The sequence below is a fragment of the Bradyrhizobium sp. 930_D9_N1_4 genome, assembly GCF_052076015.1.
Classification (GTDB): Bacteria; Pseudomonadota; Alphaproteobacteria; order Rhizobiales; family Xanthobacteraceae; genus Bradyrhizobium.
Map to the genome: position 1 here is coordinate 6,749,378 of NZ_CP197236.1, position 57,671 is coordinate 6,807,048.

At 64.3% G+C, this 57,671-nt stretch carries 50 protein-coding genes, 1 tRNA gene and 1 pseudogene (2 of these 52 running past the window's edge); 32 read left to right on the top strand and 20 right to left on the bottom strand.

Annotation, left to right across the window (positions count from 1 at the left end):
* Positions 1-969: the 3' portion of an AraC family transcriptional regulator gene (locus AB7532_RS32100; RefSeq protein WP_441238665.1), read on the top strand. 204 nt of this gene lie to the left of the window's left edge; only the last 969 of its 1,173 coding nucleotides appear in the window; its start codon lies beyond the left edge, outside the window; the stop codon is at positions 967-969.
* Here AB7532_RS32100 and AB7532_RS32105 read toward each other — a convergent pair.
* The 3 genes from AB7532_RS32105 to AB7532_RS32115 form a co-directional block, all read right to left on the bottom strand.
* Positions 966-1,973, bottom strand: a complete 1,008-nt coding sequence (locus AB7532_RS32105) for a zinc-dependent alcohol dehydrogenase family protein (RefSeq protein WP_441238666.1) — start codon at positions 1,971-1,973, stop codon at positions 966-968. The two genes, AB7532_RS32100 and AB7532_RS32105, sit on opposite strands and share 4 nt — an antisense overlap.
* A 13-nt stretch (positions 1,974-1,986) precedes the next feature.
* Positions 1,987-3,600: an acyl-CoA synthetase gene (locus tag AB7532_RS32110; RefSeq protein ID WP_441238667.1), complete on the bottom strand. Its 1,614-nt coding sequence runs from the start codon at positions 3,598-3,600 to the stop codon at positions 1,987-1,989.
* A 68-nt stretch (positions 3,601-3,668) separates the two neighbouring features.
* Positions 3,669-4,436, bottom strand: a complete 768-nt coding sequence (locus AB7532_RS32115; protein ID WP_441238668.1) for a FadR/GntR family transcriptional regulator — start codon at positions 4,434-4,436, stop codon at positions 3,669-3,671.
* A 166-nt stretch (positions 4,437-4,602) separates the two neighbouring features.
* Here AB7532_RS32115 and AB7532_RS32120 point away from each other — a divergent pair, with 166 nt between their 5' ends.
* On the top strand, positions 4,603-5,808 hold the full coding sequence (locus tag AB7532_RS32120) for an ABC transporter substrate-binding protein (protein WP_441238669.1): 1,206 nt from the start codon (positions 4,603-4,605) through the stop codon (positions 5,806-5,808).
* A gap of 168 nt (positions 5,809-5,976) precedes the next feature.
* Here AB7532_RS32120 and AB7532_RS32125 read toward each other — a convergent pair whose 3' ends face one another.
* Entirely contained in the window at positions 5,977-6,921 is a 945-nt protein-coding gene (locus tag AB7532_RS32125; protein ID WP_441238670.1) for a helix-turn-helix domain-containing protein, read from the bottom strand.
* Between the two features lie 209 nt (positions 6,922-7,130).
* On the opposite strand from AB7532_RS32125, the gene AB7532_RS32130 reads away from it, so the two are divergent.
* From AB7532_RS32130 to AB7532_RS32155, 6 genes are all read left to right on the top strand, one after another.
* Positions 7,131-9,011: an AMP-binding protein gene (locus AB7532_RS32130; RefSeq protein WP_441238671.1), complete on the top strand. Its 1,881-nt coding sequence runs from the start codon at positions 7,131-7,133 to the stop codon at positions 9,009-9,011.
* Between the two features lie 41 nt (positions 9,012-9,052).
* The gene (locus AB7532_RS32135; RefSeq protein ID WP_441238672.1) at positions 9,053-10,024 is read left to right on the top strand and encodes an ABC transporter permease; all 972 of its coding nucleotides are present in this window, start codon (positions 9,053-9,055) and stop codon (positions 10,022-10,024) included.
* A gap of 41 nt (positions 10,025-10,065) precedes the next feature.
* A complete protein-coding gene (locus AB7532_RS32140) occupies positions 10,066-11,082 on the top strand; it encodes a sugar ABC transporter substrate-binding protein (protein WP_441238673.1) in 1,017 nt (338 codons plus the stop codon).
* 77 nt (positions 11,083-11,159) lie between these two features.
* Positions 11,160-13,283 (top strand): ABC transporter permease subunit, encoded by a 2,124-nt coding sequence (locus tag AB7532_RS32145; protein WP_441238674.1) that lies wholly within the window; start codon positions 11,160-11,162, stop codon positions 13,281-13,283.
* Positions 13,280-14,377 carry a hypothetical protein gene (locus AB7532_RS32150; protein ID WP_441238675.1) on the top strand — a complete coding sequence of 366 codons (1,098 nt, stop codon included), beginning with the start codon at positions 13,280-13,282 and terminating at the stop codon, positions 14,375-14,377. The genes AB7532_RS32145 and AB7532_RS32150 overlap by 4 nt, the downstream gene beginning before the upstream one ends.
* Positions 14,374-15,870 (top strand): sugar ABC transporter ATP-binding protein, encoded by a 1,497-nt coding sequence (locus tag AB7532_RS32155; RefSeq protein ID WP_441238676.1) that lies wholly within the window; start codon positions 14,374-14,376, stop codon positions 15,868-15,870. Before AB7532_RS32150 ends, AB7532_RS32155 begins: the two co-directional genes overlap by 4 nt.
* Positions 15,871-16,012: 142 nt before the next feature.
* Here the strand turns inward: AB7532_RS32155 and AB7532_RS32160 are convergent, their stop codons facing one another.
* The gene (locus tag AB7532_RS32160; protein ID WP_441238677.1) at positions 16,013-19,066 is read right to left on the bottom strand and encodes an ATP-binding protein; all 3,054 of its coding nucleotides are present in this window, start codon (positions 19,064-19,066) and stop codon (positions 16,013-16,015) included.
* A 284-nt stretch (positions 19,067-19,350) separates the two neighbouring features.
* Here AB7532_RS32160 and AB7532_RS32165 point away from each other — a divergent pair, with 284 nt between their 5' ends.
* Positions 19,351-19,842 carry a hypothetical protein gene (locus tag AB7532_RS32165; RefSeq protein ID WP_441238678.1) on the top strand — a complete coding sequence of 164 codons (492 nt, stop codon included), beginning with the start codon at positions 19,351-19,353 and terminating at the stop codon, positions 19,840-19,842.
* Between the two features lie 272 nt (positions 19,843-20,114).
* The gene (locus tag AB7532_RS32170; protein WP_441238679.1) at positions 20,115-21,152 is read left to right on the top strand and encodes a thermonuclease family protein; all 1,038 of its coding nucleotides are present in this window, start codon (positions 20,115-20,117) and stop codon (positions 21,150-21,152) included.
* A 44-nt stretch (positions 21,153-21,196) separates the two neighbouring features.
* Here AB7532_RS32170 and AB7532_RS32175 read toward each other — a convergent pair whose 3' ends face one another.
* Together AB7532_RS32175 and AB7532_RS32180 are read right to left on the bottom strand one after the other, a co-directional pair.
* Positions 21,197-22,078, bottom strand: a complete 882-nt coding sequence (locus AB7532_RS32175; RefSeq protein WP_441238680.1) for a PhzF family phenazine biosynthesis protein — start codon at positions 22,076-22,078, stop codon at positions 21,197-21,199.
* A 170-nt stretch (positions 22,079-22,248) separates the two neighbouring features.
* Entirely contained in the window at positions 22,249-23,001 is a 753-nt protein-coding gene (locus AB7532_RS32180) for an SDR family NAD(P)-dependent oxidoreductase (protein ID WP_441238681.1), read from the bottom strand.
* 94 nt (positions 23,002-23,095) lie between these two features.
* Between AB7532_RS32180 and AB7532_RS32185 the strand changes: the two genes are divergently transcribed.
* The gene (locus AB7532_RS32185; protein WP_441238682.1) at positions 23,096-23,407 is read left to right on the top strand and encodes an ArsR/SmtB family transcription factor; all 312 of its coding nucleotides are present in this window, start codon (positions 23,096-23,098) and stop codon (positions 23,405-23,407) included.
* A gap of 417 nt (positions 23,408-23,824) precedes the next feature.
* Complete coding sequence (locus AB7532_RS32190) at positions 23,825-24,415, top strand: sce7726 family protein (protein WP_441238683.1); 591 nt, start codon at positions 23,825-23,827, stop codon at positions 24,413-24,415.
* On the opposite strand, the gene AB7532_RS32195 is transcribed toward AB7532_RS32190, so the two are convergent.
* The 3 genes from AB7532_RS32195 to AB7532_RS32205 form a co-directional block, all read right to left on the bottom strand.
* A complete protein-coding gene (locus AB7532_RS32195; protein WP_441238684.1) occupies positions 24,369-25,457 on the bottom strand; it encodes a beta family protein in 1,089 nt (362 codons plus the stop codon). The two genes, AB7532_RS32190 and AB7532_RS32195, sit on opposite strands and share 47 nt — an antisense overlap.
* Positions 25,447-27,192, bottom strand: coding sequence for a DUF6932 family protein (locus AB7532_RS32200; RefSeq protein ID WP_441238685.1), 1,746 nt, complete (start codon positions 27,190-27,192; stop codon positions 25,447-25,449). Before AB7532_RS32200 ends, AB7532_RS32195 begins: the two co-directional genes overlap by 11 nt.
* Before the next feature lie 565 nt (positions 27,193-27,757).
* Positions 27,758-27,834 (bottom strand) — tRNA-Met (locus tag AB7532_RS32205).
* Between the two features lie 378 nt (positions 27,835-28,212).
* Here AB7532_RS32205 and AB7532_RS32210 point away from each other — a divergent pair.
* Positions 28,213-29,589: a coniferyl aldehyde dehydrogenase gene (locus tag AB7532_RS32210; RefSeq protein WP_441239398.1), complete on the top strand. Its 1,377-nt coding sequence runs from the start codon at positions 28,213-28,215 to the stop codon at positions 29,587-29,589.
* 223 nt (positions 29,590-29,812) lie between these two features.
* Positions 29,813-31,411: a GMC family oxidoreductase gene (locus AB7532_RS32215; RefSeq protein WP_441238686.1), complete on the top strand. Its 1,599-nt coding sequence runs from the start codon at positions 29,813-29,815 to the stop codon at positions 31,409-31,411.
* A 164-nt stretch (positions 31,412-31,575) separates the two neighbouring features.
* On the opposite strand, the gene AB7532_RS32220 is transcribed toward AB7532_RS32215, so the two are convergent.
* Positions 31,576-32,337: an SDR family oxidoreductase gene (locus tag AB7532_RS32220; protein ID WP_441238687.1), complete on the bottom strand. Its 762-nt coding sequence runs from the start codon at positions 32,335-32,337 to the stop codon at positions 31,576-31,578.
* Positions 32,338-32,455: 118 nt separating this feature from the next.
* On the opposite strand from AB7532_RS32220, the gene AB7532_RS32225 reads away from it, so the two are divergent.
* The 3 genes from AB7532_RS32225 to AB7532_RS32235 all read left to right on the top strand — a co-directional run bounded on the left by AB7532_RS32225 (position 32,456) and on the right by AB7532_RS32235 (position 34,863).
* Positions 32,456-32,968: a CvpA family protein gene (locus tag AB7532_RS32225; RefSeq protein ID WP_441238688.1), complete on the top strand. Its 513-nt coding sequence runs from the start codon at positions 32,456-32,458 to the stop codon at positions 32,966-32,968.
* A gap of 126 nt (positions 32,969-33,094) precedes the next feature.
* Entirely contained in the window at positions 33,095-33,877 is a 783-nt protein-coding gene (locus tag AB7532_RS32230; protein WP_441238689.1) for an SDR family oxidoreductase, read from the top strand.
* A complete protein-coding gene (locus AB7532_RS32235) occupies positions 33,874-34,863 on the top strand; it encodes an NADPH:quinone reductase (protein WP_441238690.1) in 990 nt (329 codons plus the stop codon). Before AB7532_RS32230 ends, AB7532_RS32235 begins: the two co-directional genes overlap by 4 nt.
* Positions 34,864-34,866: 3 nt before the next feature.
* Here AB7532_RS32235 and AB7532_RS32240 read toward each other — a convergent pair whose 3' ends face one another.
* A complete protein-coding gene (locus tag AB7532_RS32240; RefSeq protein WP_441238691.1) occupies positions 34,867-35,298 on the bottom strand; it encodes a DUF3775 domain-containing protein in 432 nt (143 codons plus the stop codon).
* Between the two features lie 123 nt (positions 35,299-35,421).
* Between AB7532_RS32240 and AB7532_RS32245 the strand changes: the two genes are divergently transcribed.
* The 6 genes from AB7532_RS32245 (at position 35,422) to mbfA (ending at position 41,257) form a co-directional block, all read left to right on the top strand.
* Entirely contained in the window at positions 35,422-36,273 is an 852-nt protein-coding gene (locus tag AB7532_RS32245; protein WP_441238692.1) for an MBL fold metallo-hydrolase, read from the top strand.
* Between the two features lie 207 nt (positions 36,274-36,480).
* The gene (locus tag AB7532_RS32250; protein ID WP_441238693.1) at positions 36,481-37,323 is read left to right on the top strand and encodes a fumarylacetoacetate hydrolase family protein; all 843 of its coding nucleotides are present in this window, start codon (positions 36,481-36,483) and stop codon (positions 37,321-37,323) included.
* Positions 37,324-37,462: 139 nt separating this feature from the next.
* Positions 37,463-38,074: a glutathione S-transferase family protein gene (locus tag AB7532_RS32255; RefSeq protein ID WP_441238694.1), complete on the top strand. Its 612-nt coding sequence runs from the start codon at positions 37,463-37,465 to the stop codon at positions 38,072-38,074.
* A 15-nt stretch (positions 38,075-38,089) separates the two neighbouring features.
* On the top strand, positions 38,090-38,956 hold the full coding sequence (locus AB7532_RS32260; RefSeq protein ID WP_441238695.1) for an MBL fold metallo-hydrolase: 867 nt from the start codon (positions 38,090-38,092) through the stop codon (positions 38,954-38,956).
* 115 nt (positions 38,957-39,071) lie between these two features.
* Complete coding sequence (locus tag AB7532_RS32265; RefSeq protein ID WP_441238696.1) at positions 39,072-40,220, top strand: alpha/beta fold hydrolase; 1,149 nt, start codon at positions 39,072-39,074, stop codon at positions 40,218-40,220.
* A gap of 65 nt (positions 40,221-40,285) precedes the next feature.
* Positions 40,286-41,257 carry an iron exporter MbfA gene (gene mbfA, locus AB7532_RS32270; protein WP_441238697.1) on the top strand — a complete coding sequence of 324 codons (972 nt, stop codon included), beginning with the start codon at positions 40,286-40,288 and terminating at the stop codon, positions 41,255-41,257.
* A 22-nt stretch (positions 41,258-41,279) separates the two neighbouring features.
* Here mbfA and AB7532_RS32275 read toward each other — a convergent pair whose 3' ends face one another.
* Both AB7532_RS32275 and AB7532_RS32280 read right to left on the bottom strand, forming a co-directional pair.
* The gene (locus tag AB7532_RS32275) at positions 41,280-42,494 is read right to left on the bottom strand and encodes a hypothetical protein (RefSeq protein WP_441238698.1); all 1,215 of its coding nucleotides are present in this window, start codon (positions 42,492-42,494) and stop codon (positions 41,280-41,282) included.
* A gap of 72 nt (positions 42,495-42,566) precedes the next feature.
* Positions 42,567-43,193, bottom strand: a complete 627-nt coding sequence (locus AB7532_RS32280; protein WP_441238699.1) for an NUDIX hydrolase — start codon at positions 43,191-43,193, stop codon at positions 42,567-42,569.
* Between the two features lie 68 nt (positions 43,194-43,261).
* Here AB7532_RS32280 and AB7532_RS32285 point away from each other — a divergent pair, with 68 nt between their 5' ends.
* The 7 genes from AB7532_RS32285 (at position 43,262) to AB7532_RS32315 (ending at position 50,237) form a co-directional block, all read left to right on the top strand.
* Positions 43,262-43,687, top strand: a complete 426-nt coding sequence (locus AB7532_RS32285) for a PaaI family thioesterase (protein ID WP_441238700.1) — start codon at positions 43,262-43,264, stop codon at positions 43,685-43,687.
* Between the two features lie 208 nt (positions 43,688-43,895).
* Positions 43,896-44,906, top strand: a complete 1,011-nt coding sequence (locus AB7532_RS32290; protein WP_441238701.1) for an aldo/keto reductase — start codon at positions 43,896-43,898, stop codon at positions 44,904-44,906.
* Between the two features lie 15 nt (positions 44,907-44,921).
* The gene (locus tag AB7532_RS32295) at positions 44,922-46,235 is read left to right on the top strand and encodes a tetratricopeptide repeat protein (protein WP_441238702.1); all 1,314 of its coding nucleotides are present in this window, start codon (positions 44,922-44,924) and stop codon (positions 46,233-46,235) included.
* Positions 46,236-46,429: 194 nt separating this feature from the next.
* On the top strand, positions 46,430-47,008 hold the full coding sequence (locus AB7532_RS32300; RefSeq protein WP_441238703.1) for a hypothetical protein: 579 nt from the start codon (positions 46,430-46,432) through the stop codon (positions 47,006-47,008).
* 139 nt (positions 47,009-47,147) lie between these two features.
* Positions 47,148-49,031, top strand: coding sequence for a sensor histidine kinase (locus AB7532_RS32305; RefSeq protein ID WP_441238704.1), 1,884 nt, complete (start codon positions 47,148-47,150; stop codon positions 49,029-49,031).
* A gap of 156 nt (positions 49,032-49,187) precedes the next feature.
* Positions 49,188-49,754: a cysteine hydrolase family protein gene (locus AB7532_RS32310; RefSeq protein ID WP_441238705.1), complete on the top strand. Its 567-nt coding sequence runs from the start codon at positions 49,188-49,190 to the stop codon at positions 49,752-49,754.
* Between the two features lie 171 nt (positions 49,755-49,925).
* Positions 49,926-50,237 (top strand): hypothetical protein, encoded by a 312-nt coding sequence (locus AB7532_RS32315; RefSeq protein ID WP_441238706.1) that lies wholly within the window; start codon positions 49,926-49,928, stop codon positions 50,235-50,237.
* A 46-nt stretch (positions 50,238-50,283) separates the two neighbouring features.
* Here AB7532_RS32315 and AB7532_RS32320 read toward each other — a convergent pair whose 3' ends face one another.
* The 5 genes from AB7532_RS32320 to AB7532_RS32340 form a co-directional block, all read right to left on the bottom strand.
* Positions 50,284-51,555, bottom strand: a complete 1,272-nt coding sequence (locus AB7532_RS32320; RefSeq protein ID WP_441238707.1) for a flavin monoamine oxidase family protein — start codon at positions 51,553-51,555, stop codon at positions 50,284-50,286.
* A gap of 9 nt (positions 51,556-51,564) precedes the next feature.
* Positions 51,565-52,290, bottom strand: a complete 726-nt coding sequence (locus AB7532_RS32325) for a RibD family protein (RefSeq protein ID WP_441238708.1) — start codon at positions 52,288-52,290, stop codon at positions 51,565-51,567.
* Positions 52,291-52,401: 111 nt separating this feature from the next.
* Positions 52,402-52,530 (bottom strand): hypothetical protein, encoded by a 129-nt coding sequence (locus tag AB7532_RS32330; protein ID WP_441238709.1) that lies wholly within the window; start codon positions 52,528-52,530, stop codon positions 52,402-52,404.
* A gap of 70 nt (positions 52,531-52,600) precedes the next feature.
* On the bottom strand, positions 52,601-53,209 hold the full coding sequence (locus AB7532_RS32335) for an energy transducer TonB family protein (protein ID WP_441238710.1): 609 nt from the start codon (positions 53,207-53,209) through the stop codon (positions 52,601-52,603).
* A gap of 95 nt (positions 53,210-53,304) precedes the next feature.
* The gene (locus AB7532_RS32340) at positions 53,305-53,967 is read right to left on the bottom strand and encodes an FABP family protein (protein WP_441238711.1); all 663 of its coding nucleotides are present in this window, start codon (positions 53,965-53,967) and stop codon (positions 53,305-53,307) included.
* Between the two features lie 116 nt (positions 53,968-54,083).
* Between AB7532_RS32340 and AB7532_RS32345 the strand changes: the two are divergent.
* Positions 54,084-56,205 (top strand): annotated as a pseudogene (locus AB7532_RS32345) (PAS domain-containing protein).
* A gap of 48 nt (positions 56,206-56,253) precedes the next feature.
* Here the strand turns inward: AB7532_RS32345 and AB7532_RS32350 are convergent.
* The gene (locus AB7532_RS32350) at positions 56,254-56,433 is read right to left on the bottom strand and encodes a hypothetical protein (protein WP_441238712.1); all 180 of its coding nucleotides are present in this window, start codon (positions 56,431-56,433) and stop codon (positions 56,254-56,256) included.
* Positions 56,434-57,065: 632 nt separating this feature from the next.
* On the opposite strand from AB7532_RS32350, the gene AB7532_RS32355 reads away from it, so the two are divergent.
* A protein-coding gene (locus AB7532_RS32355; protein ID WP_441238713.1) for a helix-turn-helix transcriptional regulator crosses the window boundary here: on the top strand, positions 57,066-57,671 show its 5' portion. The gene runs 384 nt beyond the window's last position; the window shows 606 of its 990 coding nt (coding positions 1-606); its start codon is at positions 57,066-57,068; its stop codon lies off the right edge, out of view.

The following is a 57,671-nucleotide window of genomic DNA, read 5'->3' on the forward strand; positions in this document are numbered from 1 at the left end:
ACCCGTGCTTCCCGATCGATGACCCAGCCTCAACTCTCATTCGACGGCGACCCGAACGGCCTGGCCTACCAACGATGGCGCGAGCAATTTTGCCGTCAGGTGGCGAATGTCGATTTCGTTCCGGTTGGAGAAGGCCGGGTTCACCGGACCATTTCGCCGGCCGTCCTTCCCCGCCTCAGGCTCTCGGCCTCGTTTGGCACGCCGATGTCTTTCGTATCGCTGGGGACGAACGATGAATTGGTGATCACGATGTCGCCCAATTCGGCGTTGAGCGGGGCGATGGGAAAACGCCCGCTGGAGATCGCGGCCGGCGATATCACGATCGGCGATCCCTCGATCAAGGGCGCCTGCATCACCCAGACGGCGCACGGCAATTTCCAGACCGCCCTGCTGCCGCGCAAGGCGCTGCTGCGGGCATGCCCGAACGCCGAGGATATGATTGCGCAGTCGATTTCGGGCGCCAATCCGATCTCGTCGATGTTCTTGCGGTATTACGACCTCGCGCATGCCTACGCTGACAAGCTCGGGCCCGCGGAGCTGGACGCCGTCTCGCAGCATCTGTTCGATCTCGCCGTGCTGATGATCGGAGCGCGCGGCGATGTCGCCGAGGAGGCCCGGATGCGCGGCCTTGCGGCGGCGCGTCTCGAAACCCTCAAATCCGACATCCTGGCGCAGCTGGACGACCCCGCGCTGTCGCTCACCGTGCTGTCGGCGGCGCACCGGGTTAGTCCGCGCACCATCCAGCTGCTGTTCGAGCAGGCCGGTATCACCTATAGCGGCTTCGTGTTGGAGCAGCGGCTGCTGCGCGCGGAACGGCTGCTTCGAAATCCGAACCTGCGCACGCGCAAGATCATCGAGATCGCGCATCTCGCCGGGTTTCACGACGTCTCCTACTTCCATCGCGCGTTCCGCCGCCGCTTCGGACGGACACCGGACGACGTCAGGAAGCTTTCCAACGAGCCAAACTAGGCAAACTCCACAACGATCTTGCCGAAATGACCGCCCTGCTGCATGAGCCGCAGCGCATCGGGCACGGCGTCGAAGCCGAACACGCGGTCGATCACGGGCTTCATCGCGTTGCGCCCGATTGCAGCCGTCATTCCCTCGAACATCCGACGGCTGCCGACGGAGAGGCCGATGACGTGCAAATTCTTGGAGAACAGGCTCGGGATCGCGATCTGCTGCGAGAAGCCCGAGAGCACGCCGATCACCAGAATGGTGCCGCCGACGCGCGCCGCTTCGAGCGATTGCGAGAACGTATCCTTGCCGCCAACCTCGACGACATGGTCGACACCGCCGCCGGTCCACTCGGCTGCGGCCTTGCCCCATTCCGGCACTGAGCGGTAGTTGATGGTGTGGTCCGCGCCGAGCGCCCTGGCGCGTTCGAGCTTCTCGTCGCTCGACGAGGTCACGATCACGCTTGCGCCGGCGAGCTTTGCAAATTGCAGTGCGAAGATCGACACGCCGCCGGTGCCCTGCACCAGCACGGTGTCGCCGGGCTGCACTCTTGCCTCTTCGAACAACGCGCGCCACGCCGTGAGCCCGGCGCAGGGCAACGTCGCCGCTTCCTGGAAGGACAAATGCGACGGGATCCGGCTGACGCCCTCGGCGTCGAGCACCATCGTCTCCTGCAGCACGCCCGGCCGCGTGCCGCCGAGCGCGTAACGGCGACTGGTTGCCGAGACCTTCCCGTCGATCCAGGACTGGAAGAACATCGGACAGACGCGATCGCCGACCGCAACGCGGGTCACGCCGCCGCCGACAGCGATCACCTCGCCCGCACCATCGGAGAACGGAATCAGCGGCAGTCTGGTGACGCCGCCCTTGCCCTGGATCGTCAGCAGGTCGCGAAAATTCAGCGACGCCGCCGTCATCCGCACCGCGACCTGGCCCGGTCCCGCCACGGGCTCGGGCAGATCGGCCAGCTCCATCCCCTCGATCGACCAGTCGCGCGCAACCTGCCAGGCTTTCATGGCGATCGCCCGGTCAGGTGCCAAAACTCTTCTGAACCGCCTTGTCGAGCGTCTCACCGCCGACGAAGCGCTGGCGCAGCTCGCGCTTGAGCAGCTTGCCGCTCGGATTCTTCGGCAGGGCATCGACGAAGATCACACGCTTGGGCACCTTGAAATGCGCCATCTGGCCGGCGCAATGCTTGATGACGGAATCCTCGTCCAGCTTCTCGCCGGTCTTGACCACGACGATCGCGGTCACCGCCTCGATCCAGCGCGGATCGGGCAGGCCGACCACGGCAACTTCCGACACGGCGGGAATGCGGTAGACCATCTCCTCGACCTCGCGGCTCGCGACATTCTCGCCGCCGGTCTTGATCATGTCCTTGACGCGATCGACCACGGTGATGTGGCCCTCGTCATCGACGGTGGCGAGATCGCCGGAGTGAAACCAGCCCCCGGTGAACGCCGCTGCGGTCTTGACGGGATCGTTGTAATAGCCGGACAGCAGATGCGGCGAACGGTGCACGATCTCGCCAACCTCGCCGACCTTCACGTCCTCCATCGCCGTGTTGACCACGCGGGTCTCGACATTGAGGACGGGCTTGCCGGCCGAGCCGGCCTTGCGCAGCTGGTCCTCGGGCCGCAGCACGGTCGCCAGCGGCGCGATCTCGGTCTGGCCGTAGAAATTCCAGAACTTGACATTCGGCAAGCGGCGCTGGAGTTCAAGCAAGACCTCCACCGGCATGATCGAGGCGCCGTAATAGCCCTTCTGAAGCGTCGACAGATCGGTCTTGTCGAAATTCGGCGAGCGCAGCATCGCGATCCAGATCGTCGGCGGCGCGAAGAAGGAGGTGATCTTGTGGGCCTGGATCAGCGCCAGAATGTTGTCGGCGGTCGGCTTGCCCGTGATGACGCCGGAGGCGCCGAGATAGATTTGCGGCCCCAGGAAGACGTCGAGCTGGGCGCAATGATAGAGCGGCAGTGCATGCAAAAACTTGTCGTCCACGCTCATGCCGCCGTCGATGACGCAGCTGACATACTGCCACATCACCGCCTCATGGGTGAGCATCGCGCCCTTGGGCAGGGATTCCGTGCCGCTGGTGTAGACGATCTGCGCGAGGTCGCGGCTGTCGACCGACGCCTCCAGGTACGAGCCGTCGGCATCCAGCAGATCGTCGAAGGTGGTGAGGCCTGCGGGTGCCGTGACGGGATCCTCGCCCGGCAGCCAGATCATCTTTTCGACCGCGCAATCCCTGGCGCTGGCCGCACGCGCGGGCTCGACGAAGTCAGGCCCCGTCGCGAGCAGCTTTGCGCCGGAGCTCTTCAGGATGAAGTTGATCTCGTCCGGATTCAGCATGAAGTTGATCGGCACCAGCACGGCACCGATCCGCGCCAGCGCGAAGCGCAGAGCGGCGAAGGCGTGCGAATTGCGCGAGAGCACGGCGAGACGATCGCCCTTCTTTACGCCGAGGCCAAGCAGGCCGCGACCAAGCCGGTTGCAGATCGCATCCATCTCCGCGAAGCTCCAGCTGACATTGCCGCAGCTCACCGCCAGCTTGTTCGGCTCGCGGCCTGCGGAGCGGCGCAGGAGGTCGCCGATGGAATGCTCGCGCGCTTTCGAGATGGTGGCAGCCAGGTCGCCGGTCATGTGTCCCTCCGTGTGATGTCTTGGTCTTGTTCGACTTTTTGTTTGAAATCTTGCGTCTTGCGCGGCGGCTATCTGTGCCGGGCCGCCTGCGCGTGCTCCATGTACATGTGCTCGACGGACCGATCGAGTGAGGCGATCTTTTCGAAGCCACGGCGCCAGTCCTGCAGATGGCGGCGCGTCCACAGCACACCGGCCTCGCGGTCGCGGCCGCGGATGGCCTCGATGAGATGGCGATGCGCGGCAACGAGGCGCGGGCCGCCTTCGGCCACGCCGGTCACGATCATCTCGGTGGTCGGATAGAACAGCTGCGCCGCCGGCTCGCGCGCGAGCTGAAGCACACGGTTCTGCGAGGCCTTTGCGACCAGCACGTGGAATTCAGCGTCGCATTCCGCCAGCGCCGCGGGATCACCAACCACGGCTTCGCTGCGCAGGAGATTGTCATCGAGCTCGGCGAGGTTCTCTTCGGTCGCCCGCTCCACCGCGCCTTCGATGCCCGCCACCTCCAGCGTCATCGAGGCCTCATAGAGCTCGCGAAACGTCACCTCATGCAACACCAGCGCGCGGCTGAGCCGGCTCGTCAGCTTGCTGTAGCGCGGCAAGCAGGCGTGCAGACGGCGCGAGGAATCGCGGCTGATCAGCCCGCCCTCCTCCAGCACGCGAATGCCTTCGCGAATGGTCGAGCGATTGACGCCGAACTGGCGGACGAGGTCGTGCTCGGTGCCGATGGGATCGCCCGGCTTGATGCGGCCGTTGACGATCTCACGCTCGATGGCATCGGCGACTTTCTGATAGGCCGGCGCGACATCGATCGGACGGAAGAGCGGCGCGAGGGGCAAGATAACTCCTAAATGGCGATTGTCCGACAAACTATAGGAGCGACCCGAGAGCGCGTCAAACTGCGTCATTCATGCCGCATACGCAGCAAATTGACTCCTTCGGAACCCCGCTCTAACTTTGTCGGACAAAGGGACAGCATAGTCCCACCCAAGAGGAAACGTATCCATGAGACCTATCGCAGCACTCGTGTCTGCCGCCGGCTTGCTGTCGGCTGCCCTGACCGTCCCGGCCTCTGCCCAGCAGACCCCGCTCAAGATCGGCGTGCTCTCCGACTTCTCCTCGGTCTATTCCGACATCGGCGGCCAGGGGAACGTCGAGGCCACCAGGATGGCGATCGAGGATTTCGGCGGACAGATGTTCGGCAAGCCGATCGAGATGATGGCGGCCGACGTGCTCAACAAGCCCGACGTCGCCTCCACCATCGCCCGCAAATGGTGGGAGACCGAGGGCGTCGACATGATCATCGACCTGCCGACCTCAGCCACCGCGCTCGCGGTGATGGAGCTGTCGAAGCAGTATGAGAAGATCATGATCGTGACGGATGCGGCAAGCTCCGACATCACCGGAAAGTCCTGCTCGCCCTACACGGCGCACTGGACCTACGACACCTATGCCAACGCCCGCACCGTCGGCGGCGCCATCGTCAAGAACGGCGGCGACAGCTGGTTCTTCCTCACCGCCGACTACGTGTTCGGCCATTCGGTCGAGCGCGACACCGGCGATGTCGTCAAGGCCGCCGGCGGCAAGGTGCTCGGCAGCGTCAAGCATCCGCTCAACACCGCTGATTTCTCGTCCTTCCTGCTCCAGGCCCAGGCCTCCAAAGCCAAGATCATCGGGCTTGCCAATGGCGGCGGCGACACCATCAACGCGATCAAGCAGGCCGGCGAGTTCGGCATCGTCGCGGGCGGGCAGAACCTGGCTGCAATCGTGATGTTCATCTCCGACGTGCACAGCCTGGGGCTGAAGCTCGCGCAAGGCCTGATCATCACCGAGGCCTATTATTGGGACCTCAACGACAAGACCCGCGCCTTCGGCAAGCGTTTTCAGGAGCGCATCAAGCGGATGCCGACCATGAACCAGGCCGCGACCTATAGCGCGACACTGCACTACCTGAAGGCAGTGCAGGCCGCTGGCACCAGGGATACCAAGACCGTGATGGCGAAGATGCGCGAGCTGCCGGTCAAGGATGCCTTCACCGACAACGGCGTGCTGCGCGAGGACGGCCGCATGGTGCACAGCATGTACTTGTTCCAGGTCAAGAAGCCCGAGGAATCCAAGGGTCCGTGGGACTATTACAAGCTGCTCGCCGAAGTCCCCGCCGACCAGGCGTTCCGTCCGCTGAAGGATGGCGGCTGCCCGCTGGTGAAGTAACTCCCCGCGGCCATCCTTCGAGACGCCCGCCTTTGGCGGGCCCTCAGGATGAGGGCGGAGTATGTGGCAGCCGATTCAACGGACACCGCTGCAACGAAGCCTCATCCTGAGGAGACCGCGAAGCGGTCGTCTCGAAGGACGAGGCGCCCGCTCCGGCACATCAGACCTCTAGCGCCGCCGCAAGTCGGACGGGCTGTGGCCGAACTTTCTGCGAAACACCGTGCTGAAATAGGACGAGCTGCTGAAGCCAAGCTGATAGGCGACTTCGGTGATCGACAGCGACCGCAGCTCCGGGCGCGTCAACACGTCGTAACAGCGCTGCAAACGGCGATCCAGAATCCATTCGGACACCGAGACATCGGTGAGCCGGAAGAGATAATGCAGATGCCTGAGCGACACGCCATTGCTTTTGGCAATCTTCTCCAGCGACAGATCCGCGTCGGTGAGGTGTGCCTCGATCCAGGCCTTGACCGAGCGCAGCCGGGCCTGCGCCGCACTCGCATCCTCCGAAAATTCGTCCCGCTCGCCCATGTCGAGCGCGAGCGCCAGCACGTCCATCAGCTCACCACCGAGCCGGGTCCTTGCGGCCTCGTCCAGCGCAGCGCCTTCCGCGGCAAGCGTCGCGCAGAACTCGGCGGCGATCCGTCCCAGGCCGCGGCTCGTTGCCATGGTCGTGACCACAGGCAGACGCCCCTGGCTGAAGCGCGCCGAAAATTCCGTACGAGGGATTTCGAGATAGAGCGATCGCACCCTGCCGATGCATTCGAGGTCATAGGCCTCGGAGGCCGAAAAGATCGCGCTGACGCCGGGGTTCGACAGCAGGGTCTGGCTAGCCTGGAGCACGTTGACCCGGCCCTGCTGGACGAATTCGACGTAGTAGCAATCCTTGTCGAGCTTTGCGATGTGCCGCTCGCGGCGCGAGATGCGCTGCTCGGACAGGAGAACGTCCGTCATCGTAACCGCGCCGAACCGCGCCTCGCGGATGAAGCCGTGATAGTCGGAGCGCTCTTCGGCATTCACGTCGACATGGACGTAGACATCGCAGATCGCGCCCTGCCATGCGGCGTAGCGCTTGGACGGCTCCAGATCGTCTGTCGAGAATACCAGGTTCATCGCGCGCCCATTCGTTGCACGGCCATGATGAACGTCGTTTGTGCGTCGCACAAGCAGGCCGGGCAACGAGATTCTAGATCGCCGCCGCCTACACGCAAGACCGGTTTGCGCGGAGAAGCAAAAGCTTTGCGCTCCGGAGCAAGCCGCGTTCCGGCGTGTGGCCTATGAAGAACAAAAAACGGTCAATGCGATAGGCGGGAAACGTTCGCTTGCAGCCCATCACCACGCGGTTTACCCGGCCTGTCAAAACCATCGCTGACATCGAGGCGCTGGAGCAGTGCCCTTACGATTCCCTCGTTCCCGCTCGCAATCTCCACGACCTGTTCGAGGTCACCGCGCACCTGCATCCCGATCGGCCTGCGCTGACGGTTCTGACAAAGGGCTCGCGCGTATCAGGCGATGTGACGCTGACGCACCGGCAATTGCTCGCAGAGATCACGCGTGCGGCCAATCTGTTCAGGTCGCACGGGATCGGCGCGAGCGGCGGCACGGTCGCATTTCTCTGCCCGATCCTGCCGCCGCTGTTTGCGGCCTTGCTCGGCGCGCAGGTCGCGGGCGTCGCCAGCTCGATCAATTATCTCCTGAACGAAGATGCCATTGCCGATCTGATCGAGGCGCAGAATGCGACGGTGCTGGTGGTTGCGTCCGAGGCAGCCGATCGCGCGCTCTGGGCCAAGGCGATCAACGTCGTAAAGCGCGTCCCGTCACTCAAGACGATCTTCGTGATCGGAGCAAAGGCTCCTCTGCCTGGAGGATTTCTAAACTTCGACGAGGCGATCGCGGCAACGCGCGATACGCTCGACTTCCAACCTTCGGCGGATCGCGACGCGATTTGCGCCCTCTTCCACACCGGCGGAACGACCGGGCGGCCGAAGCTCGTCCGCCTCACCCATGGCAACCAGATCCATGCGGCCTGGAGCTTTGCCCAGGTTCATGGACTGGATGAGTTGGATGCCGCCGTGAACGGCTTTCCGCTGTTTCACGTCGGCGGCACCATGACTCTCGGTCTGTCGATTCTCGCAGCCGGCGGCCATGTGATCATTCCGTCGCCCTACAGCCTCCGTAGTCCGGATGCGATCCGCGACTATTGGCACACCGTGGAACGCTTCGGTGCGACCATCGTCAGCGGCGTGCCGACATCGATCGCTGCGCTTGCCGAAGTGCCGATCGGCGCTTCCGACGTCAGCAGCGTTCGCATGGCGCTGACCGGCGGAGCCGTGGCGCCAAAAGCCGTCAGCGAGAGGTTTCAGGCACGCACCGGGATCACGCTGTTCGAGACCTACGGCATGACGGAAACCGCAGCCGCAATCGCGTTCAATCCCGGCCGCGGCGAGCCCCTGCAGGGCAGCGTCGGCTTCAGGGCGCCGTTTGCGCAGACAAGGATCGTCGCGCTCGATGATCCCGAGCTCAAAACGGAATGTCCGCCTCTCACCAGTGGCCTGGTTCTCGCCAGGGGACCGCAGGTGTTTCCCGGCTATCTCGATTCCCTCCACAACAAGGGCGTGCTCACCGACGACCATTGGGTCGTCACCGGCGACGTCGGCTATCTCACGGCGGATCAGCGGCTCGTGTTGACCGGGCGCGAGAAGGACCTGATCGTGCGCAGCGGTCACAACATCGACCCCGCCGCCATCGAGGACGTCGCCAATGCCTTCCCCGGCGTGCAGATGAGCTCGGCCGTCGGCATGCCCGACGCCTATGCCGGCGAAGTGCCCATTCTCTTCGTGGTGCTGTCGCCGGGGCAGACCATCGACCTCGCACAGCTCCGCGAGCATCTCGAGCGCAACGTCAACGAGCCGCCCGCGCGGCCGAAGCGCGTCGTTTTGCTCGAAGCGCTCCCGGTCACCGCGGTCGGCAAGATCTTCAAGCCCACGCTCCGCGACCTCGCCGTTCAGGAGAAGGTCAGGAGCGAGATCGACCGCATCTTCGGTCCTGATATTGCGGCGGACATTCGCGTCGACAAGGACGCCAGGCTGAACACGCTTGTCCACATCTCCGTGGACTCCAACGATCAGGATCGCGCGAAGGCTCTTACAGAAAGCTTGACGCCGCTCCCGCAGACCTATCGCATAGAAACCCGACCGTCGTAGCGGCCCGCGAGAGGCCGGCGTCGAAGAAAGGCAAGACTGGGATGAAGCACATTCGGTTCAATCAGCAGGAAATCGTCTTCGCTGTCTTCACTCTGCTGTTCCTCGTGTTTTCGATCTTCCTGCGCGGCTTTCTGACGACCGACAATATGCTGACGCTGCTTCAAAACGTGGCGGTGCTCGGCATCCTCGGCCTTGCCATGGCGATCGTCGTGATCGGCCGCGGCATCGACATCTCGCTGATCGCAGCCCTTGCGGTGCCGCCGGGGCTGGTTTTGCAGATGGTGCAGAACGGTCACGCGCTGCCTGCTTCGCTGCTGACGGCCGTGCTGCTCACGATCGCCTTCGGCCTCGTCAACGGCTGGCTGATCGCCTATGCCGAAGTCCCCTCGCTGTTCGCCACGCTCGCAACCGGCCTTCTTCTCGCCGGCCTCGGACAGGCCGCGCTGTTCCAGCTCGACGTCGTGCAGTGGAGCCCCGGCATGGATGGCTTCGAGAAGCTCGGACAAGGCACGATCCTCGGCATCCCGACGTCGATCGTGATGTTCGCGATCGCCTGCGTCGTGGTCGCCTTCCTGCTGCGCCAGACGCGCTGGGGCGCCTACATCTACGCGATCGGCGACAACCCTTTCGCCGCGCGCGTGACCGGCATCCCCTCCCGTCCGATCATCGTCCTGCAATATGTGATCACCGCTCTGATCGGCTGCTTCGCCGGCCTCGTGCTGGCCGCGTCCGTCAATTCCATGCCGACCCGCATCTTCAACTCGACCCTCATCTATGACGTCATCCTGGTGGTCGTGCTCGGCGGCATCGGCCTGTCGGGCGGACGCGGCGGCGTGCTGAACGTCGTCATCGGCACGCTCGTGATCGGCACGATGCTCAACGGCATGACCATCATGGACATCTCCTATGCCGGCCAGAATCTCATCAAGGGCGTGGTGCTTCTGCTCGCCGTCATCACGGACTCCTTCCTGAATCCGCGCAACGAAGAAACGGCACAGCAAGGCGACATCTGAACGACCAAACAACAACGATAATCACAACCAAGGAGGAAGCTATGAAGCATTTCGGCAGCCCGACAAAGGCAATCGCGGCAGCACTGGGTCTCGCGGCCATGACCGCCCCCGCTCTCGCCCAGCAGGGCCTCGACGAGCCGTTCCAGAAGCCGTTCAAGGACGCGCTGGCCGGCAAGACCGTGGCTTACGTTCCGGTCGCCATGAACTTCGACCTCACCGAAGGCTGGTATGCCGGCCTGAAGAAGGAGCTCGAGCCGTTCGGCGTCAAGTTCGTGATCCGCGATGCCAACTGGAACACCAATGCCGGCGCACAGGCCGTGACGTCGCTGATCTCGGAGAAGCCGGCGGTCATGGTGGTTCATAATCCCGACGTGCAGACCTACGCAAAGCTGCTGCAGCGCGCCGAGAACGAAGGCATCTACGTCATCCAGATCAACATGGGCTCGGCCTATCGCAGCTCCGCCTTCGTCGGCGCCAACTGGGTCGAGATCGGCGAACGCCAGACCGAAGGCGTGGTCAAGGCCTGCGCGGGCAAGTCGAACAAGATCGCGATCATCCAGGGCGCGCTGTCTGCGGCCGCGAGCGCCTATACGCTCAAGGGCGTCGAGAACGTGCTCGCCAAGCATCCGGAGATCAAGGTGGTGTCCAGCCAGGCCGCAGATTGGGACGCCGCCAAGGCCAAGGCGATCACGCAGACGGTGCTGAAGCAGAATCCCGATCTCTGCGGCATCGTCGGCTTCTGGGACGGCATGGACATCGGCACGGCAGCGGCCGTCAAGGAAGCCGGCCTCACCGGCAAGGTGTTCCTGGCGACCTCCGGCGGCGGCGAGCGCAAGGGCGCGTGCGAGCTGGTGAAGTCAGGCGCGTTCGACCTCAACATGAGCTACGACGTGCCGACCCAGGCCGCGCAGATGGCCGGCACCATCAAGTGGCTGCTGTCCTCGGGCGTCAAGCCCGGCTCCGTCAAGGGCTCGGAATACACCACGCTGATTCCGATCACCAAGGAGAACGCCGACAGTCAGATGGCCTGCTGGAATCTCAGCGACCTCAAGAAATAGTCGTCGCGACGCAAGACCCAAGCGTCCCGGGCGATCTCGCGTCCGGGACGCGGTCCTGAAACTTGCAAGGTTCTGGAATGCCGATGCGCGACACCCTGACAAGCCTGCGTTACCGCTACTGGCCCGATCATCTCCTCGGCGAAATCCTGTCCAAGCGGTGGACCGAGACCGCCATCCCGGTCATTCTTCTTCTGATCGTTGGCCTCGCGCTCAGCCGATCCATCGACAACTTCCTGTCCCCGGCGAGCCTCGCCGACACTGCGCGCCAAGCCGGAGAGATCGGCTTCATCGCGCTCGGGCTGGCGCTGGTGGTCATCGTCGGCGGCATCGATCTGTCCGTCGGCTCGATCTTCGCGCTGACCGATTTCTGCGCGCTGTATTGCCTCGACGTGCTGGGCTGGCCGGTGCCGGCGGTGGTGGCGGCCACGCTGCTCTGCGGCGCTCTGCTCGGCGCAGTCAACGGCGTGCTGATCGGATATCTGCGCCTGCGGGCCTTCATCACCACGCTGATCACCCTGATCATCTACCGCTCGGCCTATGATCTCTTGATCCAGCGCCATTCCAACGCGATCGCATCGGCGTTCCCCGAGATTCCGTCATGGGACTTCATCGGCGGCGGCAGCGTGTTCGGCGTTCCGACCGTGGCGCTGGTCTATATCGTCATCGCCATCTTCGGGCACATCTTCCTGACGCGGCTGCGGCCCGGCTGGCACATCACCGCGATCGGCGGCTCGCGCCGCTCGGCGTACAATTCAGGCATCCCCGTCCGCCGCACCATCGCGCTCTGCTATGTCGCGAGCGGCGTGCTCACCAGCATCGGCGCGCTGTTCTTCGCGTCGCGGCTCGGCACCGTCGGCGGCGACATCGGTGTCGGCCTCGAAGTCATCGTGCTGACCGCGACGGTGCTCGGCGGCATCACGCTCGGCGGCGGCAAGGGCTCGGTCGCGAAATCTGCGGTGGGCGTGCTGATCGTGCTGCTGATCACTAATGGCCTGACCACCATGAACGCGCGCGGCGGCGTCAACCGGATGGCGCTCGCCGGCATCCTGCTCGTCGCCGCCATGGTCGATATCCGCTGGCAGAAGAACCGGACCCGCATCATCAGCAAGGTCTATGTCGCGCCCACCTATCATGCGCTGCCGCCGCCTCCACCGACCGAGATCGGCCAAGGCGGCCCGTTCGAGCAGAACGACAAGCTGCGCAACGTCGAGGCGATCGGCCTCGGCCGCATCGAGGCGCCGGAGGACGTCATCCTCGATCGGCACGACAACCTCTACGCAGGCTCGCGCCACGGCGACATCATGCGCTTCCTGGCCCCCGACTATCAAAAGATGGAGGTGTTCGCCCATATCGGCGGCCAGCCGCTCGGCATGGCCTTCGACCGCGAAGACAATCTCTACGTCTGCATCGGCGGCATGGGCCTCTACCGCATCAAGCCCGACGGCACCGTGGAGAAGGCCACCGACGAGACCAACCGCAGCATGCGCTCGGTCAACGACGACAGCCGCCTGCGGCTTGCGGATGATTTGGACATCACCGACGACGGCCTGATCTTCTTCTCGGAAGCCACCGTGCGCTATGAGATGGACGAGTGGCCGATCGACGGCCTCGAAGCGCGCGGCAATGGCCGCATCATCTCCTTCGACACCAAGACAGGCGTGACGCGCACCGAGTTGCGCGGGCTCAAATTCCCGAACGGCATCTGCGTCGCCAGCGACGGCCAGTCGATCCTGTTCGCCGAAACCTTCGGCTGCTCGATCAAGCGCTATTACTTCGCAGGCCCGAAGAAGGGGAACGTCGAGGTCGTCATGGACAATCTGCCGGGCTACCCCGACAACATCAACCTCGCCTCCGACGGCAATTACTGGCTGGCGCTGGTCGGCATGCGCAGCCCCTCGCTGGATCTCGCCTGGAAGATGCCGGGCTTCCGGCGCCGCATGGGCAAGCGCGTGCCGGTCGACGAATGGCTATTCCCCAACATCAACACCGGCTGCGTGGTCAAGTTCAACGAGCAGGGCAAAATCGTCGAATCGTTCTGGGACCTGCGGGGCGAAAATCATCCGATGATCACCTCGATGCGCGAGCACCGCGGCTATCTCTATCTCGGCGGCATCCTCAACAACCGGATCGGCCGCTACAAGCTGGAGAATGCCGATCCGAACTTCGTCCAGTACGACAAGCGGTGGGGGAAGCAGTCGTGATCACCGCCGTCAGGGACTTCGCCAATCGCTTTCTCGGGCGCGGCGACGCCACCATCACCGTGCCGTCCTTCGACGGCGCGCTGAAACCCAACCAGAAGCTGGAATCCGCCGAAACCCTGCTGACCTGCGAGGGGCCCGAAGATCTCGCCACCGATGGGAGCAACCTCTTCATTGCGGACGGCCAGCGCTTGTTACGTCTGGATGACAGCACGGCGGTGGAGGTCCGCAGCTTCGAGCGGCCTATCTCTGCGCTGTGTGCCCTTCCCGGCGGTAGCCTCGCCGTCGCGCTCGGGGGGCGTGAGGTCCATCTTTACGCAAATCCCACGGCCGAGCAGCCGAGCGTGACGTTTGCGGATAGCGCCTTCCACGCGATCAATGCGCTGGCCCTGGCGGGCGACGCCACGCTGATCGCCACAGATGGCTCGACGACATGCGATGTCGACGACTGGGCGCGCGACCTGATGGAGCTGAACCGGACCGGCCGCGTCTTCAGGCTCGATCCCGCCAGCAAGACCGTGACGCCGCTGGCGCAAGGACTCGGCCATGCCTTCGGCGCCTGCGCGCATGGCAATGGCGCGCTGGTTAGCGAGAGCTGGCGTCATCGCCTGGTGATGGTCGCGCCGGGCGCGGCGCCGCGGACCGTGCTCGCTCACCTGCCCGTCTATCCATCGCGGCTGTCGAAGGCGTCTGGCGGCGGCTACTGGCTCACCGCCTTCACGGCGCGCACCCAGCTGATCGAGTTCGTGCTGCGCGAGCCGGCCTATCGCCGCCGCATGATGGCCGAGATCGAGCCGGCCTATTGGGTCGCGCCGCGCTTGCGCTCGGGCCTCTCGTTCAAGGAGCCGATGCAGGGCGCGCACATCAAGACCATGGGCGTGATCAAGCCGTGGGCGCCACCGCGCTCCTACGGTCTCGTCATCCGCCTCAACGGCGACGGCCAGCCGCTTTATTCGCTGCATAGCCGGGTCGACGGAATCAATCACGGCGTCGTCGCGGCCATCGAGGTGGGCGGCGATCTCGTGCTGATCGCGAAGGGACCGGGCCGCGTGCTGCGGCTGCCGCTGGCCGGCCTTGCCGAGGAGTTCAGCTCATGAGCGACATCGCACTCTCGCTGCGCAAGGCGACGAAACTTTACGCCGGCGTGCCCGCCATCGACGGGGTCGACTTCGATCTCCGCCGCGGCGAGATCCACGCGCTGGTCGGCGAGAACGGCGCCGGCAAATCCACCCTGACCAAGGTGATGGCGGGCGTGGTGACCCTGACCTCTGGCACCATGGCGGTCGACGGCGCGGACGTCGCGCCGCGGACGCCGCTGGAGGCGCGCAATCTCGGCATCGCCATGGTGTTCCAGGAGAACAGCCTGGTGCCGACCATGACGGTGGCGCAGAATTTGTTTCTCGGGCAGGAGAAGTTCTACAACCGCCTGCGCGGCATCTACATCGCCGCGCAGCAGTTCCTGCAGTCGCTCAATTTCGATGTCACGCCGACCGCGACCGTCAGCGGCCTCGGCGCGGCCAAGAAGCAGATGGTGGAGATCGCGCGCGCGGTTCTGCACCGCGCCAAGGTCATCATCTTCGACGAGCCGACCGCGTCGCTGACGCCGGAGGAGAAGAAATACTTCTTCGACCTCGTCCGCGACCTCAAGAAGCGCGGCGTCTCCATCGTCTTCATCTCGCACGCGCTGGAAGAGGCACTGCTGCTCGCCGACCGCATCACGGTGCTGCGCGACGGCAAGCACGTCGTGACCGACGATGCCGCCAAATTCGACCGCGCCGCGATCGTGCAGGCCATGGTCGGACGCGACCTCTCCAACACGCTCTACGGCGCGCGCAAGAGCACCGTGCGGCCGGCCGGCGCGCGCGTGCTCACGGTGCAGAATTTGAAGATGGCGCCGATGGTGAAGAACAATTCGCTGTCGGTGTTCGCGGGCCAGATCACCGGCGTGTTCGGCCTCGTCGGTGCGGGCCGCACCGAGACGTTCAAGATCGTCTCCGGGGTGCTCAAGCGCGACTTCTTCCACGGCGGCGAGATTTTGCTGCACGACAAGCCGGTGCGCTACCGGGTGCCGGCGCCGGCGGTGAAGGCCGGCATCGCCTATGTCACCGAGGACCGCAAGGTCGAGGGCTTCTTCGAGACGTCCTCGATCGCGCGCAACATCTATCTCGGCCTGCTGTCGAAATTTCCGCGAGGCCGCATGCTGCTGTCGCGGCGGGAGACCGACACGGTCGGCAAGAGCTGGATCGAGAAGCTCCGGGTGCGCGCCATCGGCGACCACGCCAAGGTGGTCGAACTCTCGGGCGGCAATCAGCAGAAAGTCGTGATCGCGAAATCGCTGGTGCAGGAGCCGGACCTGATCATCTTCGACGAGCCGACCCGCGGCGTCGACGTCGGCGCCATCGTCGAAATCCACGAGCTGATCAACCAGCTCGCCGACGAGGGCAAGGCGGTGGTGGTCATCTCGTCCTATCTGCCCGAGATCATGGCGCTGTCCGACCGCATCCTGGTCTCGCGCCAGGGCAAGGTCGTGGAGGAATTCTCGGCACTCGACGCCACGGAGGAGAGGATCATGTACGCGGCGATCCATTAGGGCGGCGCTGGCCCCATCAAAAACGTCGAAAACAACCCCATGCACAGTAGAGGCGACCGCGTAAGCCTTTGCTTCACTTGCGAAATCCAGATGACCCGCCGGGCAAAAAATGGCCCGACGGCACGATCGCAAGCCGACAGCGTCAGGTCAGCTGATCGCCTCGCGCTACCATCTCGTTCAGCAGCGCCTCGGCCTTGAGCTGGAGTGGCAACGCGCCGCTTGCGGAGGCGATCGCGATGCTGGCGTGGAGCGCTGCGAGAATGGCCGCCTTGCCCTCGGCGTCGGAGGCCGGCGTCACCACGGCTTCTCCATACAGGGCCTCGGCCTCGAGCCCCGAAAACCCCTGCTGGCGGGCGGTGTTGCGCGCCTCACGCAGCATGTTCTGCGCGGCCTGGGCATCGCCGAGCCGGTGAATTGCCAGCGCGAGGTAGATCGAGCTGCGCAGCACCGCCGAGGTATAGCCGACCGCCTTCGCCTCCTCGCGCGCTTCAGTCAGCATGCCGCGCGCCCGGTCGAACAACCCCTGCTCCAGATAGGCGACGCCGAGGTGGCAGGCCAGCACCGGCACGAACAGCCGGATGCCGTGCTTCTGCGCCAGCACGAATCCGTCTTCGAGAATGGCGGCCGCTGCCGCCGGCTCGTTGCGGCCGAGCATCAGCCAGCCGCCGCTATAGGCGGCGCCGGCACGATCATAAGGGCGATTGGTCTCCGCCGCGATCGCGGACGCCTGTTGCTGGAGCTCGTCCGCAATGTCGAGCTCGCCGATGACCGTGTGCGTGAAGCCCTTCATCATGCAGCAGAGCAGCAGCAGATTCCTTGGTGTCGTGCCGATCGGAGCGCTCGCGTCCGGGCCCGCCAGCTGGGCATGCGCCAGCGCCAATGTCTGCACCGCTTCGCGGTAGCGGCCGGCGAGGAAATACGCCTGTCCGAGACCGTATCGCGCGAGATTGAGCCAGCCCTGGTTGTCCCACTCCTCCGCGAGGCGGACCACCTCCTGGGACACCACGACGGCTTCGACCGGCGCCCCATAGAAGTTCTGCGCGCCGGCTCTCACCGTCATGGCGGCGACCTTGCGTCCGATGTCGCCGATCGCGTCGGCCCGCCGTTCGGCCTCCTTGCCGAGATCGAGCCACTCGGCAACCTGACCGGAGGCGATGAACGCCGCGCGTGCCTCCATCCGCAGGTCGATCGCATCGGCCTCCCGCAACGGCGTCATCGCGGTCTTGTCGAGCGCACCCATCGCGATCTCGAAATAGTTGGCCGCGTCCGAAAAAGCCGACCGGCTCAGGCATTTTCGTCCCGCGCTCTTGCCGTGCAGGAACGCCTTGCGCCAGTCCTTGGCGCGTACCGCGTGATAGCACAGCGTGTCGGGCTCATCCGCGCTGGCTCCATCGCTCTCGAGCGTCGCAAGAATGCGCGCATGAATGTCCTCGCGCACCTTGTCGACCATCGAATCGTAGGTCACCTGGCGGACCATCTCGTGTCGAAACTCGAGCGCGTCGTCCAGCTCGCTGTCGATGCGTACCAGCAGCTCGGCACGGTCGAGCACCGCAAGGCAATCCTGGAGGGCATCCTCGGGCAGCTCGACGAGCTTGCGCAGCATGGCGACGCTCGACCGGGGCCCGAGCGCTGCCGCGATCTGCAACACGGAACGCTCCTGCCGCGACACGCGGTCGAGGCGTGCCGCGATCACACCCTGGATGCTCGAGGGAATGCCGAGCTCGTCGATGGGGCGCACGAGCGCGAGATCGCCCCATTGGCCGCGAAGCGTTCCGCTGTCCCTCAAGCCCCGGCAGACCTCCTCGATGAACAGGGGCACATTGGCGGTGTGCGAAATGATCCGGTTCTTCAGGTCGTCGTTCGCCGCGGAAGGGCCAAGCATGTCGGCCAGCATTTCCAGCCCCGAATCGTCATCGAGGGGCCGCATGGCGACAACCTCGGCGCGGCAGCGCGCGATCCAGACCGGCATGCCGTTGGGCCTGGACGTCAGGAGCACGAGAAGACCGGGCACCTGAAGCGACGCAATCGCAGCCATGACCGCGTCGCTGGCCCGGTCGATCCAGTGCAAATCCTCGAGCAGGAGCACCGTTCGCTGACGGCGGGCGATGCCCTCGACGATGGCGCAGCCTGCATCGGAGATCGCACGTCCCCTCGCATGGGGCTCGAGCTGGGCCCATTGCGGATTCGATATCGAGAGATCAAGCACCGCTGAGAGCGCGCATTGCTCGATCTCCCCGAGATCCGCGCGAGGATCCCCCGGGCTGTCGGGGTCCTTTGCGGCCGCCTCCAGCGCCGAGAGCAACAGCCGCTTGAGCGTGCTGAACGAGGCGCCCTGGAGGTTCGGGCTGCACTCGGCATCGATCAGGCGCCAGCCATGGGATCTGAGCCCCTGGACGAACTCGTGCGCGAGCCGCGATTTGCCGATGCCGGCGTCGCCGAGCAGCAGGACCGTCTGCCGGTTCGCCGTCGCGATCTCGACGGCCCGCCCCAGCAGCGCCCGCTCGGTCGTGCGATCAACGAACCGGGAGACGCTGCGCGCCCGTCGCACCCGCCAGCTCGACAGGTCGCTCGCGCCCACGATCCGGTAGACGGGGACGGACTGGTTGAAGCCGCGCAGCGGCTTGCCGCCGAGATACTCGAAACGGACATGCCCTTCGGCGAGCTCCTGGCAGGCTTGCGACACGTAAATCTGATTCGCCTCGGCCGCAGATTCCAGCCGGGCTGCCAGGTGCTGGGCGGCACCACCGATCTCGTAGACCTTGGAAAACTCGCTGGCGACCATGTAGGCAACGACATGGCCGGAATGGAGACCGACCCGAACCTGAAGCCCGGGATCACCGAGGCCGGTGACGCGCCGGACCAGCTCGATCGCCGCGTGGCAGGCCAAAGGGGCATGGTTGTCGTCCGCGATCGGGGCGCCGAACACGGCAGAAAGTCCGTCGCCCAATTCCTTGCTGACGATGCCCCCGAACTGGCGCACCGCGCCTCGCATCGCAGTCAGGGCCGGCTCCAGTCGCGAGACCGCCTCCTCCGGGTCCAGTTCGGCAATGAGCCCGGTCGAATCGACGACGTCGGCGCGCAGGATCGTCACAAACCGGCGTTCGCTGTCCGGCTCCGATCGACGCACGGCCACCCCGCATTTGGAGCACCAGCTATCGCCAGGGCCGATCGTCGACTGACACGCGATACAGTGCATTTCAGTGCCTTCAGAGGTCGCGGCGCCGTCTTTCGCCGACCGGCGCTCGCGAAGAGCCTGGCACAAGATTACCCATCGGAGGATTCGTGGCAATCGAACTTGCAGAGAGGTAGGTTTGCATCACCAAGTGGCGGTTCTCTGGACGAAGCACATTTGCGAGTGATACCGTTTGCGCGCGCGAACATGGGGCCGCGCGTTCGGGGGGCGCCGAGGCTTTCGGCCAACGAGCTTTGCTGGGCTGCAAATTGCCCTGATTGGTTAAATTCATATCAAAGGACAAGGCGATGGGCGGCAGGACTTATAGCGGCAAGGCGTTCAAAGACCTGATGAACAGCAATTACTACCCGCTGGCGAACATGAAGAAGAGCGTGGCCAAGCTCAAGGCATCAGACGACATCGACCTGCCGACCCTGGAATATGGCCAGTACCACCTGATTCTGACGCCGGCCTCGAAGTGGCCGCAGGGCAGCGCCAAGTACTGGCACAAGGAGAAGGGCCGGGCTCGTCTCGACCTCAGCACCCAGCCGAACACGGTCCCGCTGTCCAGGGACGAGCCGGGCGTGATCCCGCTCACGCGATGCGATCTGCTCGATGCCTGCGTGCGGAAATGCTTCAATTCCGAGCCGCCAATCCCGATGAAGACCAACATCATCGTCCACGCGCCGAACGATGCCTATGCCCACCGGCACGAGATCCGGCTGGAGTGGGAGTACAAGAAGGGTTCGGACAAGCCGACGCTGCTGCATCTGACGATGGTCTGCCCGCACAAATCCTGAACGTCCGCCGCCTTCGGCTCGATCAGGAGAATCACTGCCATTGCCTCTCGCGCGCCCCCGGGCATGCGGGAGGCATTTGCTTTTGCGCTGCGCGGTGCGAACGCCGCTGTCAGCCTGGCGTCAGCTGAAGGCTGTCGCGGCAGCCGCAACGCGTCGCGCCTGTCCCACCTGTCGTCACGGGCCTGTCGCACGAAGATGATTCGCTGCTGCTCGATATGCACGCGAGACGCCTTAACGAGGCGACCGTCGCGTTCGTTTGACAGGAGCGACCGTTGCCCGTTGGACTGCTGGAGGTCGAAGGCACCATCGAGGTCAAGCAGTTCTGGCCGGAGGGACGGTCGGACGCCGACACCACCAAGGTGGTGGTGTCCGTCGCGCCCGACGCGATCCGCTTCCGCAAGAACGATGCTTCGCCGTTCCAGCCGACCCACGTCTTCGACAACGCCAAGGTCAAGGGCCGCACCGCGACCGCGCCGATCAAGAACGGCAAGCTCACCATTCGCCTCCAGGGCATCGACGCGCCGGAGCTGCATTACCAGCCCTCGCCGCTCTCGGCCGCGGAGAAGAAGGGCCTGACCGACGCGAAGAAGCAGGCCTATCACGAGGTCACGCATTCCTACCGGCAGTTCCTCGGCGCGACATCGAGCAAGGCGCTGCATGATTTTCTCGGCAGCGCGGGCGGGCCGGCGCTCGCCTGCCGGGTGTTCACCCATGTCGATGCGCCGAACGAGGTGTTCGACACCTATGGCCGGCTGGTCGGCGACATCGAGGTCACGGTCGGCGGCGAGACCGTCGACATCAATCACTGGCTGGTCGCGCAGGGCTTTGCCTATCCGACGTTCTACTCCTCGATGAACGACGACGAGATCAACGCCTTCCTCGCGCTCACCAAGACCGCCCGTGCGAAGAAGCTGCCGGTCTGGAAGCACCTCGCCAAAACGATTGGCACCTTCGACTTCGACCTGCGCGAACCCAAGATCAACGAAACCGCCGTGCTCGCGACCGACAAGGGCCCGGTGATCCTGCCAAAACTCTACCGCCGCTTCACCAACTGGTCGGCGCGCAAGAAGGCCAAGGTGACGAGCCAGAGCTTCCAGAAATTTTTGAGCGAAGGCTCCGGCGGCAAGCCCGACACCTGCTACGAGATCGACGACTTCCTGGCGAACGGCGTGCATTCGGCCACGCCACGGAATTTTGCGGAGTTCGTCGAGGGCGGGAAGACGATCAGGTTTCAGCCGGAAGGGCTGGTGTTCGGGGAAGCGCCGTCGAGCCTGGTGGGGGCGGACGGGAAGGCGATCAGGGAGTTTTGAGCAGACGGCGGCGGCGTCACGTCGTGAAGCATCCGCTCGTGTTCTCAGAGCTGCAAGATCTGCGATTCGACGCGCGCCACGGAGCCTCCGAGCAGACAGCCGACAGGCCTGCTGTCCGCGAAGCCAAGGCGCACCCGGATCTCCGACAATGCACCCATGGTCCGCCCCTGCATGATGGTGATCCGCTCGCTGTTGCGCGCGACAAGGCCGTTCCTGAGCAATCCGAACGCGAGCGCCGCAGCGGCGATGCCGGTGGCAGCGTCCTCCGGGTAACCCGACGATTTCGGGAATTGCCGCGCCTCGAAACGCTGCTCGCCCTGATGATCCACGGCGTAGGGATAAAGGCCGGTCGAGCCGATCCGCTCGCAGCACGCCTCGATCCGCACGGGGGCCGGCACCAATGCGTTGAGCTCTCGCACGCCCTTCATCGGGATCAGCGTCTTCACGCGCGAGGTGACCGCGTTCTGCACGGGCAAATCAAGCAGATCGCGGCGCGACAGCTTGAGCACCGACAGAACATCCTCCTCTTCAGTGCGCGAGAGATCGACGACCTTGCCGACAGGCTGGCTGATCTCGACGGACGGCTCGCCCGAGCTGTCACGGTCGACATAGCCTGTCACAGCGCCACTGCGGGTCTCGATGCGGACCTGCTCGCCGGACAACAGGCCCCTCGTCGCGAGCAGCCAGAGCGCGCCGATCGTCGCGTGACCGCACATCTCCATCTCGTGTCGCGGCACCCAGAACCGGAAAATGTAGTCGGCATCGCCGCTGGATGCCGGCAGGACGAAGCCGGATTCATGCCCGAAGCGCCGGGCCACCGACTGCATTCCCTCAGTGGAAAGGCTCGAAGCATCGACGACGATCGGGCAAGGATTGCCGCCGGCCCCCATGTGGGTGAAGACGTTGACGAGATCGATCTCGGTCATGGGATGTCTCACTTCATCGATGGCGCGACGGCATCGGCGGTGGCGTAGGTATAGCCGGTACGTTGACGTGTCCTCAACTGCGGGGTGAGCGGAGATCGCAATCTCCGCAGCCCACCGGCCGCGTCGGGACGACGGCCTTCACGACCATCGCCCCGCCAGTACGCGCCTCGTCAGCGCAGACCGCCAGTCACGTGAAGTGTCTCGCCCGTGACGTAGGACGCATCGTCCGAAGCGAAGAAAGCCACCGCGGCGGCAATCTCCTCGACCTTGCCGATGCGGCCGAGCGGGGTGGTGGATTCAATCCAGGTGCGCATGTCACCTTCATGCAGGCCGGCGGACACCACGCCTTCGGTGGCGACCATGCCGGGATTGACGGCGTTGACGCGGATCTTGCGCGGCGCCAGCTCCTTCGCCAGCACGGAGGAGATTGCATCCACCGACGCTTTGGTCGCGGTGTAGACGGCGGTGTTCGCCGGCGCGAGGGTCGATACGCCGGAGCTGATGTTGATGATGCTGCCGCCATTGGGGTTGAAGTGCTTTGACGCTTCACCCGAGACCAGCAGCAGGCCGAGCACGTTGAGGTCGAAATGCCGGTGGAAATGCTCCGGCGTGATGTCCTCGAGCGGGGCGAATTCGTAAACGCCCGCATTGTTGACCAGGATGTCGATCGCACCGAACGCCTTCACGGTCTCCGCGACAACGCTTTTCACGTCCTTGGCGTCGGCCAGATTACCGTGGACCGCGACGGCCTTGCCGCCCTTGGCGACGATCGCAGCAACCACGCGATCAGCGGCCTGTTTGCTGGAGCTGTAGTTGACGGCGACCGCGGCACCCTCGGCCGCGAGCCGGGCGGAGATTTCGGCACCGATGCCCTTGGATGCGCCGGTCACGAGCGCAACTTTTCCTTCGAGTCTCTTGGTCATCGCATGTCTCCGTTGGTCGGCACGACGCCGATATTCAATAGTTCAATACTAGTGAACTATTGAACAAGTTCAAGGGAGGTGCTATCTTTTAGTGATGGTGCAGTTCGTTCATCCATCGCGGGACGAAATTACGCTGGCCGGAGTGCTCGCAGCGCTGGCGGATCCCATGCGGCTGCGTATCGTCAAAAGCCTGGTCGCGCAGAACGACTGCATGTCGTGCACCGAGGCGGCGCCTTGCCCCGACATGGCGAAATCGACCCTCTCGAACCATTTCCGCATCCTGCGCGAGGCCGGCCTGATCCGGACCTCAAAGCAAGGCGTCCAGCACCGCAACGTGGTGCGCGAGGACGACATCAATGCGCGGTTTCCGAGATTGTTGAATATGATTTTGAGTTTTCCGGAGTGAGGGGATTCGGGCGATTACAGTGAAAGCACACTCGACTCCGACGGAGCATTGACTGCAATGTCACTATAACTTCGAGCACTGGCAACACCCGATTCTTGCGTTTAGTCGAAAGAAAATTCCCCAAACTAGCGGTAGAGTTTCACAACGGAGGGCCGCTCACCTTGCCAACCCGACCATATTGGTCATGGTCGGACTAACGGCGAGTTCGCGACGGCGCCGACACTTCAGCGAGATACTGACATAAGCTGCCATACCCACTTCACACTTTGATAAGCGCGGTAGCGTAGCCTGCGTTGGAATTCCCACAGCCGATAAAGAATTGCGACAGCTTCGCACAATTCTTCTTGGCACGTGGAGGGCAGATCGGGCTTAGTGAATCCCGCTGTAGCGACCGAGTCTGCGGCCTTTTGAGGTTCCATGTCCCCATCGACCGACCCCGAAATCCGCGCCGCGCTCCACACCAAAGCGCTCCGCGCATTCCATCGCTGCAATGACACACTCGTGATCGACGAGCTGGGTCTTGCGCATGCCAAGGCGCGTATCGATGTCGCCGTCATCAATGGCTGCGTGCATGGGTACGAGATCAAGAGCGCCGCCGATACGTTGATGCGGCTGCCCCAGCAATTGGTGCTCTACGAAGCTTGCCTCGAAAAGCTGACCATCGTCTGCGCCGACAAACATGTTGCGGGCGTGCGCGAGCTGACCCCGCGCTGGTGCGGCATCACCAAGGTCACCAAGGGGCCGCGCGGTGGTATCGTATTCATCACCGTGCGTGAGCCCAAGCGCAATCCGAACGTCCAAGCTTATCGGCTTGCGCATCTTCTCTGGCGACCCGAGGCCGTCGCCATCCTGGCCCAAGCCAATGCGTCGCCGAAGGTGCTGCGTGGGCCGCGCAAGTCGCTTTACAAGTCGCTGGCAGCCAAGTTCTCGGTCGCGGAGATCACCGCGTTCATCAAGGAATCTATGGCTTTACGCCAAGACTGGCGACCTCACCAATCACTTGCATAATGTGGTGGTTGATGCCGACGGTCTTCCACCGCGTCTGATTGCTGGGACCGACCGACTTCTTGGCACACTTGTCGATGTAGTCGTCCCCGGCAGAGAAGGATGGTCCACGGAACAAGCCGGATTTCACGATGTCATCGCTCAGCTTGTGCATCTGCTTCTCGTTACCGCGGAAGGCGCCACCCTTGCGAACGAACCACCTGTCGGTGGTCGCGTAGACGATCTTGCCTGCGGGGTTGACCTTGCGCATGTCCATCTTGGCCGTGAAGCTCGGATTGACCGTCGCGTAATCGCCAAACATCGGCGACCGCATCCCCATCGGCAGCTTGGCAAGGAGCTGCACGTAGAACTTCCAGTCGTGCCGCTCGATAGAGCCGACCGGCGCCGAGACGGTAGCCAGCGAGGTCGGGAACGCGCAACCGACCAGGATGAAATTCCGGTAGGCCGCGAGGTTGGGGATCTTGCCGAGTGCAAACGCTAGCGCCGCCGCAAACGCGGTGTATGGCTCGTAACTGGGCGTGCCGAGATCGATGATCAGGTCGGTCTCTGCTGCCGTTACGTTGAGGCTCTTCAACAGCGTATCGAGATTGGCGCCGAAGCTGGCCTTCATCACGTGCTCGATGCGGGCGCGGACGCCGACGCCCTTCTTGTCGGTGACGATGATCGTCGCGATCTGCGCCACGACCTTTGGCGTGCAGTCCAGCGACGCGACCGGCATCGCGTCCGCTTTGAACTTGCGGATCTCGTCGAAGACGTAGGCGAAGACCGGGCGGCCGTCCGGCATGAGCTGGTTCTGGATGCTTGGGTCGGTATCGATCCAGGCCTTGCGCGTCTTCCACTTGTCTTTGTAGCGCTTTGGAAACGGGCCAACGTGTTCGACGACCGTCTTCTTCGGCGTCCCGTCCTCGAAGTCGAATTCGAGGTCTGGAATCGTGATGAGCGGCACGATCGAGTCTTTGGCCTTGTCGATCAACGCGAGCAAGGCTTGGTACTCGGCCTGCCGCCATCGCAGGCACGGCACATAAAACGCGTCCTTAGTTGCCATCGCGGGCCTCCAGTTGTTTGCGTACGGCATCCTGGCCGACCAACCGGGTCAGCAGCGTGTAATCATTCCGTTCCTTCCGAATGCGGCCGGCGATGATGCTGGCATCGATCTCGAGATTCTCGGCATCCGTCACCACCGCCTCCTCGGTCAGCACAAAACGCGAGAGGCATTGCTCCCAAGCCGCCTCCGGGATCAGGGTGTTCAGCGCAAAGTCATCCGCTTCCTGCTCGATCCGGTCGGTCTTGTCGCCGTCCTCTTCGTCAAAGAAGTCAAACCGCAGTCCCTGCGTCAGGTGCAGGAAGACGTGCGCCAACTCGTGGAAGAGCACGAACCAGAAATTGTCCAGCCGATCATAGCGCAAGGTGAGCGCCACCACCGGCTGACTCGACGCCGAGAGCATCGCCGCCCCGTCGAGATAGGTGCCGGGAAGGTGTCGCTCGATCACCAAGGCGATGCCGTGCTCGGCCAGCAGCTCACGGGCTTGCTGCGGGCCGTCCTTGCGCCGCGTGAGCCGCGTCAACTCCGGAAGCCAGGTGTCGTTGAGCTCAAACGGCTTGATGGCGTCCTGCTCGTGCATCTCCCGCGCGAGATAAAGAACGCGCGCTTGCCAAGCCAAGAGCGCGAACTCGTTCGGCACGTTGCCCGCGCGCACCTTCTTCCGGTGCAGCGCCGTTGCGAATTGCTGCCCCGCCGCGTACACGAAGAAGTTCCGCGCCGCCTCAACCGGGGACTGCCGTGGCTTCACCTCAAGCCACTTCCGCTTCACCATCTCCTTGATCGGCAGACGGCTCCACGACACGTCGCTTGGATCGTTCCATGCGAAGATCGCGCCCGAGGTCTCGTTGTGCATGGCCTCGAAGGACTCCGAGATCTTCACGTCGAGCACGCCCGCCACCTCGATCAGACGAGCCAGACTGGCACTCATATAGCTGGTCGCCTCGTACCGCTGCACCTGCTGCGGCTTCATGTTCAGACGCTCGGCAAGGTCCGTTTGCGAGAGACCTCGGGCGATGCGCGCCTGCACCAACACGCGCGGAAGCTCGGCAAGCGAGCACGTCCCGGCGAAGGCCACCTTGCCGAGCTTGAGCATGTCGTATTCGGCCATCTCGGCGTGGAGATCGGCGATCTGGCTTTGCAGCGCGTCAGACTGCGCCTTGAGCACCCAATCCTCCGCACCCTTCGCCAAAGGCACGGCGGTCAGCGCGCTTTCGAGCTTGGCGAGTTCGGCGCGGGTGACCTGATATTGGCGGTCGCTATAGATCATCATGCCCTCCCAAGCAGCGCTGGATCGGCAGTGAGAACGATCAAAAGAATGCCTTTCGGTTGCCCGGTGAATTTTTCGATCTGAAAAAAAATCAAGGAATGTCTGCGTCGGCGTATTCGGCGCGCTAGACGGGAAGAACTCGCCGCCGAACTTCTTCTTCATCGCCCGGCGCTTGTTGCTGAAGTCGAGAAACACGGGATCGAGCTTCGCGCGATCCATCCCGGCCGGGTCCCAACACGCGTCGTAGTCGCCCGGCACCGGCTTGGCCGTGACATAGCTGCCATCGAGATAGAGCTTGCCGCAGCCCGCCGCGCGCAGCGCGGTAGCGGCCAGCAAGAGTCCCTCGTACAGCGGCCGACGTGTCGCGTTCGTCGCGAACGTCGCCGCGACGTCGGCAAGCGTCGCCGGATGCACGCCCGGCGGCAGGACATCCCAAGGAGCGCCTTTAATGGAGACGAAGGCCGGCATCATAATTACAACAATTATGTTGTAATATATTGCTTGTCAAGTGCACTAAGCCGACTTCCTTGCGCCACGAGGACGACTAATTGTGTTATATTACAAATAGTTGCCGACTTATCGAGCTATGCCGCTTCGAATGTGGTATTGAACGCCAATCCGCGACACAGGCACGAGCCATGGCGGAAGGAATTGCTAACAAAATAGGTCGCGCGCCCGCGCGAACGGCTCTCCGGTTCAGCAGCGTGGGACAGCACCACGTTGAGCGGCAGTTCGCGGGTCCGCGCCGCGGAGAGATCACCTCGTTGATACAGATGATCTTCGATCAACCGAACGCCGTGAGGCTATCCGAGGAGAACTTGCAATGCTCACTCCAGTCGGACCTTTCGTCGATCTCTTGATTACGGTGACAGTGCACGAAATTGATTGCTGCGGGAGGTCGCAACTACTGCGATGTCTCGCTCACTGATCGAGAGACTCGCCGCGCTCCGAGACAGTCGGCAACCAGCCCCCCAAAACAAAAATGGCCCGCATCAAGCGGGCCATTTTTCGTATCGGATCCGGTGAAATCCAAATTTGGTTGCGGGGATAGGATTTGAACCTATGACCTTCAGGTTATGAGCCTGACGAGCTACCGGGCTGCTCCACCCCGCGTTAACACTTGCACACCTTCGCCAAAATGCCGGGGACGGTGGATCAGGGCCGACGCTGCTCGCGTGGCTTGCTTCTCCCGTCCCGAAGGCTTCCTTGGAAGGCAATCCCGGGGCAAAGCCCGTCGGGTGCGAGGGGTATGTACCAACCCGCACTGCCTTTGGAAAGGGCCGCGGGGACGTTTTTTTCGACTTTATGACAGCTTGCGGGCGCGGATTCCGGCCGATTTGCCCTGCACTTGCCAGAAGTTCCGCAAACCGCCAGCTTGCGGCAACAAAACAGAGGCGAAACGCCGATTTGGGGAGGAACGCCTTGACCAACATCCTGGACCGCCCCCCTGCGAGCGCCCCGCTGGCGGCGCTCACGGACGCCTTCCACGCCATGGTCGCGCGGTCGCGGGACGAGCCCGCGCCCGACCTCGCCGGGCGGCTCGACCGGCTGGCGCGGCTGCGTGCCGTGGTCGCCGACAATGAGGAGCGCTTCCGGCGGGCGATCTCGGCCGATTTCGGCCACCGCTCGGCGGTCGAGACCAATATCGCCGAGACCATGCTGGTGTTCTCCGAGATCCGGCATGCCACCAAGCACCTCAAGAGCTGGATGGCGCCGCAGCGCGTCGCCACCGCGCTGCAATTCCTGCCCGCGCGCAACCGGCTGATGCCGCAGCCGCTCGGCGTGGTCGGCATCATCGCGCCCTGGAATTATCCGCTCCAGCTCACGCTTGCACCCGCGATCGGCGCGCTCGCCGCCGGCAACCGCGTCATCGTCAAGCCGAGCGAGCTGTCGCCGCATTTTTCCGCGCTGCTGAAGGAGACGGTGGCCACGCGGTTCGATGCCACGGAGATGCTCGTCACCGGCGTCGAGGAGGAGGTCGCAAAAGCTTTTGCGTCGCTGCCGTTCGATCATCTCGTGTTCACCGGCTCCACCCGGGTCGGCCGGCTGGTCGCCGAGGCCGCGGGACGTAACCTCACACCGGTCACGCTCGAGCTCGGCGGCAAGTCGCCGGCGATCATCGATGCCTCCGCCGATCTCGAGGAAGCAGCCGAGCGCATCGCCTACGCTAAACTGCTCAATGCCGGGCAGACCTGCATCGCGCCTGACTATGTGCTGGTGCCGGAGCGCGCCTTGCAGGCCTTCGCCGAAAAAGTGCGCGCGCAGATGCGCCGCATGTTCGGCACGGATCCCGCGAACAAGGACTACACCTCCGTGATCTCCGACCGGCATTACGCCCGGCTCGAAGGCCTGGTCGCGGATGCGGCGCAGCACGGTGCGAAGATCCTGCAGCCGGCGAAGGCGGACGATCCCAACTGGAAGGCACACCGCAAATTTCCGCCGACGCTGATCGTCGGTGCGACCGAAGCGATGGCCGCGATGCAGGAAGAAATCTTCGGGCCGGTCCTGCCGGTGCTGGGCTATCGCGAACCGGCCGACGCCATCGCCTTCATCAACCGCCGCGACCGGCCACTGGCGCTGTACTGGTTCGGCAAGGACCGCGCCGCCCGCGACGAGGTGCTGTCGCGCACGGTTTCCGGCGGCGTCACCGTCAACGACTGCCTGTTTCATTTCACGCAGATCAACCAGCCGATGGGCGGCGTCGGCGCGTCGGGCAACGGCGCCTATCACGGCGAATGGGGCTTCAAGACGTTCAGCAAGCTGAAGCCGGTGTTTTATCGGTCGAAATTCAACCGCCTCGCCGATCTCTATCCGCCCTATGGCGGCAGAATCGCGCGGCTGGAGAAGTTGATGCGGTTCATGTCGTAGTTGCCACAAAGACCGTCATTACGAGCGAAGCGAAGCAATCCAGATGGTAGACCCTCACCCTGAGGAGCTTGCGAAGCAAGCGTCTCGAAGGGCGAGGCCACCAGCGGGGCCTTCATCCTTCGAGACGCGCGTTCCGCGCTCCTCAGGATGAGGAATGGGAGGCCTGGATTGCTTCGCTACGCTCGCAATGACGAGAAGAAAAGAATGCCAGGGGGAAACATCAGTGACTGACACATTCGATTTCGTCGTCGTGGGCGCGGGCTCGGGCGGCTGCGCGGTGGCGGGGCGGCTGTCGGAAGACGCGGGGACATCCGTGGCACTGCTCGATGCCGGCGGACGCAACGACAATTGGCGGATCACCACTCCGTTCGGGCTCGCTCTGCCGTACAGCGCGGCGAACTGGGCTTTCGATACCGTGCCGCAGAAGGGATTGAACGGCCGCATCGGCTATCAACCGCGCGGCAAGGGGCTCGGCGGTTCTTCGGCGATCAACGCCATGGTCTACATCCGCGGCCACAAATGGGACTACGACCACTGGGCCTCGCTCGGCAATGCCGGCTGGTCCTACGCGGACGTGCTGCCCTATTTCAAGCGCTCGGAGAACAATTCCGATTTCGACGGCGCGTCTCACGGCAAGGGCGGCCCGCTGCACGTCAACAAACTGCGCTCGAACAATCCGATCCATGACGTCTTCCATCAGGCCGCCCGCGAGGCGCAATTCCGCATTCGCGAGGACTTCAATGAAGAGGACCACGAAGGGCTCGGCAGCTATCAGGTGACGCAGCACAAAGGCGAGCGCTGGAGCGCGGCGCGCGCCTATCTGCAGCCCCATATGGACAAGCGCGCGAATTTGCGCGTCGAGACGGGAGCGCAGGCCACGCGCATTCTGTTCGAGGGCAAGCGCGCGGTCGGCGTCGAATATGTGCAGGGGAAGCAGAAGAAGCAGTTGCGCGCCCGGCGCGAGGTGATCCTCGCCTCCGGCGCGTTCCAGTCACCGCAATTGCTGATGCTGTCGGGCGTCGGCGATGGCGATGCGCTTGCCGCGCACGGCATCGGCGTCACGCATCATCTGCCGGGCGTCGGACGCAACCTGCAGGATCATCCGGATTTCGTCTTCGTCTACGCCTCCGACTATCCGCACTTCGTTCACGCCTCGCTTGGCCGGTTGCCGTCCCTGCTCCGCGCCATTCAGCAATACCGCCGCGAGAGACGCGGCCTGATGACCACCAATTTCGCCGAGTGCGGCGGCTTCCTGAAGACCAGCCCCGATCTCGACGTGCCCGACATTCAGCTCCACTTCGTCATCGCGATGCTCGACGACCATGGCCGCAAGAAGCACAAGGAGGCGGGCTTCTCATGCCATGTCTGCCTGCTCAGGCCGAAGAGCCGCGGCAGCGTTTGGCTGAAGAGCGCCGATCCGCTCGCCGCCCCCATGATCGATCCGAACTTTCTGGGCGAGGCGGAGGATCTCGAGGCGATGGTCGCGGGCTTCAAGACCACGCGACGGCTGATGGAGACGCCCGCGTTGCGCGCCTTGCAGAAGAAGGACATGTTCACGTCGGACGTGAGAACGGACGACGACATCCGCGCCATCCTGCGCAATCGCGTCGACACCGTCTATCACCCCGTCGGCACCTGCAGGATGGGCACGGATGCAATGGCCGTGGTCGATCCGGCGCTGAAGGTGCACGGCGTGGATGGTTTGCGCGTCGTCGATGCCTCGATCATGCCGACGCTGATCGGCGGCAACACCAATGCGCCGACGATCATGATCGCGGAGAAGGCGGCGGATATGATCCGGGCGGAGATGCGGGCGAGTTAGGCGGCGCCATCACCTCGTTCTCCACTGTCGTCCCCGCGAAGGCGGGGACCCATAACCACAGGGAGCAGTTATGGAGCGAAACGATCACTCCGAGTCTTCGTCAAACCACTCCCTGTGGTTATGGGTCCCGGATCGGCGCTGCGCTTGTCCGGGACGACGGTCGTTCAGTTGAGCAAGAACCCGCCATCCACCGTAATCACACTCCCCGTCATGTACCGCGACGCCTTCGACGCCAGCAGCAGGATCGCGCCGTCGAGATCGGACTCGGCGCCGACGCGGCGCTGCGGGATGCGTTTGGTCAGGCGTTCGCCCGGCGGCGTCGACCAGAAGGCGTGGTTCATCTCGGTGTCGATATAACCGGGCGCGAGCGCGTTGATGCGGATGTTCTGTCCGGCGAGCTCCAGCGCCATCGCTTTCGTCGCCTGGAGGATACCGGCCTTGGAGATCGCGTAGGGCGACACGGCCTTCAAGACGCCGGTGCCGAGCACGGAGGCGATGTTGACGATGTTGCCGTCCTGCTTGCGCGCGATCATCCGCCGCGCGATCTCGGTTGCGAGAAAATAGGCGCCCTTGAGATTGGCGCCGATCACCGCGTCCCAATCGGCCTCGGTCTGCTCGGTCGCGAGCTTCTCGATGGCGATACCGGCGTTGTTGATCAGCACGGTGACGGGACCGAGCGCGGCTTCGGTCGCATCCACCGCCTTCGCGATCGAGGCGGTGTCGGTGACGTCGAGCGCGACCGCGGCGGCGCGACCGCCCTTGCCGCGGATCTCCTCCTCCAGGCTCTTCAGCTTGTCGGTCTGGCGCGCCGCGAGCGCGACTGCCGCACCATGGGCCGCCAGCACCCGGGCAAATTGCCGCCCCAGCCCCTGGCTCGCACCTGTCACCAGGATGGTTTCTTGACTGACGTCGAATAGGTCTGACATGACATTGTCCTTGAACGATTTCCGCGCTTTGGAGCCATCAATACAGACGATTTTAACGATCTGAAACCGGAATGAGCGGTCCGGCGTTCATTCGTTCCATCGAGGCAGGCTCAGGCTCATGAACAGTTTCGATCTCGCGGTCTATGCGGCGTTCGCCATCGCGATCGGCTTCGGCTTCAGGACCGGCCTGCTCGGCAGCGCCATGACCATCCTCGCCTATCTCCTCGCCGCCCCCATCGCGGTCGCGCTGATGCCGCTGATCGTACCGCAAATCGCCGGCAACCCGAACTCACCATTCCTGCAGAACTGGATCTGGTTCTTCGGCATCTTCCTGGTGGTCGGCATGCTGTTCGGATATATCGGCCGACTGATGCTGAGCGATACGATCCGCGAGGCCGGCATCGGCGACCGGCTCGGCGGCGCCGCGCTCGGCGCCATTAGGGTCTGCCTCGTGGCCACCACGCTGGTGCTGGTGTTCGACCAGATCGTACCCGTCAATCGCCAGCCACCCTTCCTCGCCGGCTCGCATCTGCGGCCGTTGTTCTCGGCGGCGGGACGAATGGGCTTCAAGACATTGCCGCCGGAGGCGACATCTGCGATCGACCGCCTCAAGCAGGAGCGCCGTATTTAACCCGCGCATTTGCATCGCCGCCTGACGCGCCATGCATTTTGTCGCGAGCCAGTCCCTTATCAGCGGCGCCAAGGTTGGCTAGAGTGCCGCCCTCTAAAACCTGCCTGACATTACGGGAGTGAAACAGTGGATCTTGGGATCAAAGGTCGCCGCGCCATCGTCTGCGCATCCAGCAAGGGCCTCGGCCGCGCTTGCGCCATCTCGCTGGCCGAAGCCGGCGTTGACGTCACGCTGACCGCGCGCGGCGCCGAGGCCCTGAAGAAGACGGCCGACGACATCCGCAAGGCCTATCCTGATGTGAAGGTCACCGAGATCGTCGGCGACATCACGACGCCTGCGGGCCGCGAGGCCGTGCTGAAGGCCTGCCCAGAGCCGGATATCCTGATCAACAATGCCGGCGGCCCGCCCCCCGGCGATTTCCGCAACTGGACCCGCGACGACTGGATCAAGGCAATCGACGCCAACATGCTGACGCCGATCGAGCTGATCAAGTCGACCGTGGACGGCATGATGGCGCGCAAGTTCGGCCGCATCGTCAACATCACCTCGGCCGCGGTGAAGGCGCCGATCGACATCCTCGGCCTCTCCAACGGCGCGCGCGCCGGCCTCACCGGCTTCATCGCCGGCCTGTCGCGCAAGACCGTGATCAACAACGTCACGATCAACGGCCTGCTGCCGGGCCCGTTCGAGACCGACCGCCTGCGCAGCACCGCCAAGGGCGAATCCGAGAAGCGCGGCATCACGCCCGACCAGGTTCTGGCCGAGCGCGCCAAGCTCAATCCCGCCGGCCGCTTCGGCGATCCCGACGAGTTCGGCTACGCCTGCGCCTTCCTCTGCGGCAGCCGGGCCGGCTTCATCACGGGCCAGAACCTCCTGCTCGACGGCGGTGCCTTCCCCGGCACGCTGTGAGGGCAGTCTGGTACAAACAGACGGGACCGGCGGCGGACGTTCTCACCTATGGTGAGATGGCGACGCCGGTCGCAGGCCCAGGCGAAGTTCGCATTCGCCTGGAAACCTCCGGCGTCAATCCGGCCGATGTCGGACGGCGCGGCGGCAGCTATCGCGCCCTGGAATACGAGCGCGTGATTCCGAACAGCGACGGCGCGGGATTTGTCGACCAGATCGGCGACGGCGTGACGCGCTTCAAGGTCGGCGACCGCGTCTGGCTGTTCAACGGTCAACGCAACGGCCGTGCCTTCGGCACGGCTGCGGAATATATCGCGCTCGCCGAGCAGCTGGTGACACCGCTGCCGGACAATCTCTCTTTCGCGCAAGGCGCAACGCTCGGCATCCCCGCGATGACCGCGTGGTGCGCGCTGTTTGCAGACGGGCCGATCGTCGGCAAGACCGTGCTCGTCACCGGCGGCGCCGGCGCGGTCGGTCATTACGCCGTGCAGCTCGCCAAATGGGGCGGCGCGCAGGTGATCGCGACCGTCAGTTCGGCAATGAAGGCCGAGCAGGCGCGGCAGGCGGGCGCCGATCTCGTGGTCAATTACAGGGACGAAGACGTCGTCGCCAAGGCCCTCGCCTTCACCGGCGGCCGTGGTGTCGATCACGTCGTCGATGTCGATTTCGGTGGCAACATCGCGACCACGCTGAAGTTGATGGCGGTCAATTCGACCATCGCGGTCTACGCCACCAACGGCAATCGCACGCCTGTTATCCCGATGCGCGAGCTGATGGAAAAATGCATCAACCTGCGTGCGCTGGTGCTGTTCGCACTGCCGCCGGCGCTGCTCGCGGCGGCGCAGGCCGACATCTCGAAATGGCTGGCAGCGGGATCGCGGATCCACAACGTCGCCGCGCAGTTCGCACTGTCGGACACGGCGCAGGCCCATCTCGCCGTCGAGAAGGGCGACAAGCTCGGCACCGTGATCGTCGACTGCGCGCGGTGAGTGCTAAGCGACCGGCGTGATCCGCTCGTCGGTCCAGTCGATGCCGAGCTCGTCCATGCCGCCGGCCAGGAGATCGCCCAGCATCGGCTCGCCCAGCAGATACTGCACGGCCTCGCGCCGGGGCGCCTTGTATTCGGCGCGGGCTTCGATGGCGCGGGCGCGCAGATCGTCCCATTCCTCGACCGTGCCGTCGCCGCGACCGATCCACATCAGCGTGACCAGGTCGAGCTGCTCGTCCTCGTTCATCGCCTGGATGAATCCGGTCAGCTCGCTCGCGACCGGATCGGAGCCGTTGTCCTCGAGCACATCGGTTGCGCCGTCGTCGGTGGCGTTGGAGCCCGAATCCGGATCGGTGTCCGCTTCCTTGACGTCGAATTCGCGCGCTTTCTCGATGACGAAAGCGACCTTCTCGGCGGAAATGGCAAGCTCTGGCATTGGGCGCCCTCTTAATCCGTTGCTGGGTTCCTCCGATAACGCAGCATCGGAGCAGATGATCCATTGTGTTCGATGGTGGAAACCCGCATCTTTCGCGAAAGCATGAAAATGGGGGAACGCCCGATGCAGTGGACGGTTGGCCGGGTCAAAATCACCAAAGTCGTGGAGCTGGAGACGGTCGGCTCGACCCGCTTCATCCTGCCACTGGCGAGCAACGACGAAATCCAGAAGCTGCTCTGGCTGATCCCGCATTTCGCGACGGAAGAAGGCCGGCTGAAAATGTCGATCCATTCGCTGGTGGTGGAGACGCCGACGCGCCGCATCGTGGTCGATACCGGCCTCGGCAACGACAAGCAGGGCCGCAACGTCCCGACCTGGAATAACCGCACTACGCCGTTCCTGGAGATGATGACGGAAGCAGGCTTTGCGCCCGACAGCATCGACACCGTGCTGTGCACGCATCTTCATGTCGACCATGTCGGCTGGAATACGAAGCTGGTCGATGGCAAGTGGGTGCCGACCTTTCCCAAAGCGCGTTACGTCTTCGGCCGGACCGAATACGAGCACTGGCGCGACCATTCGCGCGAGCCCGACAAGGCGGCCGTCTTCAACGATTCCGTCAAGCCGATCGTCGATGCCGACAGGGCCGATCTGATCCCGAGCGATCACCGGCTGTCCGACGAGATCAGCATGATCCCGACTCCCGGCCACAGCCCCGGCCATATGAGCATTTTGATCCAGTCGGCCGGCGAGCAGGGCCTGCTCACCGGCGACGTCGCCCATCACCCCTGCCAGATGGCGCATCTCGGCTGGTCCTCGACCGCGGATTCCGACCAGAGCCAATCGGCCATCACGCGCCGCGAGCTATTTGGCCGGTTTGCGGATACGCCGACGCTCGTGATCGGCGGGCACTTTTCGGCCGGACATATCAAGCGGAATGGGGACGCGTTCAAGTTTGTGGCGCTGCAATCGTAGGGTGGGTTAGCCGAAGGCGTAACCCGCGTCTACCTCCTCGGAAGCAGAAGAGGTGGGTTACGCCCGGACTGTGCTTCGCACAGCCCGTGCTAACCCACCCTACAAAGTGAGGGCTGCAATGCGCCTCGTTTTGACCGGTTGAATTTCCCGCCGCCCTGTTCCATGAAGCTATTCAACCGATCGGTCCATCTCCAGGGAGAAACGAAAATGAAGCTTGTTCGTTACGGCGAAAAGGGTGCGGAAAAGCCCGGCCTGATCGACAAATCCGGCCAGTTGCGCGACCTGTCGGCGCATCTGAAGGACCTCACCGGCGAGGCCTATTCGCCGGAGAGCCTGAAGAAGCTGGCGGGCCTTGACCCGGCCTCGCTGCCGGCCGTCTCCGGCAAGCCGCGCTTCGGCGCGCCGGTCACCGGCATTTCGAAATTCGTCGCCATCGGCCTCAATTACAGCGACCACGCCAAGGAAACGGGAGCAGCGATCCCGACCGAGCCGATCATCTTCATGAAGGCGAACACCTCGCTGGCCGGCCCGAACGACGCGGTCGAGAAGCCGCGCGGCTCGACCAAGCTCGACTGGGAAGTCGAGATCGCCGCGATCATCGGCACGCGCGCCAAGTATGTCTCGGAAGCCGACGCGCTAAACCACGTTGCCGGCTATTGCGTCTGCAACGACGTCTCCGAGCGCGCCTTCCAGACCGAGCGCCTGGGTCAATGGACCAAGGGCAAGTCGCACGACACCTTCGGCCCGGTCGGACCGTGGCTCGCCACCAAGGACGAGATCAAGGACGTGCAGAACCTGTCGATGTGGCTCGACGTCAACGGCCAGCGCCGCCAGACCGGCTCGACCCAGACCATGATCTTCTCCATGGCCAAGTGCATCTCATATGTATCGCAGTTCATGACCCTGCTGCCGGGCGACATCATCACCACGGGCACCCCGCCCGGCGTCGGCCTCGGCATGAAGCCGCCGACCTTCCTCAATGTCGGCGACATCGTCACGCTCGGCATCGAAGGCCTCGGCGAGCAGCGCCAGGAGATCGTGGCGGCGTAAGGCCTCCACACTCTCTCCCCGTCATTGCGAGCGAAGCGAAGCAATCCAGAATCCCTCCGCGGCGACACTCTGGATTGCTTCGTCGCTTCGCTCCTCGCAATGACGAAAAAAAATTGCCGGTCACCCGCAGGATATGTCCATGAAACTCTCCTTCTCCCAGGCCTCGCCCTTCGCCCGCAAGGTGCGCATCGCCGCGATCGAGCTCGGGCTGATCGACAAGATCGAATTCACGCCCGCCACCGTCGCGCCGGGCACGGTCAACGAGGATTATTCGCGCATCACGCCGCTGAAGAAGCTGCCGGTGCTGATCACTGATGACGGCGACGTCATTCTGGATTCCTACGTCATCGTCGAATATCTCAACGAGATGGCCGGCGGCAGCCTGATCCCGGATTACGGTCCGCGGCGCTGGAAGGCCAAGACCAATCATTCGCTGATCAACGGCATGCTCGATTCCATGCTGCTGTGCCGCTACGAGAAGATGGTGCGGCCGCAGGGCCTGCAATGGCAGGCGTGGTCGGACGATCACTGGAACCGGGCCTGGACCGGCATGGCGCGCTTCGAGAACATGCCCGACGTGCTGAACGGCCCGTTCGACATCTCGCAGATCGGCCTCGTCTGCGTGCTCGGCTACGCCGACTTCCGCTTCACCGATTGCGGCTGGCGCAAGGCCTATCCCAAGCTCGACGCCTTCCACCAGAAGATGCTGGAGCGGCCCTCCGTGAAGATCTCGGTGCCGCCGGCGGCATAACCCGCAGGAGTTCTCATGAGCCTGAAGTTCTCGGTCGGCGATCTCACCATCCATCGCGTCATCGAGCAGGAGACCTCGTTCGTCCCGGCACTGGAGATGCTGCCGGGACTGACGGCCGAGGTGCTGGCCGAGAACCGGGCGTGGATGCGCGAGGCACGCGCGCTGGACGAGCAGGACGTGCTGCTGCTGTGCTTCCAGTCCTATGTCGTGAAGACGCCGCACCACACCATTCTGGTCGACAGCTGCATCGGCAACGACAAGCCGCGGCCGCGGCCGAAATGGAACATGAAGACCGACGACACCTATCTGCGCGGGCTCAACGCCGCGGGGTTCTCGGTCGACGACATCGACTTCGTGATGTGCACGCATCTGCATGTCGACCACGTCGGCTGGAACACGCGGCTGGAGAATGGCCGCTGGGTGCCGACCTTCCCGAACGCGCGCTACCTCTTCGCCAGGCAGGAATACGACCACTGGTTCGCGCAGAATGCGAAAGCGGAAATCCCGCCTTTTGCCGACAGTGTGCTGCCGGTGGTCGAGGCGAAACGCCACGAGCTGATCGGCAACGACCATCAGATCGGCGATCACGTCCGCATCCTGCCGACGCCCGGCCACACGCCGGGCCATATCGCCATCACGATGGGCCGCGGCAAGGACGACGCGGTGTTCTCGGGCGACCTCATGCATTCGCCATTGCAGACGCTGTATCCGGAACTGTCGATCAAGTTCGACGTCGATCCGGCCGCCGCGGCAGTTACGCGCCGCGGATTCCTGGAGCGCTATTGCGACACCGATACGCTGTGCTGTACCGCGCATTTTCCCTCGCCGTCGGTCGGGAAGATCAAGCGCAAGGGGAATGCGTTCGTGTGCGAGACGGTCTAGCGAGACCTTCCTTTCCGTCATGCCCGGGCTTGTCCCGGGCATCCACGTTCTTACAATCAACGGCAACGAAGAACGTGGATGGCCGGGACAAGCCCGGCCATGACGAGGAAACACCATGGCCGATCTCCCCGCCATCCCCCTCCCCGCCGGAATCCGCTCGCGTCATGTCGACGGCATCAACGGCTTGCGCATGCATGTGCTCGAGGCCGGCTTCGAGACCAAAGGCCGACCCTGCATCCTGCTGCTGCACGGCTTTCCCGAGCTCGCCTTTTCATGGCGCAAGGTGATGCCGGTGCTCGCCACCGCCGGCTATCACGTGATCGCGCCGGACCAGCGCGGCTATGGTCGCACCACGGGATGGACCGCGGACTACGACGGCGATCTCACGCCGTTCTCGCTTCTCAACCTCGTGCGCGATGCGCTCGCGTTGGTCGCGGCGTTCGGCTACAGGCAGGTCGATCTCGCCGGGCATGATTTCGGCAGCCCGGTGGCGGCGTGGTGCGCGCTGATCCGGCCCGACGTGTTTCGGTCGGTGACGTTGATGAGCGCGCCGTTCGGCGGCGCGCCGGTACTGCCGTTCAACATTGTGGATGGTCCGGCAAAGCCCGCGGTCGAGGATCCCGTGCATCGCGAGCTTGCGGCCCTGCCGCGCCCGCGCATTCACTATCAATGGTACTACGCGACGCGGCCCGCCAATGCCGACATGCAGCACGCAGCCCAGGGCGTGCATGATTTCCTGCGCGCCTATTATCATCACAAGAGCGCGGACTGGACCGACAACAAGCCGTATCCGCTGAAAGCGTGGTCGGCAGAAGAGCTCGCAAAGCTGCCGACCTATTACGTGATGGATGCCGGCGAGACCATGGCCGAGACGGTGGCGAAGGAGATGCCTTCGCCCGCTGCGATCGCCGCCAACCGATGGCTGCCGGACGGCGACCTCGCTTTTTACAGCGCCGAATATGGCCGCACCGGATTCCAGGGCGGCTTGCAATGGTATCGCTACGGCACGACGGGCATGCTCAACAGCGAGATGCAACTATTCGCGGGGCGCAGCATCGACGTGCCCTCCTGCTTCATCTCGGGCAAGCAGGATTGGGGCACCTACCAGCGCCCCGGCGTGTTCGAGGCGATGCAGGGGCGCGGCTGCACCAAGATGCTCGGCTGCCATCTCGTCGACGGCGCCGGCCATTGGGTGCAGCAGGAGCAGCCGGAAGAGGTCAGCCGGCTACTTCTCGATTTCCTCGGGAAAGCGCGAACCGCCTGATTTGACCCGGGAACCACGGCGCCCTATAGTTTAGAATAATTCTAAACTATGAAAATAGGGCCACCGTGAAGACGTTTGCCGATCTGACCGAGCGCGAGGTGCTGGCGGTCGCGATCTCCTCCGAGGAGCAGGACAGCCGCATCTACATGACCTTCGCCGAGGACCTCCGGGAGCGTTATCCAGACACGGCAAAAATCTTCGAGGAGATGGCCGAGGAGGAACGCGGCCACCGGCATCGGCTGCTGAAACTCTACGAGGAGCGCTTCGGCCAGCACCTGCCGCCGATCCGCCGCGAGGACGTCAAAGGCTTTCTGCGCCGCCGTCCGATCTGGCTGACCAAGAACCTGCCGCTCGACACCATCCGGAAAGAGGTCGAGACCATGGAGCTCGAGGCCGAGCGTTTCTACGCGCGCGCCGCCGAGCAGGCCGAGGATGTCGGCGTGCGCCGGCTGCTCGGCGATCTCGCCGAGGAAGAAAAGCATCACGAAAACCGCGCCGTCGCACTCACCGACGAGATCCTGAAGCCGGACGTGCGCGCCGAGGAAGACCGCACGCGACGGCGGATGTTCGTGCTGCAATATGTGCAGCCGGGCCTTGCCGGCCTGATGGACGGCTCGGTCTCGACACTGGCGCCGCTGTTCGCGGCAGCGTTTGCCACGCATCAGAACTGGCAGACGTTTCTCGTGGGCCTCGCCGCCTCGATTGGCGCCGGCATCAGCATGGGTTTTGCCGAAGCGCTCTCCGATGACGGCTCGCTGACCGGGCGCGGCTCGCCCTGGCTGCGCGGCATCACCTGCGGCGCGATGACGACGCTCGGCGGACTTGGCCACACGCTGCCCTATCTCGTGCCGGACAGCTGGGCCAACGCTTTCTGGATCGCGACGGGAATCGCCGGTGTCGTCGTGTTCTTCGAACTCTGGGCGATCGCCTTCATCCGCTCGCGCTACATGGACACGCCATTCCTGCAGGCGGTGTTCCAGATCGTGCTCGGCGGCGCCATCGTGCTGGCGGTGGGCATCTTGATCGGAGCGGCGTGATAGCCGCCCTCGAGGTCGCAGCCTAGAACGCGCCGGCCAGCTCCCGCGCGCCGGCATTGTTGCTGTTGCTGTCCATCCGCGTATCCGTGATCGCCAACAGCTTTGCCACCGTATTGTGGCGGATCGCGACCGGATTGCGCTCGTAACCGCCGCGCTGGAAGAAGTTCGAGGTCGGCACCTGCTCGCGCATCGCCTGCGGCATCGTCACCATGTCAAGGCCGGTGCCGTCGCCGGTGAGGTTCATCATCTCGAGCTCGGCCGCGCTGAGCGGACGGCTGTAGCCCTTGGTGCGCGCGAACAGCACCGAGGTCAGCAGCTTGTGGGTTTGCAGCATCGGGCCGATGTCGATGTCGAGCACCATCGCATGCATGGCCCAACCCTGCGCGGTGTTGCCGATCTTCTCGTGCTCCGACCAGGTGTCGGGCACCGACTTCGCATGCGCCACCATTTTCTTCAGCACGCCGAGCTTGTGCTCGAGCGACTGGCGCGCCGGCCCTGAGCTTCGCGCCACCTTGTCGGAAAGTGCGCGGATGAATTCATGACCCTGCTCGGCGAGCAGCTCGACGCTGTTGGTGGTCAGCAACTGGTTGTAGCCCATCGCCGTCGAGATCGCGCGCTTGCCGCCATGCTCGATGCCGGCCTGCACGTCGTAATTGCCGGTGCCGCCGGTCTCGAACGAATAGACCCGCACCGCCTGCTCGCGCGTCAGTCCATTCGCGAGCGCGTAGCGCGCATAGGCGCGCTTGAACTCGACCTCGCTGGAGGGACGCTGCGGCGTGAACTGGTAGAGCTCCTGCGCCGCGCGCAGCAGATCGGAGACCACGGGAATCGGCTTTTTGGTCGGGCGATCCGGCGCTTCCTCCGGCTCCGGATTCACCGGCCGCTTCGGCCCGTTATAGAGCGGCGGATGCTCCAGCACGTAATCGTCCAGCGTCACCTGCTGGCCGCTGCGCCGCTTGGCGTTGCGACCTTTCCGCTTCTCGGAGATCTGGCTCCAATAGGCACCGGCCTCCTCGTCGAAGGCGCCGCGGATCTTCTGATATTCAGCGAGCTTGCGGCGATATTCGAGCACCGCAGGCGACGCCCCACCCTGCGCGAAAAACTGCGACAACAGCTGGGCGTTGGCATTGCGCACGGCAGACGGCAGTGCGTCGGCCTCGCCGCCGCGCGCGGCGGACGCGAGCAGGACGAGCGCAAGTGGAACCAGCCTCACGGCATTTCGAATCGAATGATGCATGCTGCCCTCTTAGCAGGCATCCGGTAACCGTCACGTTAACGTGCCGTTTACCTCCTTTTTTAAGCTCTTGCGCTATTTCCAGGCGAACACCGGCTGTTCCAGGTCGGTGACGCGGGTGTGCCGCCCTGCCAGCACCTCGCGGAACTGGTAGATCAGCGCGGCCGTCGGCGCGTGGATCAGGCTCATCCGGTGATGGAAGCGGATCACGCGGCGGGCGCTTTCGGGGATATCCGTGAAATCGAAGGCGCCGTCATGCTCGATCGTCGCCAGCGCGATGCGATGGACGGAGGCGACCTCGTCCGGGTTCGGCCGGATCGCGGCGCTGTCCGCGGCCCAGACCACGACCGGCGTGATCAGGTAACCGGAGCGCGTCGGATAATCATCGAGCAGGCCGAGCACCGCGTCGGCTGAAAGTTTCAGCGCGAGCTCCTCGTCGAGCTCGCGCAGCGCCGCCTCGACCGGCGTCTCGCCGGCATCGCAGCGTCCGCCCGGCAGCGCCCATTGGCCGCGATGGGAGCGCAAGCTCGATGCGCGCTTGGTAAGCAGGAAGGCGGTGTCGTCGCCGTCATTGGATTCGGTCAGCGCCAGCACCACCGCGGCGCGCTTCAGCGCCGACGGCTCGGCCGCGTCGGGCAGCCGCGCGAAGGACGCGCAGGCCTCTGCGATATTCCGTCTGGTGGCATCGTCGAAATTTCTCATGATGCTTGACTACACCATGACCGCATCTGATGAAACGAGGAGAGACGCTTGCAAGGATGGACGGAGCGATGACCACCAAGGCCGCCGCAAGGCTCAAATCAGACGGCTGGACCATCCTGCAGACCTCAGGCTTTCTGCATTTGATCGGCCCCTTGTGGGAGCGCAAGATCGATGGCCATCACGAATTCGCACTTGCCACCGAGGACAAGCACCACAATCGCCGTGGCATGGTCCAGGGCGGCGTGATGATGACGTTCGCGGACCGGACCTGCGGCATGTCAGCCCGCTACGTCTCCGGCAAGGAGTATCTGGCGACGGTGCAGCTCGACACCCATTTTGTGGAAGCGGGTAAAATAGGCGACATCCTGATCTCCCGCCCCCGCGTGGTGCGGACGACACGCAGCCTGATCTTCATGAGCACGGAAGTGCTGGTGGATGACCGCTGCGTGGTGATGGCGAACGGCGTGTTCAAGATCTTGAAGGGGCCGGAATAGGAAGCCACCCACCGCTGTCATTCCCCGCGAAGGCGGGGAATCCAGTACGCCGCGGCTTCTCGATCAATTGCAGGCGGCTCGGAGTACTGGATCGTCCGCCTTCGCGGACGATGACAGCGGAGCACGCATCTCTGGATTGCTTCGCTGCGCTCGCAATGACGGCTGCGGCTGGCTATGCTGCCCTCTATCGAAATCGAGGACGCCTCCCATGCAATACCGCCAACTCGGCCGCTCCGGCCTCAAAGTGTCGCCGATCTGCCTGGGCACCATGATGTTCGGCGGGCCGACCGATGAAGCCGCTTCAAAGCGGATCATCGACAAGGCGCAGGGCGCCGGCATCAATTTCATCGACACGGCCGACGCCTATTCAAAGGGCGCCTCCGAAGAGGTCGTGGGCCGCGCGATTGGCAACAACCGCCATGCCTGGGTGCTCGCGACAAAGCTCGCCAACCCCATGGGGAATGATCCCAACCGTGTCGGACTGTCGCGCCGCTGGGTGTTGCAGGCCGCCGACGAGAGCCTGAAGCGGCTCGGCACCGACCACATCGACGTCTACTATCTGCACAAGGAAGACCATGCGACGCCGCTGGAAGAGACGGTGCGCGCGATGGGCGATCTGATCCGCGCCGGCAAGGTGCGCTATTTCGGCGTCTCGAACTACCGCGCCTGGCGCGTCGCCGAGATCTGCAACATCTGCGACCGGCTCGGCATTGACCGGCCCGCGGTGAGCCAGCCCTATTACAACGCCATGAACCGCATGCCCGAGGTCGAGCATTTTCCGGCCTGCTCTTACTACGGTCTCGGCATCGTACCCTATAGCCCGCTGGCGCGCGGCGTGCTCACCGGCAAGTACAAGCCCGACGCCGCCCCCGACAAGGACACCCGCGCGGGCCGCAACGACACCCGCATGATGCAGACCGAATGGCGGCCGGAATCGCTCCAGCTCGCGCAGGAGATCAAGAACCACGCGGAGAAGAAGGGCATCACCGCCGGCCAGTTCGCGGTCTCGTGGGTGCTGAACTCCGCGTTCGTGTCCTCGATCGTCGCAGGTCCCCGCACCGAGGAGCAGTGGGAGGGCTATATCAGCACGCTCGACTACCGCTTCACTGCGGACGATGAGGCGCTGATCGACCGGCTGGTCGTGCCGGGCCATCCCTCGACACCGGGCTACAACGACCCGGCCTATCCAATCGAAGGTCGCCGCGCGCGGACGGCGTGAGAGCGGGAGAGGACGATGGCGCATCACGATCGTTACGGTCTTCCAGTCTCCACCGCATCCGACGAAGCGGCATCCGCCTATCGCGAGGGCGTCGATCTTATGCTCGCGGGGTGGACCGGCACCGCCGAGATGCTGGAGCGCGCCATTGCGGCCGATCCGGATTTCGCGCTTCCCCATATCGCCCGCGCCCGCGTGCATGCCTTCTACCAGCAGGGCGATCTTGCGCGGCAGAAGGCGGCGCTCGCGCGCGAGCTGGTCGCAAAGCGCGGCACGGAGCGCGAGCGCTCGCATGTCGAGACGCTGGCGCTGGCGATCGAGGGACGCGGGCCCGATGCGATCGCGGCGATGCGCAAGCACATCGACGCGTGGCCGCGCGATGCCGTCGTGCTGTCGCTGCCGCTCGGCGCGTTCGGCCTGTTCGCCTTCTCCGGCATGGCCGATCACGATCGCGCCCGACATGAGCTGTGCGAGCGCGTCGCGCATCATTACGGCGAGGACTGGTGGTTCCTCACCATGTCGGGCTGGGCCATGACCGAGAACGGCGACGTCGCGCGCGGCCGCGGCGTCACCGAACGCGGCTTCGACTTGCGCCGGCAGAACGCCCATGCCGCACACGCGGTGCTGCATGCGATGTTCGAGGACGGCTCGATCGAGGCCGCCGATCGCCTCGTCGACCAATGGCTGCCCTGTTACGACCGCGCCGGCATTTTGCACGGCCATATTCTCTGGCATCAGGCGCTCGGCGCGCTCGAGCATGGCGATGCCGACCGCGCGCTCGAAATCTATGCCGACGTGCTTCAGCCCACCGCGACGCAGGCTCCCCCGCTCAACGTCATCACCGACAGCGCCTCGCTGCTCTGGCGCCTGTCGGCGTACGGCCACACTGTCCCGAAGGCGCTCTGGGTCGAGGCCGACGCCACCGCACAAAAGCTGTTTCCGAAATCGGGCCTGCCCTTCGCCGACGTCCACATGGCGCTGTTCGCAGCCGCCACGCAGAATCGCGAGGCACTTGCCGCGCGCCTTGCCGTGATCGAGCAGCGGCTCGCGGACGGCAAGCTGCCGTCCGGTCCGGTGGTGCCCGCGATCTGCCGCGCGCTCGTGGCCTTTGCGGATGAAGACCACGCGTCATGCGTGCAGACGCTCGCGCCTGTCCTCGACGAGGTCGTGCGCATCGGCGGCAGCCACGCCCAGCGCGAGCTGATCGAGGACACCTTCATCGTCGCGCTGATGCGCAGCGGCGAGCTGCCGCGTGCCCGTGCACGGCTCGATGCCCGCCTGCACCGCCGCCCCTCGCTCCGCGACACGCGCTGGCAGGCGGCGATGGGATAGCTCCGCCACGAAAAAAACATCGGCCTGGCAGCATGTGCCGGCCAGGACGGGTTGGGCGATGGGGGCGAATCGCCCGGGGGTGGCGCGGTGGTATTCCAGACAGGATTTGCGGCACAAACGGGATCGCAACCAATTTGCGGTTCGATGGTTGTTGGACGGGATTTCACCTTGGTCCCCGGCACGCGAGCCTGACGATGCGCCTTTGCAAACCGCTCCTGGCCGCAGCCCTTATTGCTCTCGCAAGTCCTTGTTTCGCCGAGTCTTCCGCGTCGATCCCCGTCAACAATCCGCCGGCGCTGCAAACGTCGTATATCGACCTCCTGGCGCTGATGTCCGGCCACTGCAAGACGCTGAAGGTCGCGGGCCGCACCTTTGCCTGCAAGACGGTGGCCTACGCCCATGGCGACAAGGGCCGGGTCAATTTCGCGGTCGCGGTCGACGACCCCTCCGACGCGAACCATGTCGTGTCGTTCTCCGGCGAGAACGGCAAGCGCGCCGACGACAATTCCTACGAGCTGCCGATCGACCGCATGCTGCTCAATTCCAAGGACCGGCCCAAGGTCGACGGCCTGCCGGTGCCGGCCGAGCAGGCGTCCACCGGTCTCTGCCGCCAGACCGGTAATTTCGCAGCGAAGAAGGTGAACGACGTCACCTGCTCTGCGACCGACAGCGAAGGCCGCCGTTACGAACTGCTGTTCATCTCCGACGGTACGCCGGTGAGCGTGCGCCGCATCAGGCAGTCGGCGCCGTCGATTCAGGACCCGTTCAAGTAGCGGCCTTTCGTCCTGCTTTGCCTGTCTGCGTGGTATACGCGCACCCGTCCGTTGAAACTCCGGATCAGCCTTGTATGCTCTTGCGTGCATCCTCACCGAGGAGGCCCGATTGCAACCAGAGCGGGGCCGAGAGCGAGCAATGTGTACGATCACCGGGATCGCGCGCGTCCTGATTGTCTGCCTGTTCGCAAGCCTGTCATGCGTGAGCCTGTCGTGTGAAGGCATCGCAGCGGACGGCCCGCGACAACGTTCCATCCTGGTGCTGGAAGAAGCCGATTTCCGTTCGCCCTTCTATTCGGAAATCTTTGCCGGCATCCGCGCCAGCGCGAAGCAGAGCGGCAAGAGCCAGACGGTGATCTACGCCGAAAGCCTCGATCTCAGCCGCTTTCCGGGACCAGATTACGAAGAGAGCCTGGTCGGTCACCTCAAGACCAAATATGCGCTTCGGTCGATCGACGTCATCGTCTCGATCGGCGTGGGATCGGCGAAATTCCTTCAGAAGCGCAAGCAGGACATCTGGCCCGCCGCGCCCGTCGTGTACGGCTTCGTCCCCGACCTGCCCGAGACGCGCGCGCTGTTCCTGCCCAACACCACGGCGGTCTTCGCCAGGGTAAGGCCTGCACATCTGTTGACCGCAGCACGCGCCGTCGTTCCGGATCTGACGCGAGTCGTCCTCGTGGGCGACGCCTGGAAGAATCCGCTGACATACGGACATTGGAGGCAGGAGTTCGCGGCCGCAATGCCCGAGCTCGAAGTCACCGATCTGTCCGACCTGGTGTTGCGCGACGTCCGCCAGCGGGTCGCCGACCTGCCCGCGCGCTCCGCGATCCTGACCTCGGCGATGTACTCCGACGGCGAAGGCACCTATTACTCCCCCGCCTCCGCACTCGCACGCGTCGCCGAGACCGCAAACCGCCCGATCATCATCACGTCCGATACGTTCCTGGGGCGGTCGGGCGTCGGCGGTTTCCTGCTGCTGCCCGAAAGCATCGGTCGCGAAGCCGGCGAAGTCGCGATGCGGATACTCGATGGCGAAGCGCCGTCGAGCATCGCGCCCTTCGGCGGCAACAACGTGAAGCCGATCTTCGACTGGCGGCAGTTGCAACGCTGGAACGTGGACGAAGCCAATCTGCCTGATGGCAGCGAGGTGCGTTTCCGCGAACGAAGCTTCTGGGAACAGTATTACTGGCACTCCACGATCGTCGCGGGCGTGGTTCTGGTCCAGGGGCTGATGATCGCCATTCTGCTGCGCGAGCGCCGCTTGCGTGTCGTGGCCGAGATCGAGGCACGCCAGCGCATGTCGGAGCTCGCCCACATGAACCGCCGCGCGACGGCGGGCGAGATGTCGGCCTCGATCGCGCATGAGCTGAACCAGCCGCTTGCCGCCATCCTGATCAATGCCGAGACGGCCCAGCAGGTGTTGCAGAACGCAGCCCCCGATCTCGGCGAGGTCAGGGACATCTTGGACCACATCCGCCGCGACGATCAGCGCGCAGCCGAAATCATCGACCGGCTGCGCTCGTTTCTGAAGCGAGATCCGACCGAACGGCGCGAGATCAACCTCAATGCCACGGTCGGTGAGGTATTTCGATTCCTCTCCGTGCAGGCCATGGCCCACGATGTCGAACTCGCGGCGGAGCCGTCGTCCTCGGACATCCGCGTGAAGGGCGACAAGGTCCAGCTTCAGCAGGCCATCCTGAATCTCGTCGTGAATGGCATGGACGCAGTGGCTCATCTTCCGGGTCATCGGCGCCGCGTCGTCGGCCGAACCAGTCTCGCCGACGGCAATCTGGCCCTCGTCTCCATCGCCGATACGGGGGACGGCATCCTTGCGGATAAGCTGACCGAGATCTTTAAGCCCTTCTTCACGACCAAGGCGCAAGGCATGGGCATCGGTCTCTCGATCGCGCACACCATCGTCGAGGCCCATGGCGGTCGCATCTGGGCCGAGAACACGCCGTCAGGGGGCGCCGTGTTTCACGTCAGCCTGCCGCTGGCGGGCGGGCCTCGGAGCGCTCCGTGACGCGCGATCGCCTGTTTCTAGTTCGCGCCGTCGAAGGGGCGCTGCGCTGCGTCCGGGGCACGAGAGCTGTCCCGAAAAGAGGGAAGATTGACATTGCGCGCTTTCCGCTTCGCCTCGCATAGTCGGCGCAGCAAGCACGCTTGAAAGCCTCTCACCATGCCCACGCTCCCTGCCCTCATCGTCGTCGACGTCCAGCGCGCGTTCGACGAATGGGAGGCCGCGGGCAAGCGGCGCAACAACCCGGATGCGGTGGCGCGCATCGCCGATCTGCTCCAGGCGTTCAGGATCCGCGGCGCGCCGGTGTTCCATATCCGCCACGAGGGCACCAAGCCGAACTCGACGTTTCTGCCGACGCGCTCCGGCTACGCCGTCAAGGACGAGGCACGCGAGCAGCCGGGCGAACCCGTGATCGTCAAGCGCGTCAACAGCGCCTTCATCGGCACGGATCTCGAGCCGCGCCTGCGCGCCGCCGACCTCACGACGCTCATCATCTGCGGCGCCACCACCAATCATTGTGTGGAGACGACGACGCGCATGGCCGGCAATCTCGGCTTCGACGCACATCTGGTGCGCGACGCAACCTGGACCTTCGACCGCATCGGGCCGGATGGCGATGCACATTCTGCGGAAGAGATTCATGCGATGACGCTGTCGAATCTGAACGGCGAGTTCGCGCGCATCGTCACGACGCAAGACGTGATCGCATCGCTTCGAACGGCGTGACATCGAGGCAATAGCGAGGCGATACGACGTCATGCGACAATCAATCGCGCAACATCGCGATCGTTCATCTTTGTTAATTCGGAACTGATCTGCGTCGTTTCGACGCCCGCGCTTTCCGGAACGCAGAGAGCACCCATCTGTTGTCACACGACTTTCAACTGGAGTGATGAAATGAAGTATCTCTTTGTCGCGATGGCTGTCGGTGCTGCGGCGCTTGCCGGCGCCTCCACGGCCAACGCGGCCGGCAAGGCCAGCGCGAAGCAGAATGCGCCGACCGACATCAGCGCGCAGCACAGGCACCACCATCATGGCCACCGCCATCACTGGCGCCCTCACCACCACCACGGCCACTATCGCCCGCACCATTATCGCAGCTACGGCTACTACCCGCGGCACCACGGCTATTATGGCGGCGGACCGTATGGCTATTACGGCGGTGGCGGTCCCGGCGTGTCGTTCAGCTTCGGCGGCGGCCGCTGGTAACTTAAACTGGTAACGCAAAAGGCCCGCAGAGATGCGGGCCTTTTTTCTACCGCCGCAAGATCATTCCCGCCGTCTCCAATCCGCTCGCCAGCGCCGCCTCGACCGTGCCCATGTCGCGGCCGCGATAGAGCGCCTCCCCGGAGAACAGCACCGCACCGTCGGCACGCGCCAGAATGGCTTGCGCTTCGCGCGTCCGCGGCGTCGCCCAGGAATAGGCGCCGCGCGCGAACGGATCGCGCGCCCAGTTGGTCGCAGCACTCGCCACGAGATCGCGCGCGAGACTGTCCCGCGACACACCGAATATCGTCGCAAGCGAATCGAGCCCGGCATCGATCAGCCCTTGCGGATCGAGCTGCGCCAGCTCGGCCGTTCGAGGGCCGCCGAACCAGCCGGTGAGAATTGGATGCTGATCCGGATAGCGGGTCCACCACACGGGGATGGTCTGGTCCGACAGCAGGAAGGTCATGTCCGTACGATCCGGCTCTCGCTCGTGCCACCATGGCGATGTAAAGCGCAGCAGGATTTTTATGACGCTGCCGAAGCCGATGTCGTCGGCCAGCGCAGCCTTCGCGCGCGCGGTTGCAGGCAGCGCGATGTCACGCAGCAGGGGAAGCGGCACCGTGAGGATCACGCGATCGCAAGCATGCACATCGCCGCCGGCGCAGCGGACGGCCATCGCGCCACCTGCCTCCTCGATCGCCGCGACCGCGCAACCAAGGCGAAACGTCACGCCGTGGCTGCGGCACGCGGCCGCCAGAAAATCGATCATCGCACCATAACCGCCGACAATGCGCGCCTGGGTATGATGCCCGCCGTCCATCCATTCCTCGCGCAGCGCCAGCGTTGAGGCGCGCGCGGGGTCGGCCGCATCGTAGCCCTCGACCATCCGCTCGATCGAATTGCGCATTCCGTCATATTCCGGTCCGGCAAAATGACGGCGCAGGAAATCGGCAACGGTGAGGTCTTCCGTCAAGTCCCGGAGCACCGCATGCAGCTCCGCTTCGTGCGGATCGTGACGGCTTTCGCGCGAAAATGCCGTGCCGTCGAAACTCCACTGCGTGCCCTCGATCTCCTGAAGCGACAGCCCGGCCTCGCGCAGGAGCCCGCGCGTGACCGGCGCCTCGCCATGGACGAATTCAGCGCCGCTGTCGGCGGGATAGCCGAACTCCGAGACGGGCAGCGGACGGATACGCCCGCCGCAGCGCTCGCGCGCCTCCAAAATCGTCACCGTCCTGCCGGCACGCGCCAGCTCGCGCGCGGCCATCAGCCCGGCTGCGCCGGCACCGACGATGATGATGTGCTCTGAACTCCCCGACATGCCGTTGCTTTACGTCGCCACGGCTTGCGGATCGTTCTGAATGAGATAGCGCAGCAGCAGAACGCCGCCGCCGAGATCGCGCGTGCTGTCCAGTGTCATCGCCGTCAGCGGCGCGCGCTTGTCGTCGTCCGCCTCCGTCGAATCGAACACGAAGGGCGCGCCCCTGGCGCCGTCGATCGCGGGGCTGAGGATCAAATTGAACTCGTCGATCAGACCGGCGCGCAGGAAAGCGCCATTGGCGACGCCGCCACCCTCCACCAGCAGGCGCTTCACGCCGAGCTCGCGATTGAGGATCTCGACCGTCAGCGCGAGGTCGATCTCGGACTTGCCGGCAAAGATGTAGGACACGCCCTCGCCGCGCAGCCCGGCCAGATGCGAATCGGAGACAGCCTCGGTCAGCACCACGACGATGGGATCGCCGCCGATGTCGGAGCGGCCCCAGCCGATCTTGCCCTGCGCATCGAGCACGACGCCCCAGGTCTTGGAATCCGAGGTCTTTGCATCCCGCCGCGCGAACCAGTTTTCGCGTGGAAGTTTTTCGCCCGGCGTCTCGGGATAGGGTTTGCCCTTGGCGAATTCCGAACCGGTGACGCGGCCGATGACCCAGGCATCGCCGCCGAGTTCGTCATGGATCTTCTCGAACCAGTCCGTGCCGGCACCTTTCGGACGCCAGCGGCTGGGATGGGTGCGGCCGTCCAGGCTGGAATGCATCAGGCAGATGACAGTGGGCTTCATGTGAAATTCTCCGGACGCCTTGGCCATCTGAATAGCGTCAGCCATTCAGGATCAAGTGTGAACTCACGTCTGATTGACATCGCGACATGACCGGACGACATGCCGCACGGCTCACTTTGCCGGAACGAACAGGCGCTCGTCGGTATCCCGCATCACCTTGACAGGGGAACCGTCCGTCGCAAAATTTGCGGTGTACTTGTTGCCGGCCTCGTCGGTCGCCTCGCATGCGATCGTCGACACCCTGCGCCGCGCGAAATTTCCGATCTGGGTGCAATTGCCTTTCGCAGGCTTGATGGACGGCTCGGATCTTTCACCGCGGCCGTCCCGGCCGAACAGGATGACCCGATCGACGAAGAGCTGGTACGACGTACCCGTGATCTGGGCTGTCGACCCCGAGAACCAGAGCTCGGTCGATAAATCCAATCCGGCCAGCGGCAAACGGAAATAGGAAAATGCCGGCCCTGCTGAGATAGTACGCGGCGAACTTGCAGGAGCGCTCCATCCCGTCGGCCGTCGATGCGCACATTCCCGTCATGAACGCACCGACGTGCAGATCCCCGGTCACCGGCGTCACGAGGCGCGTCGCGTCCTTGAAGACGATCGGGACGACGAAATCGAGACGCTCTTCCGGTATCTCGGGCGGGGCGACGGGGAATGGCTGGCCCCGCTCCATCGTCTCGAGAGCAGCCTTGTCCAGGTCTTCGTCACCCGACGTCTGCTTGATCTCGCTGGCGAGCAGCTTCTCGTCCCGGCTGAGCCTGAAGTGAACAAGGGCTGTCCCGCTGATGGTCAGCGCGGCTGCGGATGCCGGATACTGACGAAATTTCGCGATCTGCTGCACCAGACGCTGGGTGTAGGTGCCTTCCTCCGCCCGGGCGGACGTCGTCACGGCGGCGGCAAGCAGCACCGTGAGGGACAACGCAAGAACACGTCTCCTTCGATCACTCCGCAGCGTGCGCACGATGTCCCCCTTGATCCCCCGATATCACCCCAAGCGCATGCGAAAGCTACACCTCACCCCGCTGGTTTATCGTCCTTGGCCCGATCGTTCACGATCACCGCCAGCGGATTGAGCTTCGGCGGCGCGACCAGCTTCAGCGTGTTGCTGTCGTGATGGTTGAACGGCGCACCGCGCACGAACAACTCGGTCTGGATCAGATAGCTCCAGCTGCCGTCATCGTTGAAGGTGATGTCGCAGCGATAAGAGTCGGTGCGGAAGGCCTGTTCCAGGAAATCGGTCGAGCAGATCCCGTAAGCCGTGTCGCCGCGCTTCGCCGTGACGGACATTGTCCTGTCGTCCGGCCCGGCCTTGCCCGAGGCAAGCAGCACCTGCCCGCGCGGGATCGCCAGCGTCTGCATGACCAACCCGGTTGCGGGCTCCCACAGCCAATAGCCGACCTGGTCGTGGAAGGTGATGTCTTCCTCGGGCGTGTTGATGTGGATGTGATAGCGCAGCCCGTAGAGCAGTTGCGGACCGTTGGCCTGCGGATCGATCGGATCCATCCGGATATGCTCGATGAAGGTGCGCCGCTCCGGTCCCTCGGCCTTCGGGTTGACGTCGATGCCCTTGTCCGCTTGCCAGTGGCCTGCGAGGCGGCGCAGCGGGCCGAGATTGGCAAGGCCGTCGGGCGAGACGTCCTCGGGCTCGGTGAAGATGTCGGCGGGAATGGGGAGCATGGGAGGCCTCGCGTCATTGCGGGAGCAGCAATAGCACAGAGACGCCGTGAATCGACTGCGATGGAACCGGGTTCCCGCTTCGGAGTTATAGGCCGTTGAAGGGCGCAAGGATGCCCGTGTCACGCGTCACGAGGGGGTCCGGTGCTGTCTGAGACGACTGCTCGGCAGTCAACCGAAACGGGTTTCCTCGCGGACGGAGGCGAGCTGGGCGCCCTGATGAGTGCCCGCGACTGGTCGGATTCCCCGCTCGGTCATCCCCGCGACTGGTCCCGGACGCTGAAGACGACGGTCGGCATGATGCTGGCCGCGCAGGCCCAGATCGTCCTGTTCTGGGGGCCCGACTTCGTCGCGCTTTATAACGACGCCTATGCGCCCGGCATCGGCGCCAATCACCCGCGCGCCCTCGGTCGTCCCGCGATCGAGAACTGGGGCGAGCTGTGGGACGATCTCGAACCGCTGCTGTCAGGCGTGCGCCAGACGAGAAAGACATTCGCCGCCAAGGATCGTCCGTTCTACGTCGAGCGTCATGGCTACGGCGAGACGAGCTACTGGGACGTTTCGTACTCGGCCGTGCCCGATGATGACGGCTCGGTCGGCGGCGTGCTTTGCATCGTGTCCGAAACCACCGAACGCGTGCTGGGCGAGACCCGGCTGCGGGCGAGCGAAGCGCGCTACCGGGAGCTGAACACGACGCTGGAGCAGCGCGTCGCCGAACGCACGGCCGAACGGCATTTGCTGGCCACGATCGTGGAGACCACCGACGGGCAGATCCAGGCGCTCGATCTCGATTATCGCTGGCTCGCCATCAACGCGTCCTGCGCTGACGCTTATCAGCGCATTTACGGCAAACGGCCGGCGATCGGCGATTCCCTGCACGAATTTCTCGCCGACCGGCCCGAGCATCTCGCGGCGGCAACCGCGATCTGGGACCGGGCGCTGGCCGGCGAAGCCTTCATCAACATCGAGGAGTTCGGCGACCCCAGCTTCGACCGCCGCGTCTACGAGATGAAATTCGAGACGCTGCGTGCCCCTGACGGCTCGCGGATCGGCGCGTTCCTCACCGGCACCGACGTGACGGATCGCCTGGAGGAGCAGGCCCGGCTCGCGCAGGCCGAGGACGCGCTGCGTCAGGCCCAGAAGATGGAGGCGATGGGCCAGCTCACGGGCGGCGTCGCGCATGATTTCAACAATCTGCTGACACCGATCGTCGGTCTGCTCGACATGTTTCAGCGCAAGGGCATCGGCGGCGAGCGCGAGCGTCGCCTCATTGCCGGTGCCGCGCAGGCGGCCGAGCGCGCCAAGACGCTGGTGCAGCGTCTGCTCGCCTTCGCGCGCCGGCAGCCGCTTCAGGCCGTTCCCGTCAACATCGGTCACCTCGTCGCCGACATGGGCGACCTGATCTCCAGCACAACCGGACCGCAGATCCAGGTGACGGTGGACACGCCGGCGGATCTGCCCGAAGCCATGGCCGATCCCAACCAGGTCGAGATGGCGATCCTGAATCTCAGCGTGAACGCCCGCGACGCCATGCCCAACGGCGGCAGATTGCGCATCTCCGCCAAGGCAAGGACGGTTGCCGACGCGCATAATTTGGAGTTGGCGCCGGGCGGCTATATCTGCATCTCGGTGGCGGATACCGGCACCGGCATGGATGAAACCACGCTGGCGCATGCCGTCGAACCGTTCTTCTCGACCAAGGGCGTCGGACAAGGCACAGGTCTTGGCCTGTCGATGGTCCATGGGCTTGCGTCGCAGCTCGGCGGCGCGCTGAGGATCCGGAGCGTCGTGGGGGCGGGCACCACGATCGAGCTGTGGCTGCCGGTCAGCCACGCCGCCCCGGCTGCGGCCGAAGCCGTCCCGCAACTGAAGTTGCGGCCCTTGCCCGCCGGCACGGCCCTCTTGGTCGACGACGAGCCGCTGGTGCGCATGAGCACCGCGGAAATGCTGAGCGAGCTCGGCTACAGGGTCGTCGAAGCAGGCTCAGCCGAGGATGCGCTCCAGCGCGTCAAAGACGGCCTGCGGCCGAACCTGCTCGTCACCGACCATCTGATGCCCGGCATGAGCGGCACGGATCTCGGCCTCGCGTTGCGTCAGGAGTATCCCGACCTCCAGATCCTCGTCGTCTCAGGCTACGCCAACAACGAAGGCATCACGCCGGATCTGTCACGGCTGACCAAGCCTTTCCGAAGCGATGAGCTGGCGGCGAGTTTGGCGGGTTTGGCGAATGCGGGACGGTAGGGGCAAGCGGAGCCGAACCATCTCGGTTCGGCTCCGTCGTCGTGAAGCTTAGTGGCGGTGGTCGCGGATTTCGGGCTGGGTGCGGTGGTCGCGGACGATGGGTTGAGTACGATGATCGCGCACGATGGGCGGGTCGCGATGGTCACGGACGATGGTTGTCGCGTTCGAGGGTGTCGCCGCGCCTGCCAGCGTGATCGCCGCGAGAGCCACGAGGATGTAATTGCGCATGTCTCTTGTCCTTTACCTGGTGAATCACTGCGAGCCACCTGACAAAAGGCTAGATCGACCAGCCGGAACAATATGTGTCGCCGATCACGCGCGATCATCGATGCGCCAGCAATCACGCGGCATCCCAGCCTCCGTGCAAACCCAGCGACCGCTTCACCGACTTCAGCGCCGGCCCGCCGCGAGTGCCACGCCGCTGCACCACGCCAGGAGCGACCTCACCTGCCACAGATTTAGTCAGGCGCCGCGCCGACCGGGCTCTGGGCCTGTGCATTCAAGGCACAGACGTTCGCCATTCGCGAAAGACATGGCAGCCGCGCAACAGGCGCCACAAGAGTTTGTGTTCGGCGTTCCCGTTTGCGGCCCGATATCGCGATGATAAGACCATTGGCTTGGGGTTTGTGAAATTCGCCATAGGCGACGAAGCGGCTCCCAATATAGCTTTCAAGTGACGTCAGTTATTTTCAAGTGAGTTCTTTGGAATGCAGCAGGCTTCGGTTGAGAAGTTTTCGGACCTCGTCGGCAGTATTTATGATTGCGTGATCGCGCCGGAACGCTGGACCGAAGTTCTGGATCGGATTTGCACCGAGTTCGGCTTTGCCACCGGCGCGCTCTCGGTCGCCAGCCTCTCCAACATGAAGGCCGTCGTCAACGCGGTCTCCGGCAGCAACCTCGCCCAGATGACCCAGAACGCGGTCGGCTATGGGCCTGATATCATCGAGCTCTGGGGCGGCGCCGAGCGCATTCAGCAATACCCGCTCGGAGAACCGATCATTCAATCCCAGGCGGTCCGGCAGGAGATTATTTCCGGCAATCGCTATTATCGCGAATGGGCCTTGCCCAAGGGCCTGTTCGACGCCGTCGCGGTCGGCCTCGTTCGCGACAGCACGATGGTCGGCAATGCGATCTTCAGCCAGCACGAATCGGCAGGCGCGATCGGCGATGCGCAGCTCAGCGGGTTGCGCCTGCTGGCGCCCCACATCCGCCGTGCCGTGACGATCAGCAATCTGTTCGACATGAAGGCGGTGGAAGCCGCGACATTTTCCGCGACCGTGGAGGCCCTGACGGTCGGCGTCGTCCTGGCGGACGAAGATTCGAAAATCGTTCACAGCAACGCCGCTGCCACCGCGATGCTCGCGGCCGGTGATCCGATATTGGAGCGATACGGTCGGATCGCCGTTCAGTCCGCGGCGACGACCACCGCGTTGCAATCGGCCGTCGCACAGGCGGCACGAGACGAG

Excerpts from the sequence above, each read along its gene's own strand:
- AB7532_RS32105 (WP_441238666.1), bottom strand. The coding sequence starts at position 1,973 with ATGAAAGCCTGGCAGGTTGCGCGCGACTGGTCGATCGAGGGGATGGAG.
- AB7532_RS32110 (WP_441238667.1), bottom strand. The coding sequence starts at position 3,600 with ATGACCGGCGACCTGGCTGCCACCATCTCGAAAGCGCGCGAGCATTCC.
- AB7532_RS32120 (WP_441238669.1), top strand. The coding sequence starts at position 4,603 with ATGAGACCTATCGCAGCACTCGTGTCTGCCGCCGGCTTGCTGTCGGCT.
- AB7532_RS32125 (WP_441238670.1), bottom strand. The coding sequence starts at position 6,921 with ATGAACCTGGTATTCTCGACAGACGATCTGGAGCCGTCCAAGCGCTAC.
- AB7532_RS32135 (WP_441238672.1), top strand. The coding sequence starts at position 9,053 with ATGAAGCACATTCGGTTCAATCAGCAGGAAATCGTCTTCGCTGTCTTC.
- AB7532_RS32140 (WP_441238673.1), top strand. The coding sequence starts at position 10,066 with ATGAAGCATTTCGGCAGCCCGACAAAGGCAATCGCGGCAGCACTGGGT.
- AB7532_RS32145 (WP_441238674.1), top strand. The coding sequence starts at position 11,160 with ATGCCGATGCGCGACACCCTGACAAGCCTGCGTTACCGCTACTGGCCC.
- AB7532_RS32155 (WP_441238676.1), top strand. The coding sequence starts at position 14,374 with ATGAGCGACATCGCACTCTCGCTGCGCAAGGCGACGAAACTTTACGCC.
- AB7532_RS32160 (WP_441238677.1), bottom strand. The coding sequence starts at position 19,066 with ATGCACTGTATCGCGTGTCAGTCGACGATCGGCCCTGGCGATAGCTGG.
- AB7532_RS32165 (WP_441238678.1), top strand. The coding sequence starts at position 19,351 with ATGGGCGGCAGGACTTATAGCGGCAAGGCGTTCAAAGACCTGATGAAC.
- AB7532_RS32175 (WP_441238680.1), bottom strand. The coding sequence starts at position 22,078 with ATGACCGAGATCGATCTCGTCAACGTCTTCACCCACATGGGGGCCGGC.
- AB7532_RS32180 (WP_441238681.1), bottom strand. The coding sequence starts at position 23,001 with ATGACCAAGAGACTCGAAGGAAAAGTTGCGCTCGTGACCGGCGCATCC.
- AB7532_RS32185 (WP_441238682.1), top strand. The coding sequence starts at position 23,096 with ATGGTGCAGTTCGTTCATCCATCGCGGGACGAAATTACGCTGGCCGGA.
- AB7532_RS32190 (WP_441238683.1), top strand. The coding sequence starts at position 23,825 with ATGTCCCCATCGACCGACCCCGAAATCCGCGCCGCGCTCCACACCAAA.
- AB7532_RS32195 (WP_441238684.1), bottom strand. The coding sequence starts at position 25,457 with ATGGCAACTAAGGACGCGTTTTATGTGCCGTGCCTGCGATGGCGGCAG.
- AB7532_RS32200 (WP_441238685.1), bottom strand. The coding sequence starts at position 27,192 with ATGATGCCGGCCTTCGTCTCCATTAAAGGCGCTCCTTGGGATGTCCTG.
- AB7532_RS32210 (WP_441239398.1), top strand. The coding sequence starts at position 28,213 with ATGGTCGCGCGGTCGCGGGACGAGCCCGCGCCCGACCTCGCCGGGCGG.
- AB7532_RS32220 (WP_441238687.1), bottom strand. The coding sequence starts at position 32,337 with ATGTCAGACCTATTCGACGTCAGTCAAGAAACCATCCTGGTGACAGGT.
- AB7532_RS32225 (WP_441238688.1), top strand. The coding sequence starts at position 32,456 with ATGAACAGTTTCGATCTCGCGGTCTATGCGGCGTTCGCCATCGCGATC.
- AB7532_RS32240 (WP_441238691.1), bottom strand. The coding sequence starts at position 35,298 with ATGCCAGAGCTTGCCATTTCCGCCGAGAAGGTCGCTTTCGTCATCGAG.
- AB7532_RS32245 (WP_441238692.1), top strand. The coding sequence starts at position 35,422 with ATGCAGTGGACGGTTGGCCGGGTCAAAATCACCAAAGTCGTGGAGCTG.
- AB7532_RS32250 (WP_441238693.1), top strand. The coding sequence starts at position 36,481 with ATGAAGCTTGTTCGTTACGGCGAAAAGGGTGCGGAAAAGCCCGGCCTG.
- AB7532_RS32255 (WP_441238694.1), top strand. The coding sequence starts at position 37,463 with ATGAAACTCTCCTTCTCCCAGGCCTCGCCCTTCGCCCGCAAGGTGCGC.
- AB7532_RS32260 (WP_441238695.1), top strand. The coding sequence starts at position 38,090 with ATGAGCCTGAAGTTCTCGGTCGGCGATCTCACCATCCATCGCGTCATC.
- AB7532_RS32265 (WP_441238696.1), top strand. The coding sequence starts at position 39,072 with ATGGCCGATCTCCCCGCCATCCCCCTCCCCGCCGGAATCCGCTCGCGT.
- AB7532_RS32275 (WP_441238698.1), bottom strand. The coding sequence starts at position 42,494 with ATGCATCATTCGATTCGAAATGCCGTGAGGCTGGTTCCACTTGCGCTC.
- AB7532_RS32280 (WP_441238699.1), bottom strand. The coding sequence starts at position 43,193 with ATGAGAAATTTCGACGATGCCACCAGACGGAATATCGCAGAGGCCTGC.
- AB7532_RS32285 (WP_441238700.1), top strand. The coding sequence starts at position 43,262 with ATGACCACCAAGGCCGCCGCAAGGCTCAAATCAGACGGCTGGACCATC.
- AB7532_RS32290 (WP_441238701.1), top strand. The coding sequence starts at position 43,896 with ATGCAATACCGCCAACTCGGCCGCTCCGGCCTCAAAGTGTCGCCGATC.
- AB7532_RS32295 (WP_441238702.1), top strand. The coding sequence starts at position 44,922 with ATGGCGCATCACGATCGTTACGGTCTTCCAGTCTCCACCGCATCCGAC.
- AB7532_RS32300 (WP_441238703.1), top strand. The coding sequence starts at position 46,430 with ATGCGCCTTTGCAAACCGCTCCTGGCCGCAGCCCTTATTGCTCTCGCA.
- AB7532_RS32305 (WP_441238704.1), top strand. The coding sequence starts at position 47,148 with ATGTGTACGATCACCGGGATCGCGCGCGTCCTGATTGTCTGCCTGTTC.
- AB7532_RS32310 (WP_441238705.1), top strand. The coding sequence starts at position 49,188 with ATGCCCACGCTCCCTGCCCTCATCGTCGTCGACGTCCAGCGCGCGTTC.
- AB7532_RS32315 (WP_441238706.1), top strand. The coding sequence starts at position 49,926 with ATGAAGTATCTCTTTGTCGCGATGGCTGTCGGTGCTGCGGCGCTTGCC.
- AB7532_RS32320 (WP_441238707.1), bottom strand. The coding sequence starts at position 51,555 with ATGTCGGGGAGTTCAGAGCACATCATCATCGTCGGTGCCGGCGCAGCC.
- AB7532_RS32325 (WP_441238708.1), bottom strand. The coding sequence starts at position 52,290 with ATGAAGCCCACTGTCATCTGCCTGATGCATTCCAGCCTGGACGGCCGC.
- AB7532_RS32340 (WP_441238711.1), bottom strand. The coding sequence starts at position 53,967 with ATGCTCCCCATTCCCGCCGACATCTTCACCGAGCCCGAGGACGTCTCG.
- AB7532_RS32350 (WP_441238712.1), bottom strand. The coding sequence starts at position 56,433 with ATGCGCAATTACATCCTCGTGGCTCTCGCGGCGATCACGCTGGCAGGC.